39 protein-coding genes and 8 pseudogenes are annotated in these 42,245 nt (G+C 67.8%); 25 read left to right on the top strand and 22 right to left on the bottom strand.

Annotated features, from left to right (window positions below; translation table 11 throughout):
• Nucleotides 1-520: pseudogene (locus tag ACFVKT_RS35980) on the top strand (chitinase); the annotation flags it as partial.
• A gap of 279 nt (nt 521-799) precedes the next feature.
• Here ACFVKT_RS35980 and ACFVKT_RS35975 read toward each other — a convergent pair.
• On the bottom strand, nt 800-1,207 hold the full coding sequence (locus ACFVKT_RS35975; protein WP_385739661.1) for a winged helix-turn-helix transcriptional regulator: 408 nt from the start codon (nt 1,205-1,207) through the stop codon (nt 800-802).
• Between the two features lie 141 nt (nt 1,208-1,348).
• Here ACFVKT_RS35975 and ACFVKT_RS35970 point away from each other — a divergent pair, with 141 nt between their 5' ends.
• The 3 genes from ACFVKT_RS35970 to ACFVKT_RS35960 all read left to right on the top strand — a co-directional run bounded on the left by ACFVKT_RS35970 (nt 1,349) and on the right by ACFVKT_RS35960 (nt 3,869).
• Nucleotides 1,349-2,167 carry an SDR family NAD(P)-dependent oxidoreductase gene (locus tag ACFVKT_RS35970; RefSeq protein ID WP_385739658.1) on the top strand — a complete coding sequence of 273 codons (819 nt, stop codon included), beginning with the start codon at nt 1,349-1,351 and terminating at the stop codon, nt 2,165-2,167.
• 360 nt (nt 2,168-2,527) lie between these two features.
• The gene (locus ACFVKT_RS35965) at nt 2,528-2,887 is read left to right on the top strand and encodes a DUF4158 domain-containing protein (protein ID WP_385739655.1); all 360 of its coding nucleotides are present in this window, start codon (nt 2,528-2,530) and stop codon (nt 2,885-2,887) included.
• Nucleotides 2,868-3,869, top strand: a complete 1,002-nt coding sequence (locus tag ACFVKT_RS35960; RefSeq protein WP_385739652.1) for a recombinase family protein — start codon at nt 2,868-2,870, stop codon at nt 3,867-3,869. Before ACFVKT_RS35965 ends, ACFVKT_RS35960 begins: the two co-directional genes overlap by 20 nt.
• Here ACFVKT_RS35960 and ACFVKT_RS35955 read toward each other — a convergent pair.
• On the bottom strand, nt 3,851-4,210 hold the full coding sequence (locus ACFVKT_RS35955) for a hypothetical protein (RefSeq protein WP_385739649.1): 360 nt from the start codon (nt 4,208-4,210) through the stop codon (nt 3,851-3,853). The two genes, ACFVKT_RS35960 and ACFVKT_RS35955, sit on opposite strands and share 19 nt — an antisense overlap.
• Before the next feature lie 96 nt (nt 4,211-4,306).
• On the opposite strand from ACFVKT_RS35955, the gene ACFVKT_RS35950 reads away from it, so the two are divergent.
• The gene (locus ACFVKT_RS35950) at nt 4,307-4,546 is read left to right on the top strand and encodes a DUF6207 family protein (RefSeq protein ID WP_385739646.1); all 240 of its coding nucleotides are present in this window, start codon (nt 4,307-4,309) and stop codon (nt 4,544-4,546) included.
• Between the two features lie 139 nt (nt 4,547-4,685).
• Here ACFVKT_RS35950 and ACFVKT_RS35945 read toward each other — a convergent pair whose 3' ends face one another.
• Nucleotides 4,686-4,997, bottom strand: coding sequence for a LexA family protein (locus ACFVKT_RS35945; protein ID WP_385739644.1), 312 nt, complete (start codon nt 4,995-4,997; stop codon nt 4,686-4,688).
• A gap of 201 nt (nt 4,998-5,198) precedes the next feature.
• On the opposite strand from ACFVKT_RS35945, the gene ACFVKT_RS35940 reads away from it, so the two are divergent.
• Genes ACFVKT_RS35940 through ACFVKT_RS35930 form a run of 3 tightly spaced genes read left to right on the top strand, consistent with a single transcriptional unit; the run spans nt 5,199 to nt 7,576 of the window.
• A complete protein-coding gene (locus tag ACFVKT_RS35940) occupies nt 5,199-6,008 on the top strand; it encodes an ABC transporter ATP-binding protein (RefSeq protein WP_385739641.1) in 810 nt (269 codons plus the stop codon).
• The gene (locus ACFVKT_RS35935) at nt 6,005-6,766 is read left to right on the top strand and encodes an ABC transporter permease (RefSeq protein WP_385739638.1); all 762 of its coding nucleotides are present in this window, start codon (nt 6,005-6,007) and stop codon (nt 6,764-6,766) included. The genes ACFVKT_RS35940 and ACFVKT_RS35935 overlap by 4 nt, the downstream gene beginning before the upstream one ends.
• Nucleotides 6,767-6,781: 15 nt before the next feature.
• Complete coding sequence (locus tag ACFVKT_RS35930; RefSeq protein ID WP_385739635.1) at nt 6,782-7,576, top strand: MerR family transcriptional regulator; 795 nt, start codon at nt 6,782-6,784, stop codon at nt 7,574-7,576.
• A 68-nt stretch (nt 7,577-7,644) separates the two neighbouring features.
• On the opposite strand, the gene ACFVKT_RS35925 is transcribed toward ACFVKT_RS35930, so the two are convergent.
• Complete coding sequence (locus ACFVKT_RS35925) at nt 7,645-8,853, bottom strand: hypothetical protein (RefSeq protein ID WP_385739632.1); 1,209 nt, start codon at nt 8,851-8,853, stop codon at nt 7,645-7,647.
• On the bottom strand, nt 8,763-9,806 hold the full coding sequence (xerC, locus tag ACFVKT_RS35920; RefSeq protein ID WP_385739630.1) for a tyrosine recombinase XerC: 1,044 nt from the start codon (nt 9,804-9,806) through the stop codon (nt 8,763-8,765). The genes ACFVKT_RS35925 and xerC overlap by 91 nt, the downstream gene beginning before the upstream one ends.
• A 94-nt stretch (nt 9,807-9,900) precedes the next feature.
• Here xerC and ACFVKT_RS35915 point away from each other — a divergent pair, with 94 nt between their 5' ends.
• On the top strand, nt 9,901-10,392 hold the full coding sequence (locus tag ACFVKT_RS35915; RefSeq protein WP_385739627.1) for a hypothetical protein: 492 nt from the start codon (nt 9,901-9,903) through the stop codon (nt 10,390-10,392).
• A 106-nt stretch (nt 10,393-10,498) separates the two neighbouring features.
• Here the strand turns inward: ACFVKT_RS35915 and ACFVKT_RS35910 are convergent, their stop codons facing one another.
• A complete protein-coding gene (locus ACFVKT_RS35910; protein ID WP_385739624.1) occupies nt 10,499-11,890 on the bottom strand; it encodes a sporulation protein in 1,392 nt (463 codons plus the stop codon).
• 225 nt (nt 11,891-12,115) lie between these two features.
• Between ACFVKT_RS35910 and ACFVKT_RS35905 the strand changes: the two genes are divergently transcribed.
• From ACFVKT_RS35905 to ACFVKT_RS35890, 4 genes are read left to right on the top strand one after another with little or no spacing between them, the layout of a single operon-like run.
• The gene (locus ACFVKT_RS35905; protein WP_385739621.1) at nt 12,116-13,123 is read left to right on the top strand and encodes a dTDP-glucose 4,6-dehydratase; all 1,008 of its coding nucleotides are present in this window, start codon (nt 12,116-12,118) and stop codon (nt 13,121-13,123) included.
• Entirely contained in the window at nt 13,113-14,126 is a 1,014-nt protein-coding gene (locus ACFVKT_RS35900) for an ATP-grasp domain-containing protein (protein WP_385739619.1), read from the top strand. Before ACFVKT_RS35905 ends, ACFVKT_RS35900 begins: the two co-directional genes overlap by 11 nt.
• Nucleotides 14,123-15,259: a DegT/DnrJ/EryC1/StrS family aminotransferase gene (locus ACFVKT_RS35895; RefSeq protein WP_385739616.1), complete on the top strand. Its 1,137-nt coding sequence runs from the start codon at nt 14,123-14,125 to the stop codon at nt 15,257-15,259. The genes ACFVKT_RS35900 and ACFVKT_RS35895 overlap by 4 nt, the downstream gene beginning before the upstream one ends.
• Nucleotides 15,259-15,699, top strand: a complete 441-nt coding sequence (locus ACFVKT_RS35890) for a low molecular weight phosphotyrosine protein phosphatase (protein WP_385739614.1) — start codon at nt 15,259-15,261, stop codon at nt 15,697-15,699. Before ACFVKT_RS35895 ends, ACFVKT_RS35890 begins: the two co-directional genes overlap by 1 nt.
• On the opposite strand, the gene ACFVKT_RS35885 is transcribed toward ACFVKT_RS35890, so the two are convergent.
• Both ACFVKT_RS35885 and ACFVKT_RS35880 read right to left on the bottom strand, forming a co-directional pair.
• Nucleotides 15,700-16,902 carry a glycosyltransferase gene (locus ACFVKT_RS35885; protein WP_385739611.1) on the bottom strand — a complete coding sequence of 401 codons (1,203 nt, stop codon included), beginning with the start codon at nt 16,900-16,902 and terminating at the stop codon, nt 15,700-15,702.
• 68 nt (nt 16,903-16,970) lie between these two features.
• Nucleotides 16,971-17,582 carry a plasmid pRiA4b ORF-3 family protein gene (locus ACFVKT_RS35880; RefSeq protein WP_385739608.1) on the bottom strand — a complete coding sequence of 204 codons (612 nt, stop codon included), beginning with the start codon at nt 17,580-17,582 and terminating at the stop codon, nt 16,971-16,973.
• Between the two features lie 63 nt (nt 17,583-17,645).
• On the opposite strand from ACFVKT_RS35880, the gene ACFVKT_RS35875 reads away from it, so the two are divergent.
• Nucleotides 17,646-18,047: a helix-turn-helix domain-containing protein gene (locus tag ACFVKT_RS35875; protein WP_385739605.1), complete on the top strand. Its 402-nt coding sequence runs from the start codon at nt 17,646-17,648 to the stop codon at nt 18,045-18,047.
• Nucleotides 18,048-18,080: 33 nt separating this feature from the next.
• On the opposite strand, the gene ACFVKT_RS35870 is transcribed toward ACFVKT_RS35875, so the two are convergent.
• A complete protein-coding gene (locus ACFVKT_RS35870) occupies nt 18,081-20,084 on the bottom strand; it encodes a pentapeptide repeat-containing protein (RefSeq protein WP_385739602.1) in 2,004 nt (667 codons plus the stop codon).
• A gap of 346 nt (nt 20,085-20,430) precedes the next feature.
• Between ACFVKT_RS35870 and ACFVKT_RS35865 the strand changes: the two genes are divergently transcribed.
• The gene (locus ACFVKT_RS35865; RefSeq protein WP_385739672.1) at nt 20,431-21,528 is read left to right on the top strand and encodes a MerR family DNA-binding transcriptional regulator; all 1,098 of its coding nucleotides are present in this window, start codon (nt 20,431-20,433) and stop codon (nt 21,526-21,528) included.
• Nucleotides 21,529-21,617: 89 nt separating this feature from the next.
• Here ACFVKT_RS35865 and ACFVKT_RS35860 read toward each other — a convergent pair.
• A pseudogene (locus tag ACFVKT_RS35860) lies at nt 21,618-21,764 on the bottom strand (ATP-binding protein); the annotation flags it as partial.
• A gap of 145 nt (nt 21,765-21,909) precedes the next feature.
• On the opposite strand from ACFVKT_RS35860, the gene ACFVKT_RS35855 reads away from it, so the two are divergent.
• Complete coding sequence (locus ACFVKT_RS35855) at nt 21,910-22,977, top strand: tyrosine-type recombinase/integrase (protein ID WP_385739599.1); 1,068 nt, start codon at nt 21,910-21,912, stop codon at nt 22,975-22,977.
• Nucleotides 22,974-23,288, top strand: coding sequence for a helix-turn-helix domain-containing protein (locus ACFVKT_RS35850; RefSeq protein ID WP_385739596.1), 315 nt, complete (start codon nt 22,974-22,976; stop codon nt 23,286-23,288). Before ACFVKT_RS35855 ends, ACFVKT_RS35850 begins: the two co-directional genes overlap by 4 nt.
• A 37-nt stretch (nt 23,289-23,325) precedes the next feature.
• On the opposite strand, the gene ACFVKT_RS35845 is transcribed toward ACFVKT_RS35850, so the two are convergent.
• Entirely contained in the window at nt 23,326-23,916 is a 591-nt protein-coding gene (locus tag ACFVKT_RS35845) for a TetR/AcrR family transcriptional regulator (RefSeq protein ID WP_385739594.1), read from the bottom strand.
• Nucleotides 23,917-24,040: 124 nt separating this feature from the next.
• Here ACFVKT_RS35845 and ACFVKT_RS35840 point away from each other — a divergent pair, with 124 nt between their 5' ends.
• Nucleotides 24,041-25,492, top strand: a complete 1,452-nt coding sequence (locus tag ACFVKT_RS35840; RefSeq protein ID WP_385739591.1) for an amidase — start codon at nt 24,041-24,043, stop codon at nt 25,490-25,492.
• A gap of 158 nt (nt 25,493-25,650) precedes the next feature.
• Here ACFVKT_RS35840 and ACFVKT_RS35835 read toward each other — a convergent pair.
• Nucleotides 25,651-26,169, bottom strand: a pseudogene (locus tag ACFVKT_RS35835) (transposase domain-containing protein); the annotation flags it as partial.
• 60 nt (nt 26,170-26,229) lie between these two features.
• Between ACFVKT_RS35835 and ACFVKT_RS35830 the strand changes: the two are divergent.
• A pseudogene (locus ACFVKT_RS35830) lies at nt 26,230-27,272 on the top strand (IS3 family transposase); the annotation flags it as partial.
• Between the two features lie 133 nt (nt 27,273-27,405).
• Here ACFVKT_RS35830 and ACFVKT_RS35825 read toward each other — a convergent pair.
• The 4 genes from ACFVKT_RS35825 to ACFVKT_RS35810 all read right to left on the bottom strand — a co-directional run bounded on the left by ACFVKT_RS35825 (nt 27,406) and on the right by ACFVKT_RS35810 (nt 29,802).
• Nucleotides 27,406-27,606: a transposase domain-containing protein gene (locus ACFVKT_RS35825; RefSeq protein ID WP_385739588.1), complete on the bottom strand. Its 201-nt coding sequence runs from the start codon at nt 27,604-27,606 to the stop codon at nt 27,406-27,408.
• A 544-nt stretch (nt 27,607-28,150) separates the two neighbouring features.
• A complete protein-coding gene (locus ACFVKT_RS35820; protein WP_385739586.1) occupies nt 28,151-28,528 on the bottom strand; it encodes a toxin Doc in 378 nt (125 codons plus the stop codon).
• Entirely contained in the window at nt 28,528-28,764 is a 237-nt protein-coding gene (locus ACFVKT_RS35815; RefSeq protein ID WP_385739583.1) for a hypothetical protein, read from the bottom strand. The genes ACFVKT_RS35820 and ACFVKT_RS35815 overlap by 1 nt, the downstream gene beginning before the upstream one ends.
• A gap of 141 nt (nt 28,765-28,905) precedes the next feature.
• Nucleotides 28,906-29,802, bottom strand: a complete 897-nt coding sequence (locus ACFVKT_RS35810; protein ID WP_385739580.1) for a helix-turn-helix transcriptional regulator — start codon at nt 29,800-29,802, stop codon at nt 28,906-28,908.
• 221 nt (nt 29,803-30,023) lie between these two features.
• Between ACFVKT_RS35810 and ACFVKT_RS35805 the strand changes: the two genes are divergently transcribed.
• The 4 genes and pseudogenes from ACFVKT_RS35805 to ACFVKT_RS35790 all read left to right on the top strand — a co-directional run bounded on the left by ACFVKT_RS35805 (nt 30,024) and on the right by ACFVKT_RS35790 (nt 31,927).
• Nucleotides 30,024-30,344 carry a carboxymuconolactone decarboxylase family protein gene (locus tag ACFVKT_RS35805; protein ID WP_385739577.1) on the top strand — a complete coding sequence of 107 codons (321 nt, stop codon included), beginning with the start codon at nt 30,024-30,026 and terminating at the stop codon, nt 30,342-30,344.
• 37 nt (nt 30,345-30,381) lie between these two features.
• Entirely contained in the window at nt 30,382-30,816 is a 435-nt protein-coding gene (locus ACFVKT_RS35800; protein WP_385739574.1) for a cupin domain-containing protein, read from the top strand.
• Nucleotides 30,813-31,367 (top strand): annotated as a pseudogene (locus tag ACFVKT_RS35795) (aldo/keto reductase); the annotation flags it as partial. The gene ACFVKT_RS35800 and the pseudogene ACFVKT_RS35795, both read left to right, overlap by 4 nt.
• 107 nt (nt 31,368-31,474) lie before the next feature.
• A complete protein-coding gene (locus ACFVKT_RS35790) occupies nt 31,475-31,927 on the top strand; it encodes a DUF5959 family protein (RefSeq protein ID WP_385739572.1) in 453 nt (150 codons plus the stop codon).
• Here ACFVKT_RS35790 and ACFVKT_RS35785 read toward each other — a convergent pair.
• Nucleotides 31,909-32,564 (bottom strand): annotated as a pseudogene (locus tag ACFVKT_RS35785) (IS5 family transposase); the annotation flags it as partial. The gene ACFVKT_RS35790 and the pseudogene ACFVKT_RS35785 sit on opposite strands and share 19 nt — an antisense overlap.
• A 122-nt stretch (nt 32,565-32,686) precedes the next feature.
• Between ACFVKT_RS35785 and ACFVKT_RS35780 the strand changes: the two are divergent.
• A pseudogene (locus tag ACFVKT_RS35780) lies at nt 32,687-33,010 on the top strand (transposase); the annotation flags it as partial.
• Between the two features lie 147 nt (nt 33,011-33,157).
• On the opposite strand, the gene ACFVKT_RS35775 reads toward ACFVKT_RS35780, so the two are convergent.
• On the bottom strand, nt 33,158-33,868 hold the full coding sequence (locus ACFVKT_RS35775; RefSeq protein WP_385739569.1) for a transposase: 711 nt from the start codon (nt 33,866-33,868) through the stop codon (nt 33,158-33,160).
• A complete protein-coding gene (locus ACFVKT_RS35770) occupies nt 33,865-35,112 on the bottom strand; it encodes a PP2C family protein-serine/threonine phosphatase (RefSeq protein ID WP_385739566.1) in 1,248 nt (415 codons plus the stop codon). Before ACFVKT_RS35770 ends, ACFVKT_RS35775 begins: the two co-directional genes overlap by 4 nt.
• A gap of 1,262 nt (nt 35,113-36,374) precedes the next feature.
• Here ACFVKT_RS35770 and ACFVKT_RS35765 point away from each other — a divergent pair.
• Nucleotides 36,375-38,081 carry an IS1182 family transposase gene (locus ACFVKT_RS35765; protein ID WP_385739564.1) on the top strand — a complete coding sequence of 569 codons (1,707 nt, stop codon included), beginning with the start codon at nt 36,375-36,377 and terminating at the stop codon, nt 38,079-38,081.
• 508 nt (nt 38,082-38,589) lie between these two features.
• On the opposite strand, the gene ACFVKT_RS35760 is transcribed toward ACFVKT_RS35765, so the two are convergent.
• The 3 genes and pseudogenes from ACFVKT_RS35760 to ACFVKT_RS35750 form a co-directional block, all read right to left on the bottom strand.
• Nucleotides 38,590-39,945: a HEAT repeat domain-containing protein gene (locus ACFVKT_RS35760; RefSeq protein WP_385739561.1), complete on the bottom strand. Its 1,356-nt coding sequence runs from the start codon at nt 39,943-39,945 to the stop codon at nt 38,590-38,592.
• 240 nt (nt 39,946-40,185) lie between these two features.
• The gene (locus ACFVKT_RS35755) at nt 40,186-41,106 is read right to left on the bottom strand and encodes an aminoglycoside phosphotransferase family protein (protein WP_385739558.1); all 921 of its coding nucleotides are present in this window, start codon (nt 41,104-41,106) and stop codon (nt 40,186-40,188) included.
• A 302-nt stretch (nt 41,107-41,408) separates the two neighbouring features.
• Nucleotides 41,409-42,157: pseudogene (locus ACFVKT_RS35750) on the bottom strand (IS5 family transposase); the annotation flags it as partial.
• Between the last annotated feature and the right edge of the window lie 88 nt (nt 42,158-42,245).

The raw sequence follows: 42,245 nt of genomic DNA, 5'->3' as shown, positions 1-42,245 counted from the left end.
CGCCAACTTCCCGTCCCAGCAAGCGGCTTCGACGTTCGCGAAAACACTGTCGGACACCGTGGCCAAGTACGGCCTCGACGGCATCGACTTCGACGACGAGTACGCCGAGTACGGCAACAACGGCACCGGCCAGCCCAACGCCAGCTCGTTCGTGTACCTGGTGTCGGCACTGCGCGCCAACATGCCGGGCAAGATCATCAGCCTCTACAACATCGGACCGGCCGCGTCGCGCCTGTCCTACGGCGGCGTCGACATCACGTCCAAGTTCGACTACGCCTGGAACCCGTACTACGGCTCCTGGCAGGTTCCCGGCATCGCACTGCCCAAGTCGAAGCTGTCGCCGGCGGCCGTCCAGATCGGCGGGACCTCGCAGAGCACGGCCGCCAGCCTTGCCCGCCGCACGGTCAGTGAGGGCTACGGCGTCTATCTGACCTACAACCTCGACGGCGCCAATCGCACCGCCGATGTCTCGGCGTTCACCAGGGAGCTGTACGGCAGTGACGCCCGCTACACGCCATAGGCCCACTGTGCTCCCCGGCGTCCGGCGCCCACTCGGGGCGTGCTGCATCCCGTAGGGCCGCGCCCCGGGCAGGCCGCGTTTCCGACAACGATGTCGGAGGCGCGGCCGCCACAGATGCCGTGACCCCTCACCACACCCACGGTGGCCGTTGCCTTGATCGCGAGCGCGACCACCACCTGACCCACGACCCATGCCGTGCTGGCGGCGGTAGAGGGTGGGCTGGCGACCGAGACATGTCCTGAAGTGGATGACTGCGCAGATCAGAGGGCGTGGCCACTTCTAGCGCTGGTCGAAGGCTTGGCGGGCTGCGGCGGTCTCGGCTTCATGGTCCATCGCCCACGTCGCCAGGGCGACAGCCGGCCCGATCAGTGTGCGCCCCATGGCCGTGAGGTCGTACTCCACACGTGGGGGCACCTCGGCGTGCACGGTACGAGAGACCAGCCCGTCGCGTTCGAGGCCGCGGAGCTTCAAGGTGAGCATCCGCTGGGACGCACCGGGGATGCTGCGCAGCAACTCACCGAAGCGCAGCCGTCCTGAGCTGAGCGTGCCGATGATCAGCAGCGACCACTTGTCACCGACAAGGTCCAGGAGGTCGCGGACCGCTCTGCCGCCTTCCGTCTCCAGGCACATCGCCGCGTAGTCCGTCGGCGCCGCGGGTTCCGCCGCGGGTTCCTCCGGCCCGGTCATCGTTCCTCCCGTGTGCCGTAGGCACACGGATGTGCCTTTTGTGAGACCCCGCCGGGTAACCAATCATGGGGTTAGGAACAAATCGTAACCGGCTCGCTGCGCGGCCGTGTGCCGGCAGCTCCACGAGGAGGTCTCCCTCTCATGAAGTCCATCCTGGTCGCTGGAGGAAACAGTGGCATCGGCCGACACGTCGCAGCCGAACTCGCCGGACAAGGGCACCGCGTTGTCATCCTGGGGCGCGATCAGCGCAAGGGCGAAGAGACGCTGGCCTCCCTCGGCGGCGCCGTCGAACACGCCTCCTTCCACGCAGTCGACCTGTCCACACACGACGGAGTTCGCGACGCCGCCAAGCGCGTCTTGCAGGAGAACGATCACTTCGATGCCCTCGTGCACACGACCGGAGTCATGACATCGGAGGACCTGCGAACCGGAGACGGCCTGCACCAAGTCTTCGCGGTCAACTATCTGAGCCGCTACCACCTCACCCAGTTGCTGATGCCGGCGCTCAAGCGCGGCCAGAACGGCAGGGTCTTGATGATGACGGCCCACATTCCCCCCACAACCAAAACGAGCTTCGAGGGCTTTCCGGACTTCCGACCGTACGACTTCATCAAGGCGAGGAAGCCGATCCAGCTGGCCAATCACTATTACGCCGCACACCTCACCAGCACCGAGTCGAACATCCGGGCGGGAGTGATCAACGCGGGGGTAGTGAAGACTGACCTCCTGCGCATGAAGTCACGCCCGATGCGTGTAACAGGAACGGTTATCGCGGCACTGTTGTCCGGCAGCGTCGAGAAGTCGGCCCACAACGTCATCCAGGCCACCTTGCGCGACGACTGGGCAGGCGCCTTGTACTGGGGAAAGCCCGGCACCTTCGAGGGGCAGACCCGTATCGAAGTGGATTTGCCCCAGATGCGGCGAATCATGGCCTCTTCGCAAGAGCTCACTGGCGTATGAGCACAGGTGTCCGCCGGTAGAAGCACGGCGCGGTCGGCATCCGGAGAGCACGCCAGCGCGCGGCGGCTGAGGTGCACGAGGCGGCATTCACCACGCACCCACCAGCCACGAACCTCTCAGACCGGGCCCTGGCGTGCCCGGGTCACTGCGACATTGACACGGCGTGCGTTGTAGCTGGCCTATATGGCCAACTACAACGCACAGTCGCAACAAGTAACCCATCGGTAGCTCCCGGGAGGTCCGTACGCGCCGTTTCCCAGTGGCTGGCGCCCTCGTTGGGCTGAGCAGGTGAACGCCCGTGGGGTCTGGTGGCAAGGGGGCTGGTGTGCGGCAGGAGTGGTCACCGGAGGACGTGGTGGCGTGCTGGCCCTGGTGGACGGCGACTGGGAGCTGGTCGCGAACAAGTCGGGCGCGACCCGGCTGGGCTTCTGCCTCATGCTCAAGTTCTTCGAGATCGAGGCCAGGTTCCCGGAGTTCGTTGAGGATTTCCCGCAGCCCGCAGTGGAGTACGTTGCCGGGGTGGTGAAGGTCCCGGCGACCGAGCATGCGAAGTACGACCTGGCGGGCGCGAAGCAACACCGCAGGCAGATCCGCGAGGCGCTCGGGTTCCGGCCGGCGACGCTCTCGGACGAGGAGTCGCTCACCGGGTGGCTGGCTGTGGAGGTGTGCCCGCTCGAGCTGGTGGAGGACCGGCAGCACGATGCCCTGCTGGTCGAGTAGCGGGCCCGGAGGATCGAGCCGCCGGGCCGGACCCGCGTCGAGAAGATCCTGGTCGCGGCCCGGGGCCGGTGGGACGCCGCGTTCTGCGCCCGCGTCATCGAGCGCCTGCGCGAGGCGGGCACGGCCCGGCTGCTGTCCCTGGTGGCCGAGGACAACGAGGCGGGGACCACCCTGCTGGCCGCGCTCAAGCGCGATCCGGGCGCGGTCGGCCGGCAAGCTCGCCGTCGACGACCGGCCCGGCCTGACCGCCGCCCTCGACTACCTCCGCGCCGGCGACATACTCACCGTTCAGGAAGTCGACCGCCTCGGCCGCAACCTCCTCGAAGGGCTGATCGTCCTCAACGACGCCTTCCAGCGCGGCATCGCCGTCAAAGTCCTGGAAGGCATCGCCGTCGGCGAGCACACCGAGCGCTCCCTCATCCTGGACCTCGCGCTCGCGCTCGCTGAGGACAGGCGGCGCGACATCGTGAAGAAGACGAAGAACGGCCTCGACTCCGCCCGCGCCCGCGGCCGGGTCGGTGGCCGACGCCCCGTCGTGGACGACGACAAGCGCCGCGTGATCCTCGCCCGCCGAGCCGAAGGCCAGTCCATCCGCGAGATCGCCGTCGCCGTCAAGGTGTCCGTCGGCGTCGTACACAAACCCTCAACCCCGCCCCGTAGAGCCTGCTTCCTACCGATGGGTTACTTGATCCCTGGAGTCTGGGCTAGGACTTCGGGGCCGACTTCCTGCGACATAAGCGCGACAGCAGCAGGCGATGGTAGGCACCCCCTACCGAGGAGCGACGATCTCTCACGACGGATATCGGGACCTGCGTGTCCCGGACGACAGCGGACGGCCGGCACGCGAAGAAGTCGCCCTGCTGATCTATACCTTCGACGCGGTCGCCGACGCGCGCCGCACCCGCGAGGACTACCTGCAGGTCGCCGACAACGTGCTCAACGTCCTCGCCCGGCGCGGGCTGCTCAGGCGAGAGGCAACTGACCGAGCGGCCGACCACGATCGGCCTGCGCCTCCAGAAGAGCGGCCACTTCCGGATCCCTCGTGAAGGCGGGGCCGCCCCAGTACGGCGGGACGGCCACGGCCGCGAGGCACACCTCGGTGCCGTGGACGCGCGTGGCGCCGAACAGGGTCTGCAGCATCTGCATGCCCGCCAGGTCGAGTGCACCGAGGCGCGCATGCCACGTCTGGGTCTCCGGATCGTACGTTGCGATCGTGCGGAGCCTGTCCAACTGCTCGCGCCATTGAGGATCGGCGGCCGGCGCTGTCCGGACGGTGGCCTCCAACACCCATGCACTGTCAGGGGAGTTCGGCGAACTGGTCATGTCAGGACGGTAGACGCCGCCACTGACAACTCCTCCGGTCTGGTTAATCCAGAGCCTGAAGAGAACCCCGTAGCGCACGAACACGTACTGACAGACGTGGACCCGATCCAAGAAGCGCATCTTTCCGAACCCGGCCTGCTCGTTATCGACGTGGCGGGCCTGGACGACGACACCGTCATCGCCTTCCAGAACGCGATCGCCCAAATGTGGGCCTCGACCGCCGATCGCACCACCCGGGATGTCGGCCAGCCCGGTGTGCGGCTGCGGATGTACACCGATCTACGGCAGGTCCTGACCGAGACCTCCCTGCCGGAGCAGGCCACCGGCACGTTATGAGGCGTGGTCCGCCACCACGGGGGGAGTGACGGACCAGCCTGAAGTCCACGGTGCCACACCCGCCTTGAGCGCGCCCTGTCTGCACGCGAAGTCGCCGCAGGATGGCGCGACTTCATCCGACGTCTCCCAGTCGGCGCGACTAGAGCAGACGCAGGACGCTGACGACCTTCCCGAGGATCTGCGCGTGGTCGCCGCGGATCGCCGCGTAGGACGGATTGCGCGGCATGAGCCACACCTGCCCGTCCTGCCGGCGCAGCACCTTGACCGTGGCCTCGTCTTCCAGGAGGGCGGCCAATTTGTCCCCATGGTCGGCGCTGTCCTGGCGCCGGACGGTCACGATGTCGCCGTCGCAGATCGACGCCTCGATCATGCTGTCGCCGGAGACCGGAAGCAGGCGGGTTCGTCGATTTCTGGCCGGTGAGTCGCAGGAACCGACGCGTGAGTGGTTCACCGACAGCTATGAGTATGGCGGGTTCGCGGCCGAACGAGCTCGGGGCGAGCGGCCCGTCATCGCTGCAGTGTGTCTGGGCGGTCGGCGATCCGTGCCGTGGTCGGAACGGGCTTGACCTTGACGCTGGGTCAACCCTCCATCCTTCCGGGAGGAGCTTCCGCGCAGTCGCCTGGAACAGCTCCGCGAAGGAGGCAGATGACCATGACAGCCCAATCGATCGCCGGTCCGGCGATTCGCGTGCAAGGTCTCAAGAAGTCGTACGGGAAGCTCGAAGTGCTGCGCGGTGTGGACTTCGACGTGGTGCCGGGCAGCATCTTCGCCCTGCTCGGTTCCAACGGGGCAGGCAAGACCACGACCGTGAGGATCCTCGCCACGCTCCTGAAGGCCGACGCGGGGGTGGCGAGCGTCAATGGCTTCGACGTCGCCACGCAAGCGGCGAACGCGCGGGAGTCCATCAGTCTCACCGGGCAGTTCGCGGCCGTCGACGAGATCCTCAGCGGTCGGGAGAACCTCGCCCTGGTCGCCAGGCTGCGCCACCTCAAGGACCCTGGCGCGACTGCGGATGACCTGCTGAGGCGTTTCTCGCTGAGCGAGGCGGGCGCGCGGCGAGTGTCCACGTATTCGGGTGGGATGCGCCGCCGGCTGGACATCGCGATGAGCCTCATCGGGAATTCGCCGGTGATTTTCCTGGACGAGCCGACGGCCGGACTCGACCCCGAGGCGCGCATCGAGGTGTGGGATGCGGTCAAGGAGCTCGCCGGCCACGGAACGACGGTGCTGCTCACCACGCAGTACCTGGACGAGGCCGAGCAGTTGGCCGACCGGATCGCGATCCTCCACCAGGGTCGGATCATCGTGAACGGCACCCTCACCGAGCTCAAGCAACGCTTCCCACCAGCCAAGGTCGAGTACGTCGAGAAGCAGCCGACTCTCGAGGAAATCTTTCTCGCAGTCATCGGCGGCAGCGACAAGAGCGACGTCACTGGCACGACATCTGGGGGACGAGGATGACCACGTACTTCTTCAACGACACTGCCGCGCTCACGGTGCGGACCCTGCGCCACGTCACACGCAGCATGGACACCATCATCACGACCGCCATCACGCCGGTCGCCATGATGCTGATGTTCGTCTACGTGTTCGGCGGCGCCATCGATACCGGGTCGGTTTCGTATGTGAACTACATGCTGCCTGGCATCCTGCTTATGACCATCGCCTCAGGTATCTCCTACACCGCGTACCGGCTGTTCACCGATGTGAAGAGCGGCATCTTCGAACGATTTCAGTCCATGCCGATCGCTCGGTCGGGTGTGCTGTGGGCCCACGTCGTCACCTCTCTGGTCGCAAACCTGATCGCGCTCGTGCTCGTCGTGGGCGTCGCTGTGCTCATGGGCTTCCGCTCAGGGGCAGGAGTGTCGGCATGGCTCGCGGTCGCCGGCATCCTGCTCCTGTTCACCCTGGCGCTGACCTGGCTCGCCGTGATCCCCGGGCTTTCTGCGTCGTCGGTCGAGGGCGCTGGCGCGTTCGCCTACCCCCTCATCTTCCTGCCGTTCGTCAGTTCGGCGTTCGTGCCCACAAAGACGATGCCCGGCCCGGTGCGCTGGTTCGCCGAACATCAGCCGGTGACGTCGATCGTCAACACGATCCGCAACCTGTTCGCCCAGAAGCCGGTCGGCGAGGACATCTGGACCGCCCTCGCGTGGTGCGTCGGCATCCTCGTCGTGGCGTACATCTTCGCGATGGCCGCCTATCGCCGGAAGATCGCCTGAGGCAGGCTGAGACCCATGCTTACCATCAGCCAGCTTGCGGCGTACGCCGGGGTGACGGTGCGGGCGGTACGCCACTACCACCGGATCGGGTTGCTGCCAGAGCCCGAGCGCGACCGGTCCGGATACCGGACCTACGACGCTGCCGCGGTCGTGCGACTGATCCGGATCCGCACCCTCGCAGACGCCGGCGTGCCGCTGGCCCGGGTACAGGAACTCCTCGCCGCCGACCCGGAGGACTTCGCCGGCGGCGTCCAGGAGATCGACAAGACCCTGCGCGCCGAGATCCGGCGGCTGCAGAACACCCGCAGCCGACTCGCCAGGCTCGCCGCCGGAGAGCACCTGGCGCTCCCGCAGGGCGTCGTGGACTACCTCGACCGGCTGCGCGATCTCGGCGTTGAGGAGCGGTACATCGAGATGGAGCGAGACGCCTGGATCATGATCGCCGCCCAGGTGCCGCACTCGATCGACTCCGTGATCGCCAAGAAGCACGAGGAGCTGGACGACCCCGACATGGTCAAGCTCTACAGCCTTCTCAGCGGGGCACTCGACTGGCCGGCCGACGACCCGCGGATAGTCGAGGTCGCCGACATCATGGAGCGCTTGATGATTCGCGCCGTGGAGGCCGGCGAGGTGGGTGCCGACGACGGCATCGACGACCAGTTCGTCGACCTTCTGGACTCAACCATGGCCGAGTCCTCACCGCACGCCGCGCGGCTGTTGGCAATCCTGGAGAAGCGAGGCTGGAGGGGCTGGACCCGCATCGAGCGAGTGCCTGCCGAAAGACTCAGTACTGAGCTGCCGCCATCGTGAAGGCAGGGCAGGGTCCTGGAGTGACCCTTTTTGGGGTTGCACGTGCTTTCCGGGGGCGGCCGTCTGCCTCAGTGAGGAACAGGACCGGCGCGGTGGGGGTGGGCAGCGTGGATGTACTTCATGGCAGTGGTGATGGAGATTCCGAAGACACGGACGAGGTGGACGGGATCTTCGGTATCGCGGGCCTCATCCAGGATTCTGTCGGCGCGAACTGCGCGCAGAGTCAGACCGGCGGGATCGAAGCGCCTGTAGACGTAATCCGCGGAGACAGGATCGGTCGCGCTGGCGGTCTGTTGAGTGACCAGGAGGTGCGCGTTGACGGTGCGTGGCCAACGCTGATGGCGGTAGCGGAGCCAAGCGTGCAGTAGGTCAGCTGTGGTGTTGTCGAGGTGGACGACGTGACGGCCGTGGGGGCGGCGGATCAGAAGTTGCCGTCGGGTGAGCAGCACGTCGGAGAGGACGAGGTCGCGCAGGTCGGTGCCGCTTGTCGCGTGGAGGGCGACCAAGGCGAGAACCAGACGGGTAGCCGGGTTGGAGCTGGTCTCCAAGAGCCCGGCCAGCCGGTCGGGCGCCAGAGTTGTGGGCAAGAGTTCCTGACGGGTTATGCGAACGCCGCGGGTGGGGTCGACGAAGACGAGCTTGGTGTGTTTCAGGGCTCGAAAGAGCGACCGGATCGCCACAGCGCGCTCGTGGGCGCGTGGGCCTTTGACCGCGGTGACAGCGGCTGTGACGTCAGCCTCCGTCACCTGACGCAAGGTGGTGTATCGGGTGGTCCAGTCAGCGAGTGGCGCGGCCAGGTAGATGAGGTAGCGGCGCATAGTGGCGTAGTCGGTGACGCGGTGGTGGGGCCTGCTGGCGCCACGCAAGACCCCGACCCACGTGCCGAGTTCGTCGCTGATTCGTGGAGGGAAGGCGGCGATGGTGCGCTGGACGAAAGCCTCGTGACGGTTGCGCCGCGGCGGCGAGGCGACTAGCTGTTCGCGTTGGTCCAGGAAGGCAAGAAGCCCGCGAATGCGCCCCGTGCCACCGAACACGCGGTGCATTGCCCGGAGCTCATCCTCGCAGAAGACGGTGTCGGCGCCCAGCCAAATGGCGGCCACTCGTAGAACCCGAGCCATCGGCTCGTGGACTTTCTGGTGCCAGCGGTTCTCGGAGGTGTATCGGGCGAAGTCCGCCAGGATGGCCTTCACCGGCGGTAGCGGGGCCGGCAGCAGGGCTCCGGCCAGCGGGCGCCAGTCTCGCTCGTAGGCGACTTCGATGCAGCTGCTGCGATGCACAACGACACCCCGGTATGCCTAGTGCCGCTGACCAGCAGGGCGGGGTCGGCGCTGTGGCGTGCTTCGTCGACGATTCGGTCCACGCGCAGGCGGCCGGCAGGCAGGCCGACTCGCTGGAAGAGCAACTGGACCACGCCGACGCTGACGGGCGGGCCGGAGTCGTCGACGGCGGTGTTGCGGGTGACGAAGAAGTAGGGATTGGAGCTGTCGGGCCAGCGCCGGTGGCGCTCGAGCTCCCACGCTGTGACCAGGCGCAGGGTGAAGGCGTCGAGGTAGATGACATGGTCCATGCGTCCCGCCCGGCGCAGACGCAGTTGGCCCTTGCTGCGGTCGAGGTCGGTTCGCCGGAGGCGGGCGAGTTGTCCGGGGAGGAGGGCGTAGATGGCGACGAGGGCGACCATGAGGCGGTCGCGCGGGTCGTCGAGGCGGTCCAGGAGGCCCGCGATGCGGTCGGAAGGCAGTGCGGTCGGCACGGATCGGCTGCTGGTGAGGGAGACGCTCCGGGCCGGGTCCCGGAAGACGAGGCGTTCGCGTTTGAGGGCCCTGAAGAAGGAGCGCAGTGCGGTGTGCAGGCGGCGGGCCTGGTCGCCGCGGAGCGGGTCTAGGACGTCCCCGATGTGCTTCCTGGTGATCTCACGGGGATCGGTGAGCCCGTCGGCGATCCACATTTCGAGGGTGCCCAGGATGGCGCCCACGTAGTTCTCGACCGTCTTGGGGCTGCGGGCCCGGCTGGAGGTGCTGCCCTGGCCGAGGAGTACGTCGATGAAGGTGTGCACCGCGGTGGAGAAGGCCGGGCGGGCGATGGCGTGGTGCCGGGCGCGGGTGATGCAGGGGCCGGTGGGCGGTTGCGCGGCGAGCAGGCCGCGTTGGCGGAGTATGGCAGTCAGCTTGTCGCCGCTCGATGGCTGAAAAGACTTGGCCGCCCGGAGTCCGCGACGGTCGAAACCGCTCATTGGGAAGTCTTCTAACCTCTGGTGTCGAAATAGTCCTCGGACAAGCAAAAAGCGCCCCCTGCCCCGGTGGGGCCCCACCTGTCACGCTTGCCCTATGAGTCGGGGGATTTCCTTCTGGGGCCGGGCACCTCATGCCGCTCCTCGCTATGACGTGCCGTCAGACGACGCCGTGGGGCAAGAGGTCGAGGGCCTTCGAGCTGAGTGTGAATGGCAGTCGGAGAAGTTTCGCTTCCTCAGGCGGCTGTGGTGGTTCGTCCACACGGTTCTCGGGCTTCCGTCCGCCGTGCTGGCCGGGATCTCGGGCGCGACCGGACTGTCCTCGGAGACTGCCCGCGTTCCAGCGGCTGTACTGGCGCTGATCAGCGCAGGACTTGGCGCGGCCATCGCATTCCTCAAGCCGGAGGCACGTGAACGGAAGGCGCAGGCATACCGCAACGCCTTCCTGGTGTTGGAGACCGAGGCTCGCTATGCGCTGACACAAGCGGCATCCAGCGGTGAGCACGTTGCTCTGGGCGTGTACGGAGACCTGCTAGAGCGCAGGAGGGTGATCGCCGCAGGTCAGGCTGACGAACTGCTGAGTGCCTGAGCTATCGACTGGCCACCCAGGAGAACCGTAGGGCCAGGCTTCGGCGTGCCAACGGCCCACGGACACCCGCCGTGCGGTGTGCTCCACTGAGCGGTCTTCCGCAGCATCAGGCTGCGGCGGACAGCTCGGTGCGTGTGCGGTGGATGAGGTCGGCCACCTCTGGCTGTCTTTTCCACGGGGTGAGGGCACGGGCTGCCTCGTGGAGGTAGCTGTGGGCGCGGCTGGAGCGGACGTTGCTGAGGATCCGCAGTGAAGTGTTTGCGGCGGTGAGGCCGCGTTCGAGGTCGCGGTTTTGGAGGTGGCTGGTGGCCAGGACCGCCATGCGGATGCCGGTGGCACGGGTGAAGTGGTCTGCGGGCATGGGCTCGGCAAGCTCGTTCCAGGTGAAGGCGCCCTTGGGGTCGTTGAGGTCGCGGTGTACTTCGGTGGCGTCGGCGGCGAGCCGGGCGTGGGTCATATAGACGAGCTGCTCAGGGTCGTGGCTGCCTGGCCGGATGCAGTCGAGGAGCTCTTCGGTCCGGCCGAGCGCGGCCTTGGCGGCCTTGGCGTTTCCGGCGCGCCCGTGGGCGCGGGCCTCGGTCAGCTTGGCGAAGGCCAGCACCCGTGGTGCGGCGTGTCCGAGACCGCGTTCGTAGGCGCCTTCGGCCATATCGGCGGCTTGTTCGGGGTGGCCGCCCAGAGTGGTCTGGAGCGCCATGGTGGCCATCACGTAGCAGCCGCTCTCCACGTCGCCCGCGGCCCGCGACAGGCGCAGGGCCTGGACGAAGTGGCGCTGGGCGATGTCGTGGTGGCCGGTGTCGACCGCTGACCAGCCCACGACCCGGGACAGCTCGGCTGTCGCCGCGAACAGTTCGCGTCCGATGGTCTCGGTGTAGGTGCCGGTCAGCAGCGGTGCGGCGTTCAGGCGCAGACATTCGGTGACCGAGCTGGCCTTCCAGTTCCCGCCGCCGAAGCGCGAGTCCCACAGGCGGGCCTCGTCAGCGGCCTTCCACAGTTCGTCGAGGTCGCTGCGGCCGACCTGCCGGCCGCCTTCGTGCGCGGTCGGGGCGTCGGTCGGTTTGGCCAGCCAACGGGTGACGGGCGTTGCGAAGGCAGCGATGGCGAAGCCGTTGCTGATGACCTGGCGACGGGAGCGGTCCACGGTTCTCCAGTAGGTGGCGGCGACACGGATTGCATCGACGGGGTCGCGGGCGAAATCCAACCCCATGTCAGGGTGTCCGCCTGACCGGCTATACATGCCGATCTCGGTCACGCTCACCGTTCTGCCGAGGCGTTCGCCCAGCGCAGCGGCCAGGAACTCGGGCGTGCGGCCGCGCGGGATCATTCCGAGGTTCACCCATCTGGCGACACTGGTGTGCTCGTACCTGAGCGGAACACCGGCCGCGGCACCGATCCTGTTGATCTGCGCGGCCAGGGATTTGTGACTCGCGCCGGCCTGCTTGACGAGCCGGGCCAGATCCTCGTTGGGATCACCCTGGCGGTCCTTCCTGGGCGCCACCGAGCCCCCTCATGCCAGCCGGTGTCCTGCGACGCGGATGCCGCAGGCGCAGGATCCGAGCCTAGGCCGCGAGGGCGACGCGGGGAACCGGATGTGCGTTGTTCGCCCCCTTAGTTCGCCTCCCGCGCACACCGGCTCCGGCAGTTCTCTGGATGCAGGCGGTGGCTCGCCGGAGTCCTGGGAGTCCACCGTCCCTTCCCGGTCCACGACCAAGGTGGGAGTCAGATGTACGAAGTCCTCGTCACCGGCGGTGCCGGCTTCATCGGTTCGCACTTCGTCCGGCGGATACTGCGCCGGGACGATGTGTCCCGGGTGACCGCGCTGGACGCGCTCACCTACGCCGGCCACCCCGAGAATCTGGGGGATGCCTTCCTCGACCCGAGACTGACGTTCGTCCGTGGCAACATCCTGGACGGGCCGCTTGTGGACGAACTCATGGCCCGGCACACCGCCGTCGTCCACTTCGCCGCCGAGTCCCACGTCGACCGCTCCCTCACCACGGCCGACCACTTCCTCACGACCAACGTCCTTGGCACGCAGACCCTTGCCGCCTCCGCCGGCCGCCACGGCATCAAGAAGTTCGTGCACGTCTCGACGGACGAGGTGTACGGATCGCTCGCCCAAGGCTCGGCGAGCGAGGACGATCCCGTGCAGCCCAGCGTCCCGTACGCCGCGTCGAAGGCTGCCAGCGACCTCGTCGCCCTGAGCCACTTCCAGACCTACGGCCTGCCCGTCTGTGTGACGCGCAGCTCGAACAACTACGGGCCCCACCAGTTCCCCGAAAAGGTCATCCCCCTCTTCACCACCCGCCTCCTGCAGGGCGACAAGGTGACCCTTCACGGTCAAGGCCAGCACGTACGGAACTGGCTGCACGTCCAGGACAACTGCGCCGGCATCGAGCTGGTGCTGTTCAAAGGCATCCCGGGCGAGATCTACAACCTTGCTGGCGGTGCGGACCTCACCGGCCGCGAACTGACCGCCAAGCTCCTGACCTTGTGCGGAGCGGACTGGAACTCGGTGGCGTACATCCCGGACCGGCAGGCCAATGACCTGCGGTACTCGATGTTCTGGGACAAGGCCGCCGCTCTCGGCTTCAGGCCGGCCCGCGACCTCGACGAGGGCCTGGCCGAGACCGTCGACTGGTACCGGCGCAACCCTGACCGCTGGGCACCGCTGACGCGCACCCCGTTTGCGACCGTATCCACCGCCGGGGAGGAATCTCATGCCCACTGACCAGCACCCTCCGCGCAGGATTCTGGTGACCGGTGTCGGCGCCAACCCGGGCTTCGGGCTGACCCGCAGCCTCATCGGCCTGGGCCATACGGTCATCGCCGCCGACGCGAACCGGCTCGCCCCCGGGTTCCTGCTGCCATTCGTGGTACCCCGGGTCATCCCCCTCGCCAGCGACCCCGACTACCCACCCGTGATGGCCGGCCTGTGCCGGGATCTGGCCGTGGAGGCGGTAGTGGCCGGCATCGAGCCGGACCTGGAACCCCTGACCCAGATGATGCCCCAACTGGAAGCCGACGGCGTGCGCCTGTGGCTCCCGGACGCCTGGTCGGTGCGCGCCTGCACCGACAAGGCCCTCTTCCACCAGGTGCTGACCGAGCACGGCATCGCAACCCCGCCTACGTGGCAGCCACAGGAGATCGACCAGGTTCCCGACGGTACCGAGCTGGTCGTCAAGCCACGGCGCGGCCACGGCGCGCAGAACGTCCACTTCGTGCGCCGCCGGGAGCAAGCGCGCGTGCTGTGCGAGCTCGTCCCGGAGCCCATCGTGCAGGAGCGGATCTACGGCTCCGAGTTCACGGCGGACTGCCTGGTGGACCGGACCGGACACGCCTCGGTCATCCTGCGCCACCGCGATCTGGTCAAGGCCGGCCTCGCCGCGGTGTCCACCACGTTCGACGACCCCAACGTGCGCGACCTCGTGGAGCGGACGCTGGGCGCGGTCGGCGCCCGCGGCCTCTGTTGCGTGCAGGGATTCGTCTCCGCCGACGGCACGGTCACGATCACCGAGCTGAACCTGCGGATCGCCGGCGGCTTCCCCCTGACCGAGGCGGCCGGAGCGGACCTCGTCGGCCAGATGGTCAACGGCCTGTTCGGCCTGCCGGTCGACCACCCACGCCTCACCTACCGGACCGGCGTGTTCCTGACCAACTACACCGAGACCCTGGCCGTCGGCGACGTCGCCGAGCTTGAGCGCACGGCCACCGCGAAGGGACAAGCACGATGACCGTGTCAGCGAGGCCCGATGCCCGGCGCAACGCCAGCCCCTACCTGTACGGGCGGGAGGCCGAGGCCATCGCCCGGGTCCTGGACGGCGGCCAGTACGGGCACACGGAGGTCACCGAGGAGTTCGAACGGCGCATCTCCGGCTTCCTCGGCGTCCCCGACGCCGTGGCCCTCGCCTCCGGCACGGCAGCCCTCCACACCGCGCTGCTCGCCGCCGGGATCGGCCCCGGCCACGAGGTGATCGTGCCGTCCATGACGTTCTGCGCGACCGTGCAGGCCATCCTGGCCGTCGGCGCCACCCCGTACTTCGTCGACATCGACCCGGCCACCCTGTCCGTCGGCGACCGGCACGTCATGGACGCCGTCACCGACGAGACGGCCGCCGTCATACCGGTCCTGTTCGGCGGCCGGCCCGTCGACCTCTCGGCCGTCCAGGCGGACCTCGACGACCGGGGCGTCGTCGTCATCGAGGACGCGGCGCACGCGTTCGGCTCCCGCCACGGCACACGCCGCGTCGGGGCGAACGAGGCGGTACTGACCTGCTTCTCGTTCGGGCCGATCAAGAACCTCACGTGCGGCCAGGGCGGCATGGTCATCCCCCGCACACCCGCGGAAGCCGACACGATCCGCCGGATCCGACTCCTGGGCATGGTCCAGTCACAGGGCGAGCGCGCGAACACCACCAGCTACCGTGTGGACAGTTTCGGCCTGCGCTACCAGCTCTCGGGCCTCAACGCCGCCATCGGTCTGGTCCAGCTCGACGGCTTCCAGGCCGCCGAGGACACCCGCCGCCACCTGTGGCGCACCTACCGCGACGCCCTCGCCCCGCTGGACGGCATCACGCTGGTCGACGTCGATGTGGACCGTGCGGTGCCGCATCTGTGTCAAGTCCGCATCCCTCACCGTGACGAGGTGTTCGCCGACCTCCGGAGCCGGGACATCGGGGTGGGTGTCCACTACCCGCCCAACCACCTCCAGCCGGTGTTCGCGGCCTGGCACCGCTCCCTGCCGGCCACCGAGCAGGCCGGCGAGGAGATCCTCAGCCTGCCGTTCCACCAGCACCTCACCGAAACGGACATCGGCCTCGTGGTGACCGCCCTCGACCAGGCCCTCAAGTCCGTCGGAGGATCGTGATGCGCAAGCTTGTGACCGTCTGCCTGGGGAACTACTGTCGCAGCCCGTTCGCGCAGGTCGCGCTCACCCGCAGGGGCGGGGCGGCGGTGACGGTCCGCTCCGCCGGGCTGATCGGCAAGTGGCAGGACCATCCCGCCAACCCGCTCATGGTCAACGCAGCCCGGCGGCTCGGGCTCGACCTCACCCACCACCGCGGACAGCAGATCACCATCGAAGACCTGGACTGGGCCGATGACGTCTTGGCGATGGACGCCTCCGTCCTCGACACGCTCCACGCGATCGACAACGGCCACAACGCCCACAAGCTCCGCCTCTACCTCCCTGGCCGGGACGTTCCCGACCCGATGGGCCAGGACGAGAACACGTTCAACAACTGCGCCGTGGTGATCGAGGCGGGCACAGCCCTGCACATCGGACGACACCGCCCGCAGTCCGGCTGATCAGCCGGATGCGGCGGACAGCACCACGTCCACGAGCCTGTCCGCCGCATCCGGCCGCCCGTACGTCCGGGCCCGCTCCGCCATCGCCACCCGCCGGGCGGGATCGGTCAGGAGCGGGCCGACCGCGCTCTGCAGAGCGGGGCCGCTGACCTCGCCGAGCAGGGCCAGAGCGGCCCCGGCATCGGCCAGGTGCCGGGCATTGTGCGCCTGTTCGTTCCCAGCCGACGTGGCGAGCGGAATGAACACCGCGGGCTTGCCGAGCGCGGTCAGTTCGGCCAGCGTCCCGGCACCGCTCCGGGACACCACGACATCGGCCACCGCCAGCACATCCGGCAACTCCGACCCGAGGAATCCGGTCAGGTGGTAACGGCCGGCGAGGACCGGGTCCAGCCCGGCGGCGGCCGACCGGAGTTCGTCCACGTTCGCCGGACCGCACTGGTGGATCACGTTCGCGTGCGCCAGGAGCCAGGGCAGCACTTCACGAACAACACCGTTGATCTGCTGGGCGCCCTGCGCACCGCCGGTGACGTAGACCGTCGGCAGACGTCGGTCGAACCCGTACAGGCCCAGCGCCTCGATCGCCTTGTCCCCGTGGCCGCCCAGTACTTCCGGCCGCACCGGATTCCCGGTGACGACCGCACGCTCACGCACCTCGGCGGCCAGCAACGCCAGCGAGGACTCCGAGGACACCGCGATACGCGTCGCCGAACTCGCGAGCTTCCGGTTGGCCAGCCCGAGCCGGACCGTCTGCTCGTGCAGAACCAGCGGAACGCGGCACAGCCGCGCGGCCAGCCCGGCCGGAACCGCGACGTACCCGCCCGTCGCCAGGACGACATCCGGCTGGAATCCGGAGACGATCGACCGTGCCTGCGCCACGCCGAGTGGCACCCGCGCCATGTCCCTCACGTTCGCGGCAGACACCATCTTCAGCGGATTCGACGACCGGCGGATCTTCCCCGTTGCCACCGTTTTGAACGCGATCCCCTCCGCCGGAGCGACACGCGCTTCGAGACCGTCCTCCGTCCCGATCCACAGGACATCCAGCGTGCCGCCCGCAGCCGCGAGACGGGACTGCAGAGTTCGGATCGCGGTCAGGGCCGGGTAGGTGTGACCGCCAGTGCCTCCACCCGTCACGAGCAGCCGGAACGAACGCGGGAGCAAGGAGGAAGTGTTCACCCCCCGCACCCTAGTGCAGCGCCGCATTGATCTTGCAGGAGTCTGTGGCCCGTCGTCAGCGACGACGCGGGCTGCTGAGGGCGGGCGGTGACGCGTCAGTTCTTGACGAGCACAGTCGCAAGGGCGGATAGCACGGAATTGACCTGGGCTGCGTCGAAGACTGCGGGGTCGAACTGGTCGGCCGAGTCGAGGCCGAGCCATTCCAGGCGGTCTTCGTGTTCTTCGTGGGCGGGGTCGGCAAGGATCTCGATGAGGTAGTCGTACCCCCAGATGCCGCCGCAGTCCTCGGGCGGGCAGGCGCGGCGGCCGGTGAGGCATCGGGGGTAGGCGGTGTCGGCCTCCGGCGCGGTGACGTCTTCGATAAGGATGTCGTGTTCCCAGTCGTCGCCGAGGTCGTAGGTGTGGCGGAGCCGGGCGCCGGTGTGGGGTGCCACCTGGCCGAGCCGGTTGGAGGCGGCGCTGCGGATTCCCAGGTCGCGGTCGGCGACGCCGTATCGGTCCCGGCCGGTTTCGAAGGCCCACATGTGGTATTCCTCCCAGCCGAAGGCAGCCTGGATGACGTCGTGCAGCTGGCGCAAGGTGATGTCTGACGGCACCTCCAGGCGGCGCCAGATCGGAGGCCGGGAGTCCCGCAAGGCGATCTTGATCTTGTGCACGGTCTTGCCCGGTGCCGTCCGCGGGGTCTTCGCGCTCCTGCTGATCGCCATGGCGGCCATCCTGCCACCCATGCTTGCCCTGCCCTGGTGGAACGTGTCCCGCCGCCCCCAGCAATGATCAACGCGATTCATGGAGTCGAAGGGGTGGGGCGCGTGCCGGTGGCCAGTCCGTTCCAGGTGGCCTGGGATGGTGAACAGCGCAAAATACTGGAGGAGTTAACGCGGTCACGGACCGCGCCGTTGCGCCGGATGCAGCGGGCTCGGGCCGCACTGGCCTATGCGGACGGTGGTGCGAATGCGGTTGTCGCCCGCGCCCTTGGCGTGCATTTGGACACCGTGCGGCGCTGGCGCAAGCGGTTCGCCGCCGACGGCCTGGCCGCGCTGGAGGACCGGCCCCGGCCGGGTCGGCTTTCCATGCGTCTCATCCGTCGGTCGGCGAAGTCTCGGAGGGTGGCTGTGCCGAAGCGGACGATCCAGGTGCCGCTGTTGGGTGGGTTTCCTCCAAGCGCGTCTTGAGGTCTGCTTGTGTCCTCGCCGTGGCGTTCCACGTCAACGTTTGACGCGGCTACGGACGGCCAGGACTGCCAGGCCCAGGAGGATCGGTTCGGTCACGCGGGAGGCCATCTCGATGTAGGTGCCGGCGGTGGTCAGGCCTTGCCCAGAGGAGCGAAACACCACCGAGTTGAGCGTGACGTTCAGGGCCTTCTCGAAGCGCTTGCCGGTGACCCTGAGCCCAGTTGGGTTTTTAGGATCGTTCTTCTCGATCTCGAAGGTCACTCGCCCGCCACCGGAGGGCACGATGCCGGTCGCTTCCTGCTTGGGGTCCTTATCGGGGAGCCCGAAGCCCATCAGCAGCACGATGGTTATGAGCATGGCCGCGGCGAGCCATCCAAGGGCGCGGGAGGCCCGCAGCCCGTAGCCGGACAGCAGCCAGTAGCCGTGCAACAGCCCGCGTTCGGCGCGGGTCGGGCCGGTGCGGTCATGTCGGCGCATCTCCATCTCGCCGTAGTAGAAATCCGCCGCGCCCGGCTCGTTCTTACCGTCTTCGAACGCCTTACGCAGCGCCCGATACACCGGCGCCAGCTGCGCTGGCCCGACGTACAGATCGCGGGACACCCTTGTATTCCACCCCGGGACCGCCGCCGGCTGAGTTGAGCGCCAAATGTGCTCTTCGAAGAGAGTGCGCCGCTGGGTGAACCGTACCGGGCGCCAGTGCCGCCAGTAGGTGGCAGACGGGGGGCGGTTGAAGGAGCAATCGCCCTCCAGACGAATCTGATCCAGATGCACGGTGCCGGTGAAATGGCACATGGCCAAGTTGACGTCAGAGAGGACGAGATGGGCTGCGTCTACCCCGTCCAGATACATCATCCGGACCGTGGCAGGCTCACCGATGAAAGCTGCTTCTGACAGCTCTCCGTCGGAAGATGCGAAGGGGCGGGGCTCCGTGGCGATCGTGAGAGGGTACTCGAAAACAGCCTGCGCAAAGACCACCACGGCATACCGCAGACGAAGTTCAGCGGTCGATGACCAGCGGGTTCGTCGACAATCCAGTAAGCGCGCGGCGAGCATGAGGGTCACTGGGCCTCTGAACTCCGCCCCGGACAACTTCATTTTCCCGGCACACACCAACGGTCCGAGGATCGCCAAACGCTCGAAAGTTACCCGCTCAAACGTGGCATCCTTCTGAATGGTCGCCGCTTCGAACTGAGCGACATTCTGGAAGGTCGCGTCGCCGAACTCAGCATCGCCCGTGAAGCTCGCCGATTCAAACCCAGCCTCGCCCGTGAACTTCGCCGCGCCGAACACGGCATCTCCTGTGAAATTCGTCGACCCGAATGCGGCGATGCCCTTGAAAGCCGTCGAATTGAACCATGCCCTGCCCTCGAATGTCGCCCGCAAGAATCGGGCGGTGCCGTTGAAGGTCACGGACCCGAAGTGGGCGTCGCTCTCGAAGGATGCCCACCCAAACTCGGCGTCGGCCTTGAAGGCCGCCGACGAGAACAAGGCGTCGCCCTTGCATGCCGTCAACTCGAAATGAGCGTTGCCCTTGAAGACCGTCAACGAGAAGTGGGCGTCGCCGGTGAAGTCTGACGATCCGAAGTGGGCGTCACCTGTGAAGATCGCTGCGTGGAACCAGGCGTCACTCTCGAAGGTCGCCTCTTCGAACCAGGCGTCGCCCTCAAATGTTGCAGACCCAAAGTGGGCCTCGCCCTCGAAGATCACCCCTTGGAACCAGGCGTCGCCTTCAAAAGTCGCGGACTCGAACCGAGCGGTACTAATGCGGCAGCGTCCGGTGGCAGGGTCACGGAGGGCGTCGATAAGGTCACGGAGAAGGCTTGGTGTGAAAGATGTTCCGCGATGGTCGATGCTACTGCTGGGTGTCAGGCCGGCTAGGTAGGCGTCGCGTTCGGCAGCGGCCAGGTGGGTGAGGCAGGCAGTGCGGCCAGGGACGTACGCACCCTGGCAGCCGCTCAGGTCCTCTGGGCTGCTGTCGCGGCCACAGTGTCGCCAGGCAGGCAGAGCTGAGGCCGGCTGTGGGCTTGGATGCGGCATACCCGGTGGACGACGTACCGTGTCCGCTTGGTTGCGGCCCTCCTCGCAGCGGACGGCGGGGGTGTAGGCCGACTGGCTGTGTCAGTTTCCGAGGGAGTCATTTCGGAGTGACTTCGGGAGTCATTCTGGGGCGGGCATCGTGATCAATGTCAGTGACTTTTGATGTCGCTCGGGCGCTGCGAGGCCACTCCGTCCGGTTCCAGACTTCTCCGAACAGACCCGCTCTGGCTTGCAGGAGTCGCCTCGGGCCGCTGCTTCGCGTTCGGCTCTTGCTGCCGTGAGTGAGGCTCTTGACCCTCACGTGGCGTCAGGCTGCATAGTCGGTGCCGTGGAGGATCACTGGACCGTGGGACGCGTGGCCGAGCTGGGTGGCGTGAGCGTCCGCACGCTGCATCACTATGACGAGATCGGGCTCGTTCGGCCGTCGGCGCGGACCGCGGCCGGGTACCGGGCCTATTCGGCGGGCGACGTGGAGCGGCTGCGGGAGGTGCTGGCCTATCGGCGGTTGGGCTTCGGTCTGCGGGAGGTTGCCGAACTGGTCGGTGACCCGTCCACCGACGCGGTCGCGCATCTGCGCCGACTGCGCGGCCTCCTGCTGGAGCGGCGTGATCGCGCTGACGCCATGGTGGCGGCCATTGACAGGGAACTTGAGGCACGGGCGAAGGGACTGATGGTGACACCGGAGGAGCAACTGGAGATGCTCGGTGCACGGCTGTACGACGCGATCGGCGGCGCCTACACCGCGACACGGCGTACCGAGCCGCGGATCGCCGCGCAGATCTGGGACGCGCTCGGCGACGCGCAGACGGTGCTGAACGTCGGGGCCGGCACCGGCTCTTACGAGCCTGCGGATCGCGACGTGACCGCGGTGGAGCCATCGGCGGTCATGCGGGGGCAGCGGCCTGCCGGCTCGGCGCCGTGCGTGGCCGCCGCCGCGGAGAGCCTGCCGTTCGAGGACCAGTCCTTCGACGTCGCGATGGCCGTCTCTACCGTTCACCACTGGGGGGACCCGATAGCGGGGCTGCGCGAGATGCGACGCGTGGCCCGCCGCGTGGTGGTGCTCACGTTCGACACCGACGAGCCCGGATGGCAGGACCGGTTCTGGCTCACCCGCGACTACCTGCCCGAGTTCACCGCCGTCCTCGCGGAGTTTCCCTCGCTTGCCGGCATGGCCGACGCGATCGGCGCCCGCGCTGAGCCGGTGCCCATCCCGTGGGACTGCGCTGACGGCCTGCTCGAGGCGTATTGGCGCCGACCGGGGGCGTATCTGGAGGATCACGTGCGCCGTGCGATGTCGGTGTGGACGAGGGTCGGGCCGGAGGCCGAGCAGCGGGCGGTGCGAAGCCTCAGCGATGACCTCGACTCCGGCCGGTGGGCCGAGCGCAACAGCGACCTCGCCGACCTCGACGCGGCAGATCTCGGCCTCCGCCTGCTCATAGCTTGACCCACGTCGCAGGTTCAGCGTCATGGCAGCTCCTGGACGGCCCCCTGGTTCGGCTGGTTGTCAGGTGGCTCCTCCCGTGCGGCGCCCGGTCAGCTGGCTTGGGCTTGTTCGGCTTGGGCTTTGGTGTGGGCGAGGCGATAGGACTCGGTGCCGGTCTGGATGATGGCGCCGTTGAAGGTCAGCCGGTCGACGATGGCCGCGCAGAGCCGGGGATCGGTGAACGTCTTGCTCCAGCCATCTGGGGCTGGCACTTGTTCGTTCTCGGGGATTTGTGCTGCCACCGGCCCGTATCCATCTTCTGCGGTTCTCGTTGGTTCTCGTGGTGGGACTCGGATTCTCCAGGTGCCGCCTTGACCGTTCAGGTGCGAGGAAGGTGTGCCGGTGGCCGGGACGAGACTGCAGGTCATAGCCGGAGGGGCGGCGGTTCCGCAGGAGCCGTTGAGTACGGACCCCTGGCAGTTCCAGATGATGTGCGTCGACGCGTTCGTCGCCTCGTGGCGGGCCCGCGGGTTCAGCCCGGTGACCATCGACAACGACATCGGCCTGCTGGAGCGGACGCTCAAGGCCCTGGGCCGGCCCGCATGGGAGGTGACCCCGGAGGACATCGACCGGGTCGTCGGCGACCTTGCCGTCCAGGGCCGCAAGACATCGACCCGCCGCGAGTACGTGCAGATCTTCAAGGGCTTCCACCGATTCCTCCAGGCACGTAAGGCTGTCGAGATCGAGGCCGTCTTCGGTGTCCGGCTGGTCTGTCCCATCGACGAGTTCAACGCCTCGCGGCATGTCGGTGACGACTCCCCCGCCTTGGTGCCGCCGCCGACCCCGGAACGGGTCGGCGAGTTCTTCGACTTCATGAAGCAGCGGATCGCGACCGCGCGGAAGTACGGCCCCGCCGCCCGGGACTATGCGATGTTTCGGACGCTGTATCACGCCGGGCTCCGCTCGGAAGAGGCTTCCCTGCTGGAGCAGCAGGATCTGCACTTCACCCGCGGGCCGTTCGGCAAGCTCCATGTCCGCTTCGGCAAGGGCGCCCACACGTCCGGGCCCAGGCCGCGCTGGGTGCCTATGCTCGACGGCCTGGACCTGGTGCTGCGCTGGTTCCTGGAGGACGTGCGGCCCAAGTTCCCTGATTCGCCGGTGCTGTTCGCGGACGAGTCCGGCGGCCTTCTCCATCGCGGGACGATCCGCAACCGGCTGCGCTATCTCATGCAGCTCGAAGGACGGCCTGCAGCTGAGCGGTTCAGTCCGCATGCCCTGCGCCGAGCGTGCGCGACCCCCAACTACGAACGCGGTGTCGACCTGGTGGCGATCCAGCAGATGCTCGGTCACTGGACGGTCAGCTCGACCATGAGATATGTCCGACCCTCGGCCACCTTCATCGAGGACGCCTATCAGCGGGCGGTGGCCAGCACGCTCGCCGAACTGACCGGGAAGGAGCCCACGGAATGAAGATCCAATGGCGTCTGCGGATGGCCGCCGCTCAGCGCGAGGTCTGGACCGGCAGCGAACTGCGTCGGCTGCTGGCCGAGAAGGCCGGCCTGGAGCTCTCCTCGGCGTCGGTGTCCGCGCTGTTCACCAAGGAACCCTCCCAGGTGAAGATGACGACCCTGGCCGCGTTGTGCACCGCGCTGGAGTGCACTCCCAACGATCTGATCGAGGTCGACACCACGCCGGTCGAACGGCCCGTCGTCCCGCCCCGTCCGGTCGCCGAGCTCCCGCGGGCCGCCTCCGCGCGCGGCCGGTCGATGCCACCCATGTGACAGGCGGCCGAGGTGGGCAAGAAGCAGCGGGACTGCGTCACGTGCGGTCCACGATTCCCTCGACGATTTTCATCAGTCGATCTCCCGTCTGATCGATGCTTCCGTTCTGTGTGCTGACCTGCGCTCCTTCGAGTACGAAGGTGATCTCGGCCGCGGCCTGTCCGGGGTCGGACATCTGGGCTTCGGTGCACATGCCGATCAGCCTGCGGGTCTGGTGGGCCTTGTGGTCCTCGATCACTTGCCGTGCCGGATGAAGGCGGTCGGGAAGTTCAGCGAGGGAGTTGATGAACGGGCAGCCCCTGTATGAGATGGCCGGCAGCCCCGCGGCGATGAAGCGGGCCAGGCCCAGAATCTGCTCCTCGGGCAGGTCGGGGTATTCGGTTTCCACCCGGTCGAAGGCCGCCTGATAGTCCGCGGCGACGATCCGCAGCCACTCCGCGACCAGTGCGTCTTTGGTCTCGAAGTGCCGGTAGATCGCCATTTTGGTGGTCTCGGCCTTGTCGGCGATCGCCTGGACCCCCACCTGCCGGATCCCTTCCCTTTGGAAGAGCTCTTCGGCCGCGTCGAGAATGCGCTCACGAGGCGGCAGCTTCGCCACTCTGCTTGGCCTTCTGAGGGTCGATGCCATGACTACTCCGTCACTCCGGTCGATCGCGCGGTTCACAACCTCTCTCACGGTACCAGTCAGACCCCTTCGATACCGTAGGGTATCTATCGATACTAAAGGGTATCTTTCTTGTTCGGGAGTGACAGTGAGAGTTTCTGAGTACGTACGCTTTGACGCGGTCGGGCTGGCGGAGCTGGTGGCCAAGGGCGAGGTACTTCCCGCCGAACTGGAGGCAGCCGCACGCAAGGCTGTACAGGTAGTTAATCCGCGGATCAACGCCGTCGTGGAGACTTGGCTGATCGACGACGAACCTGTCCCCGGCAGCACACCACTGGCCGGCGTCCCTTTTCTGATCAAAGACATCGCGGTGGCCATGGCCGGGAGGCGGATGGAGTTGGGAAGCCGTCTGGCGGCCGGTAACGTCGCCGGCGCCGACTCCTCGCTGATGCAGCGCTTCAGGCGCGCGGGCCTCATGACGTTCGGGCGCACCGCGACACCGGAGATGGCCTATGGCATCTCGACGGAATCAGCGTTGTACGGCGCGACCCACAACCCGTGGGACCTGGAACGCAGCGCGGGTGGATCCAGTGGAGGCGCGGCCGGCGCTGTCGCCGCCGGGGTGGTCCCGGTCGCCCATGGCACTGACGCCGCCGGATCGCTCCGTATCCCCGCCGCCTACAACGGCGTTTTCGGGATCAAGCCCACCCGTGGCCGGGTCTCCATGGGACCCGACGTCGACGAGGTCTTCAACGGCCTGGCCGTGCACGGCAGCGTCAGCCGCACCGTACGCGACAGTGCGGTACTGCTCGACCAGATACGCGGCCCGGAATCGGGCGACCCCTACTTCGCCCAGCAGCCGTCGCGGCCGTACGCGGAGGAAGTCACCCGTCATCCGGGCTCGTTGCGGATCGGTGTCCTCACCCAGGCGTGGGGCGGACGCCGTACTACCGCCCCGGTGACCGATGCCCTCTCCCACACCGTACGGTTGCTTGAATCCCTCGGTCACCAGGTGGAGGAGGCCGAGGTCGACCTCGGCGCCGACTGGGAGGAATTCGTCCTGGCCAACGCCCGGCTAATGACGGTGAACCTCACCACCCTGGTCGACGAGCTGGCCGCCGCCTTCGACCGTCCCGTCGACTCCTCGACCCTTGAGCCGACGACCCTCGCCGGCTACCACTACGGGCAGCAGGTCGGCGGCGTGCAGTTCCTCACCGCTCTCGCGATGCGAAACCGGGTGTCCCGAAGCCTGGCGCGGTACTTCGACGAGTACGACATCCTCCTCACGCCGACCCTGCCGGAGCCTCCCGTGCTTCTGGGCACCCATACCGAGGGTGCGGAGACACTAGACGGTCTCGGCTGGATCGAGCGCATCAATGACCTGTCGCCATTCACCATGCCGTTCAACATGGCGGGCACGCCCGCCATGTCCGTACCTGTGACGGCCGACGCCGGGACGGGGCTCCCGGTCGGTATGCAGTTCGCCGCCGGATATGGCCTTGAAAGCCGGCTCTTCCGCCTCGCCGGACAACTCGAACAGGCAAGTCCGTGGTCAGGCCGAACCCCCACCGTATGGGCAGGGAACCACCGAGGCCGCTGAAGAACGCTCCTGGCACGCTACAGAGAGACATCGACGGACTCCTGTCGGTCTCAGAACCAAGAATTCTCGCGGCGCACGGGACAGATGCCCTCAATACCGAGGCGAAGCCGCGGGTATGCCGACCTCGACGATCTGGGGCGGCCCTCGTGGTCGGTGACCTTCGCTAGGAAGGCGTTGCTGTCGAATCCCTTGTCCCACAGCACCAGCATGTCCGGCCGCAGCAGGTGCAGCAGCCGGCCGGCGTAGCTTGTCTCGCCCTCGGCGGTGGGGCCGAACACCGCGCCGACCAGGGCCCGGGTGCCGGTCTCGATCAGCGTCATCAACTCCAGCGTCGGATAGCCGTGATGCGAAGTCCTGCCCAGCCAGGCCCGGTTCCGTTCGGAATCGGGAACTCTCAGCGAACTGCAGCCGTCGAACGACACCATCCGGTAGGGGCCGAACCGCGCCCCTGGCGTCGTCGGTCGAGCCAGCAGCCCGGCCAGCACCTCGAACAACGCCTGCACCGGCGCGCTGCCAATCCGTCGGCGCAGGTCGCGTAACGCCTTCGCCGACGGACAGACCACCGGCATCCCGGACAGACCCGCGGTCAGCTTGTCCCAGACCAGCCGGTAGCCGACCTCGGGGAACAGGCACATCGCCAGCAGGAAGTAGACGCCGACCCGCGACGGCAGGGGCCTTGACCCTTGATCTTGGACACACGAGACACTGGATCCTGAGGATCTGAGAACGGACATCTCGTGGTCATGAAGCACTACCCGCCGGAGTTCAAGGCGGACGCGGTCGCGCTGTACCAGTCGCGCCCTGGAGCGACGATCAGACAGGTCGCCGCTGATCTGGGAGTCAACCCGGAGACGCTGCGTAACTGGGTTCGGGCGGCCGGGGCGAACCGGCCGAGGGGGCGCCGGGCGGAGATAGCCGCGGAGCCGCCCACGCCGCTGGAGGCGGAGAACGCGGCCCTGCGCAGGAAGGTCCGCGAACTGGAGGAGGAACGCGAGATCCTGCGGAAGGCGGCGAAGTATTTCGCCGGGGAGACGCGCTGGTGAACCGCTTCCAGTTCGTCGCCGACCACCAGCGCCGCTTCGGCGTGAAGCGGCTGTGCACCATCCTCAACATCGCCCGCTCGAGCTTCTATTACTGGCGCGACACCTCGGCCGCGAGGGCGGCCCGCCAGGCAGCCGACGCGAAGCTCGCCGCGCGGATACGCACCATCCACCACAGCTCGGACGGCACCTATGGCGTCCCGAGGATCACCGCCGAGCTCCGCGAGAACGGCGAGCGGATCAACCACAAACGTGTCGCCCGCCTCATGCAGACCATCGGACTCGCCGGACTGCGGCTGCGCAGGAAGCACCGCACCACCATCACGGATCCGACCGCCGCGAAGGCAGCAGACCTCATCGGCCGCGACTTCACCGCCGCGGAGGTGAATACGAAGTACGTCGGGGACATCACCTACCTCCCGCTGACCGGCGGGAAGTTCCTGTATCTGGCCACGGTCATCGACCTCGCCTCCCGGCGTCTGGCCGGCTGGGCGATCGCCGACCACATGCGCGCCGAACTGGTCACCAACGCCCTGGCCGCCGCGGAACGGTGCCGCGGCAGCCTGGCCGGCGCGGTGATGCACACCGACCACGGCGCCCAATACACGAGCAGGGCGTTCGCCGACGTCTGTCGCCGGGCGGGCGTGATGCAGAGCATGAGCGCCATCGGCAGCTCGGCGGACAACGCACTCGCCGAGTCCTTCAACGCCACCTGCAAGCGGGAGACACTCCAGGGCCGCGGTTCCTCGCGTCCCGCACGACGTCCTTGCGGAACTCTTCCGGATAAGGCTTGGGCACAGCGACATCCTTCCCACCCACCCCACAGGGCAAGCCAGTTCAGATGTCACCCGATCATGCGGCAGACCCCATCGCCTACGAGACAGCGCTCAACTCAACATCAACTACCCTGACCCCAGCCGCATAGCCCGTGTCCAAGATTCCGGGCCAAGGCCCCAGGTCACGCAGCCGTCGCTGTACCGCCCTCGTCTCCGCAAGGACCGTGTCCACGAGCTCGAAGGGCACGACGGCAGTCAACTCACCCAGATGCCCGGGTGCGAACCGGCCAGCGGCCACAGTGACCGTACGGGTGATAGTCGTCAGCGCAGACGGCAGGACACAATGACCGGGCAACGGAGCTCCTTCGGGACAAGCTGTCTTGGTCGACTGCCTGTACCAACGAGCTCCGTTGCTCTGCCTCGAGAATCCCGCAACTTCCTTGCGTGACCTGCGGAAACGCTAACTACCCGGACTTGGGCCAAGGCCCGCTGGGCTCATCACCACCATCAGGCACCGCAACACACGGCTGCACAGCCCAAGCCAGCTAGGCCTCAGCCTTTTGAACCACACGTCAGACTGAGCGGGCACCGACCTCCAGTCGGCCCTGCTCGATCCCGTCGCCCGTCGCCCGCTATGGCTACGTGCCACTCTCTCTGTGGTGACGGGTCCTGGGTTTCTCATAAACCCCAGGCCGGGATCGCACCGACCGCACGCCGCGTCGGCTTCACCTTCACCTGCCTGATGTCCGTCCCCATACCGGTCCAACGAACCGTCACCCAGGCCGTTACCAGCGCCCAGGATCAGAATCAGCCTCTTATGCAGCTTGCCGCCCGGGGTCGGATCAGACTTTCCAGGAGCGCAGCTGGTCGGCAACGGCAAGGACGCCGAGGCGGGTGTCGCGGATCTTGCGGACGAGGTCGGACAGGGCGCCGTAGGGCGGGTCGATGCCTTCGCCGCACTGGTCCATGTACTGGGCGGCGATGAACGCGGCGAACAGGCTGTTGCGGTGCGGGAGCGGCTCCAGACGCACGATCGTGTGCATCAGCGCGGCCGCACGCCACGCAGCATCCGGGTCGGATGCCGCGAGGGTCGGCATTCTGGTCTTGTGGCGGGCGACAGCGGCCACCAGCGCGGAGTAGTCCGAGACCGACATGTCCTCCCGGGCCAGGGCAGCCTCCTGGACATCGAGCAGCCAGGCAACGTCGATGTGGAAGTGCATCAGGCGGCTGCGGCCCCGTCCCGCTCGGAGGGCGGCACCTCGTCGGGGAACGCGTCGTCGAACTCGCCGCGCAGCTTGTCGGCCCACCCGGTGGCGCCGGCGACGAACTGCTTGCGCTGCATCTCACGGACGCCCAGGTCGTGCAGGTACTGCTTGAGGCTCTTGCCGTCGGCCGCCGCGGCCGCGCGCACGCCCTCGAGTTCCTCGTCGGTGAAGGACACATTCAGCGATGGCATACCCCGATGGTACCTATTTGGTGCCATGCGATGCGAGGCCTCAGGTCGAATGCCGGACTGTGGTCGAGATAGCTGTCACTTGGCCGCGGTAACTGTCACAGGCGGCGGTGTATTGCCCCGCTTGTGTTCAGGACGCGGTGCTCAGCGGTTCTGTTGATCGGCGGTGCTGGGCCTGCTGGTGGGCGCGGGTTTCTCAGTGGCCGCCCAGGTAGCGAGGAGTTGCAGGGCGTCGTACTCGGGGGTGCCGGGTGCGGCGGTGTAGGCGGTAAGGGTCAGGCCGGGCTGGGCTGGCAGTTCCATGGCGTCGAAGTCGGGGGTGAGGTCGCCGACGGCGGGGTGGTGGAAGGATTTGCGGCCGGTGTGGTGCAGGCGCACGTTGTGCTTGGCCCAGGCAATGCGGAAGTCCTCGCTGCGGGTGACGAGCTCGCCGACGAGCCCGGTCAGGTCGTTGTCATGCGGAGCGCGTCCAGCTTCGGTGCGCAGCAGGGAGACGGTGGTGTTCACGGACTGGTCCCAGTCGGGAAAGAAGTCCCGGCCGCGGGGATCGAGGAACTGGAAGCGGGCGATGTTGGGCGGCCGCCGGGCGTCGTTGTCGTACAGGGGCGCGTACAGGGCGCGGCCCAGGGGGTTGGCGGCGAGAATGTCGAGGCGGCCGTTGCGGATGAAGGCCGGGGCATCGGCCATGGAGTCCAGGACGCGCAGGACGCTGTCCGGGAGCGGGCCGCGGACGCGCTTGGGGCGGCGGGCGGGGCGTTTGGCGGCAGCGCGGGCCAGGTCGTAGAGGTGGGCGCGTTCGGCGTCGTCCAACTGGAGGGCGCCAGCAACAGAGTCGAGGACTTCCTCGGAGGCTCCGGCGATATGACCGCGCTCCAGGCGGACGTAGTAGTCGATGCTGACGCCGGCGAGCAGGGCGACTTCCTCGCGGCGCAGGCCCGGCACACGCCGGTTGCCGCCGTAGGCGGGCAGGCCGGCCTGCTGCGGGGTGATCTTGGCGCGGCGCGATGCCAGGAATTCGCGGATGTCGCTCTCGGTGCTCACGCATTCCAGGCTAAGCCGGACGGGGCATGCGTGGGGGGCCTGTCAGTACCTGTGAAGCCAGGCCCTCCCTGACCCTCGTGATCTGCGGTTTCCTCGATGGTGTCAGCAGATGCGGCCCCTGCTCGACCGTAGCTCCCTCGTGCGGGGTGCTCTCCGGTCCCGGGTGGCCGACAGTGGCAATGCCGCATCTTCGCGTCCCCGCCATCACAAGGAGTCACCTCATGGTGAAGCAGTCCGCACCGCAGGAGCTGGCCGGTATCGCGCCGAAGCTGGTCGAGGTCACCAACGAGGTTCTGTTCCAGGACGTGTGGGAGCGCCCCGGGCTCTCCCCGCGGGACCGCAGCCTGGTCACGGTCAGTGTGCTGGCCGCTCTCTACCGCAGCGAGCAGCTGCCGTACCACCTGGGTGTGGCGCTGGACAAAGGGCTCACGGTCCAGGAGCTGTCCGAGGCGATCACGCACCTGGCGTTCTACGCCGGATGGCCCAACGCCATGACGGCGATCACCCTGCTGAAGAAGATCACGGACGAGCGCTCCGCCTGATCCCCCGGCGCGAGCAGCACCAAGGAAGAGGAACAAGATGGCTGGCAACGGATTCGACCAGGTCTTCCCGCTCGGCGAGAAGAACGACGCCTTCGCGCAGTACTTCATCGGCCAGAGCTATCTGGCTCCGCTCACCTCGGGCAGCGTTCCCGTCATGAACGTCTCCTTCGAGCCGAGCTGCCGCAACAACTGGCACATCCACCACGGCACGAACGGCGGCGGTGACCAGATCCTGCTGTGCACGGCGGGCAGCGGCTGGTACCAGGCCGAGGGCGAGGACCCCATCAGCATGGAGCCGGGCACCGTGATCCGCGTCCCCGCAGGCACGAAGCACTGGCACGGCGCGAAGGCCGACGCGTGGTTCTCCCACCTCGCCTTCATCACCCCGGGTGAAGGTGTCAGCAACGAATGGCTGGAGCCCGTCACCGACGAGGTGTACGGCAAGCTGCCCAAGAACGGAGCGAACGCATGACCGTCCTGGACGAGACCTACACGCTGTCGAACGGCGTCGAGATCCCCAGGCTAGGGCTCGGCACCTGGTTCATCAACGACGACAAGGCGGCCGACGCGGTCCGCGCGGCCGTGCAGATCGGCTACCGCAATATCGACACCGCCCAGGCCTACGGCAACGAGCGCGGCGTCGGCGAGGGCGTACGCACCTCCGGCGTGCCGCGCGAGGAGCTGTTCGTCTCGACCAAGCTCGCCGCGGAGATCAAGGACTACGACCAAGCGGTGGCCGCGATCGACGGCTCCTTGGAGAAACTGGGCCTGGACCACGTCGACCTGATGCTGATCCACAGCCCGCAGCCGTGGGACGATTTCCGCGGCGGCGACTACGCCCAGGGCAACCGCGCCGCGTGGCGCGCGCTGGAGGAGGCCCACCAGGCCGGGAAGATCCGGGCCATCGGCGTCTCCAACTTCCAGCAGCACGACCTGGAAAACATCCTTGAGGACGCGACCGTCGTCCCGCACGTGAACCAGCTGCTCGTCCACGCCGGGAACACCCCCGGCGAGCTGCTGGCCTAGAACTCCTAACGGAATGAGGCGGGGACAACCTGCTTGTGCCCGTTGATCTGGTTCGGAGACCCTGAGCTCTGACAGATGTGAGCGGACAGGACAGAGGGCGCAGGGTGGAACTGATCAGCCTCTCGGATGGCGATAACAGCTTCCGGGTGCGTGTGCTGGGGCGTAGGTCGCCGGGCGTGCTGCATCTTCACGACCAGCTCGACGCAGAGGTCATTGTGACCAGCAGTTTCGTCGGCGGGCGGATGGCCATGTCCCTGTTCCCTTCCGACCTGGAGAAGTGGTCCCGTGCTCTGGACCTGCTTGCTGCCGGTCAGGACATCTGCTGGAGGGACGACGACCACAGCCCCGAGATCAAGATCCAGCCGTACAACGAGGAGCATGAGGCTGTCGCTGTCCTTGTAGAAGATCTGGGCAGTTCGTGCGTCTCCGTGTTTCTTCCCCTGAGTCTTGAAGAGGGCTGGATCGACGAACAGCGGGAGCTACTCGGGCAGGTGCTGCAGGAGTGGCCGAGCGAAGTGCTGGAGTCTTCACCGGGTGCCTATGAGTGGCGGCGCTGAACTGCGGCCAGGCGCCGCCGGCAGAGGAGTGCGCATCCGAGGGTGAGGAAGGCTTCGTGGATGTCGTCGCGTATCTCCCAGCGGATCCGCAGGCGGCGGAACCAGTGCAGGTGGGCGAACATGCGCTCCACGACCCCGCGTTGAGTGCCCAGGCCGGAGCCATGCTCGGTACCGCGGCGGGCGATCAACGGCTTTACGCCGAGGCCCCAGACGAGACGGCGGTACTTGTCGTGGTCGTAGCCGCGGTCGGCCAGTAGTACGTCCGGGCGGCGCCGCGGCCGGCCGCGCTTGCCCCGCACGGACGGCACGGCCTGGAGGAGTGGGATCAGCTGGGTGACGTCGTTGCGGTTGCCGCCGGTCAACGTGGCGGCGAGGGGGATGCCGGTGGCGTCGGTGATCAGGTGATGCTTGCTGCCCGTCCTGCCCCGGTCGACGGGGCTTCGTCCGGTCTTGGAGCCCCCTTTAACGCCCGGATATGGGAACCGTCGACCGCTGCCCGGGAGAAGTCCAGAGCATTCGCGCCGCGGAGCTTGGCGAGGAGGGCCTCGTGCAGTCGCGGCCACACTTCGGCCTCGGTCCACTCAGCCAGTCGGCGCCAGCAGGTCATGCCCGAGCCGAAGCCCAGTTCCTGCGGCAGGTGCTCTTAGTAGATGGCCGCCCCTGCGACTTGCCTGGATGCGTCGTGAGCGCGATTCCGTAGGCGTCGATTCGCCCAGCTGATCCCCGCATCGGGTTTGCGTCGGCACAGGGAGGCGGGCGGTGGGGCGGTTCATCGGTTTGGACATCCACCGTGACTTCGCGCAGGTCGCAGTGGTCGAGGACAGGCTGGTCACGGACTGGGGCCAGGTGGATTGCCGACCGCAGTCGCTGCGGGAGTTCGCCGCCGGGCTGCGTCCAGACGACCAGGAGGCGCTGGAGGCCACCGGCAACGCGAGCGCGGTGGCGGTGCTGTTGGAGCCGCACGTGGCCCGGGTGGTGATCTCCAATCCGGTCAAGACCCGGGCGATCGCCGAGGCGAAGGTCAAGACCGACAAGGTCGACGCCCGCATCCTGGCCAAGTTGCTGGCCGCTGGCTTCCTGCCGGGCACCTGGCTGCCGGACGAATGGATCAGGATGCTGCGGCGCCTCCCAAGGCGGTCAAGAAGATCACCGACGACCAGGAGCGGCTGCTGGCGTTCCACGCCTTCCCCGCCGAGCACTGGATCCACCTGCGTTCCACGGATGTAATCGTCACGGAGGCCAGGTCACGGGTCGGCGCCGGGGATGGCGGGCAGAGGGGACCTGCCGATCGGGCGCGTGGGCTGCCACTGGGCGGCCAGCAGAGCGTAGGCGCGTTCGGCCTGTTCGGCGATCTCGCGTTCGTGGCGGCGCAGTTGCTTGTTGTTGTCGTAGCCCGCCCCTCGGCGGGCGATCCGGCGTTCGGCGCCCCGCGGTCAGCTCAAGCTTGCGGCATTTGAAGGCGACCCGGCTTGGGCGGGCGAAGGCGTAGTCCTGGTCCTTGGCGACCAGGTGCCAGGCGATGACGGCGATCTTCCGGGCGACCGCGACGATCGCGATCTGCATCCCGCGCCGGGCCGCGATCCGCTGGTGCAGGGCCCGCAGCGGGCCCGGGGAGCGCAACGCGGCGAACGCGGCCTGCACCAGCATCCCGCGGGCCTTAACACAGCCGGCCTTCGTGATCCGGCCGTGGTGGGCGGGTGTCCCGCCGGACTGGCGCACCCGCGGGTTCAGGCCGAGGTAGGACACGAGCTTGTCCGCGCTGCCGAAGCGGTGGAAGTCCCCGACCGCAGCCAGCACGGTGACCGCGGTCATCGCGTCCACCCCGGGGAGGGTCATCAGGCGCCGCACGACCGGGTCGTCCAATGACTCGGCGGCCAGCCGCCGTTCCACCGCGGCGAGTTCGGCACCGTAGAAGTCGAGCTGGCGCAACAGGGCGCTCACAGTCTGCCGCTCGTCGGCCGGCGGCGTCTGATGTTCGAGCCAGGCCCGGCCGCGGGTGCCGAAGGCGTGCTGGTTTCCGGCGAGGGGTGGCGGTTGCCGTGCCAATCCAGTACGAGAACGGTGGCGTCGTCGCGGAGGTCGCCATGGCAGGCGTCGAGCACCGCGGCGGTCAGCCTTCGGACGGCTTCTCGCGGGTGCAGCGCGCGGGTGTCGTGAATGATCGAGGCCAGGTCGAGGTCCGCGGCACCACGCTCCTGCATTCCGTCGGTAAGCAGGATCAGGCGGTCTTCGGGACGCAGTTGCAGTTCCTGGAGGCGGTAGGAGGTGGGCGCCGCCACACCGAACGGCAGGTTGACGGCGAGTTCGACCTCTTCGACGATGCCCTCGCGCAGCCGCAGCGGCCGGGGGTGTCCGGCGTTGACCAGTTCACACCGACCTGTTTCGAGGTCGACGCACAACAGCTGGCCGGTGGCCAGGCCGCGGCCGTGGCTCATCAGGGCCTGGTGGGCATGGCGGGCTTGCTTGAGAGCGTCACAGCCACTGCGGCGGGCCTGGCGCAGTGCGCCGACCAACAGGGTGGCCAGCAGCGCGGAGTTGGTGTCGTGGCCCATCGCGTCCGTGATGGACAGATGCAGTGTGTCGCGGTCAAGGGTGTAGTCGTAGGTGTCGCCGCCGATGTCGTCGGCCGGGACCAGCCCGGCGGCGAGGGTGAACTGGGGCGCCTCGCAGCAGGGGGCCGAGGGAAGCAGCTGGTGTTGGATCTCCGCGGCCAGGCTCGTCTCGGTGGTCCGCCGTCCCAGATGGTACAGATCGGTGAAGCGGCGGTCCGTGACGATGATGTAAGCCAGCGCGTGTGCCGCGTCGCGGACCTGTCGCAGCACGGGGTCGTCGGCGCACTGCAAGGTCACCTCCAGGAGGCCGATGCAGTCGCCGCGGTTCGTGACCGGCGTGATGACGCGCCGGTCGCCCTGGCTGTCCGGTTCAACATGCTGGCGCTGGCTCTGCAGAACGCTGTCGTAGACGCTGCCGTGCAGGTCGACCGGTTCGGCATGGTCGGCGCCCTCACCGCCGGCCGCGGCGAGCCGTACCAGCCGCTGGCCGATGAGGTCCACGAAGAGGAAGGACACGCGCTCGGCACCGAACCGCTTCTGCAGATCGTGCGCCACCACGTCGACGGACTCACCGGGCGAAGCCGCCTCCGCAGCGGTCAGCAACTCCCCCAGTTCCAGATCTCCACTCTCCACGGCAACCTCCTATCGGTTGCCGCACCTTCTTCCCCGAGTCTCCGAATCATCACCTTCTGTGTCCATCACGCCTGGTCAGAGCAGCGGGGCGATGGGCACGGGACGCTCCTTCCTCGGCTGCGGCGCGATCGACATCATCGGTCACGCGGGAGCGCTGGAAACTCATCGGCCCTTTCTCCCACCTGCACGTCCCGTACAAGTGCACCTTCGGCTCAGGATGAGATGGCACGCTGCCGGCTCTCGCCACGAGCCCGCGTACGTGTACCGAAGCGGTCGTACAGGCCGCGGCCGGCAGTGTTGTCCGGGCGGACCAGGAGCGAGGACCACTGCGGGTTGGTGGCCTTGATCAGCTCGGAGTGGCGGCGGAAGGTGGCCCTCGGACCGCCGGGCCGAGGCGACGACGAGGCACACAGGCACAGACCGGCCCTGGGGCTATGTAGTTGGCCGTGAGGGGGTCGGTGAGGCGGTCCAGCCGCCGGTAGAGGGCCCGTACGAGGCGGGCGCAGTTCTGGACGCACTGGGCGGTGCCCGTGAGCGGTGCGGTCAGGCGCCTGTCGGCCTCGAGGAGGCGAGCCAGGTGACCCATCGTTCGATGAACTCGTCCAGGTCCCCGAGGACGAGGGGAGTGAAGGGCCAGGTCACCTGGACCATGCCCAAGGTCGGACTGACGGCGGCGCGTGATTCTTCGCCGGGTCGAGCGCGTAGGGGTTCAGGGTTCCCCTGTCGGCACGCCGCCCGATGCGCCAGAAGGCGGTCTCGAACCACTGGTACTGGTCCTTTGTCTGCGCGTCGGCGTACCAGAGGGAGTGGCTGCCAGATGGAGCAGGAGAAGGCGCACCCCCGACCACGCCAGTCTCAGCGGCGAGTCGAGCCTCGGGTCGGCGGCCGCCGCGGCAGCCGTAGGTAGCGATTCAGGAGACGTCTGGCCGACTTGGGGGCGGCGGCGTCGGCGTCAGTTCGCGGGCTCCCTGCCAGAGCGTCTCGAAGAACTCCCGGCAGCGGGCAAGGTCCTTCCGGTCTTGTTCGCCGTTGTCCAGGGACCAGCGGTCCAGCCGAGAGCCGCCAAGGATGTCCAGGAGATCACCCTCGGCCCTGTCCGGTCCGGGAGCTGCAGCACAGTCCGGGTCAGGGCGCAGATCCAGCTTGTCGTAGAGCCCCTCAGCTTGACTCTGTCGGGGATCTTGGAGTTTCCCGGTGCGGCAGCATGGTCGACGGGCATGCTCGGGTAGTTCCGCCGTCCGTTGAAGCTGTCGAGGTACCCGTTGTCCCTGCGCCCCCGTTCCGGTGAGCACGTTCCGCCTCTGACCGCGCAGATCGCCCGGGCGAGCAACCCGGGTGGCACGACGGCGATATGGGTGCGTGACCGGCTGGACGGGCTGTGGCGCGACGAGGACTTCGCCGACTGGTACCCCAGGGACGGACGTCCAGGGCTTTCGCCTGCTCAGCTGGCCACCGTCTGCGTACTGCAGTTCCTGCTCGGCCTGTCGGACCGGCAGGCCGCCGAGGCGGTCCGCTGCCGCATCGACTTCAAGTACGCCATGGCCATGGAACTGGATGATCCCGGCTTCCACCACAGCGTGCTGGCCGACTTCCGCGACCGTCTCACCGAGGACGGCCGTGCCGACCGCCTCCTCGACCTCGCACTGGCCCGCCTCAAGGAGGCCGGACTGGTGCGCGAGCGCACCACGCAGCGCACCGACTCCACCCACGTCCTGACCGCGGTGCGTGACCTGACCCGCCTGGAGCTGATCACCGAGGCGGTCCGCGCCGCACTCGAAGAAGTCGCCGGCACCTCCCCTCACCTGCTCGACGGGCTCATCGACGAGGACTGGGGGCGCCGCTACGGCCGGCCGGTCCGCCTGGGCAAGAACCCCACCAAGCCCATGACCAGGATTCTTTCCGCCGGAGACGACGGCGTCCGGCTCCTGGAACATCTCTACCGGCACGGAGCGCACCGCACGTCTGGTCCCCGCGTCCAGGCCCTGCGCCAGATCATGGTGCAGAACTACCACCGTGACGCCGCAGGACGCCTGCGCTGGCGCACCGCCGAGAAGGAAGGCGGGCCCGGGCTACCGCCCTCATCCCGGGCGATCGTCTCGCCCTACGACACCTCGGCCCGCTATGCACGGCACGGACACATCATCAGCTGGAAGGGGTTCGCCGCCCATCTGACCGAGACCTGCGCGTCCGACGGCCCCAACGTGATCACCGACGTGGCCACCACCGCGGCCACCACCCACGACAGCCAGGTCCTGCCCGGCATCCACACCCGCCTGGCCTGCCGCGGGCTGCTGCCCGCCGAGCACTTGGTCGACGCCGGCTACACCTCCCTGCCCCACCTGGAACAAGCCGCCCGTGAACACCAGGTCACCGTCTCCGGGCCGCTGAAGAGCAACCCCACGCACCAGCACCGCCGAGGCGAGGGCTTCGCCCGGGACGACTTCCACATCGACTTCGACCTTCGGCAGGTCACCTGTCCCCAGGGCCAGGTCAGCGCGGGCTGGCACGGCCCCTACCCGACATCCTCGCCTACCGCTGCCCCGCTGATCGTGGCACGGTTCACCAAGAGCCAGTGCCGTCCCTGCCCTGCCCGCACCCAGTGCACCAGCACCGCCGACAACGCCCGCACCGTGGGCTTTCCCCCGCGCGAGCTCCGCGACCTGCAACTCCGCGTCCGTGCCGAGCAGCAGACGCCCGAGTGGAAGGCCCGCTATGCGGTCCGCTCCGGAGTGGAGGGCACGGTCAACGAGTTCGCCCACGGACACGGCATGCGCCGCTGTCGCTACCGAGGACAGAGCAAAGCCCACGTCCAGCACGTCCTGACGGCCATCGCCATCAACATCGAGCGCCTCAGCGGTCTCCCACCAACCGAGAAGGCACCCCCTTCCCGACGACCGAGCGCCTTCCAGAGCTACCTCGACCGGTGCGGGATCTCCAGGCCAAAATCCTGGCGCACCCTGGGCACCTGACCTCGACAACTCCAAGATCCCCGACAGAGTCAAGCTCAGTACCTGTTTCTAAGCCTCGGTGAGCGTCTGACCATCTCAGAAATCGAACAGGCCCCAACCTCATGCGACCGGCCGTCGTTGAACGGGCTAGGAGACGACCTTGGAGGCAGGGATGGATGCCGCAGACCTGGGGATCGCGCCGACGACGGAACCGAGTTGTGAAGGCGTCCGGGACCTGATCGTGGAACTGCTTGTAGGTTCCGAATAGAGATGTCGTTGTCCAAGTGACTTGTCATCAACTTGTCGTTCGGTCCAGCCGCTAACGGGTGGCGAGTGTCCTGTCGCATCCCAGTTGGCAGATTCCCTGTGTTTCCCGTTCGCGGTGGCCGGTTCGCATTGGATCACGCTTCGGTCGCGGCGTTTGAGCCCTGTTTCGACCGTTTCGTTGATCCGCACGGCAACGGGCGTAGACAGCGACGTTCCCCGCTGCTGTCCCGTGGTCAAGGCCGGTGTTCGCGCTGACCGGTCGTCACCCGGCAGCCGAGTTCTCCTTCCGCCATCTCCACCGCCAGAGTTCTTCGGCCCGATGGTCGTGCTCGAAGCCGTCACCGAGAGGTCCCACCCGCTCGATCGCCTCGGCGGTGCGCGGGTCGTCGCGCAGGGCGAGGCCGTAGGCGGCCTCCAGACGCAGGAGTTGGTTGTCCTCGTCGAGCAGCGCTGCCAAGGCGTCGGCGACGGCGGGCGTACGGTGCCGGGAGCTGGCCAAGGCCGCCGCGGCCGCACCCCGTAGGTCGGCATCCGGGTCCTCGGTCAGTAGGAGCAACGCCTGGGTGATCTCCGGGAGGAGGAGGTCGTCGTCGTCCCGCATGCTCACCGTGCACGCCCTGAGCCGCACCTCGGCGTCCGGGTCGCGCATGAGGGTGAGCAGAGCGGCTCTGGCCGCCGGGGTGCGGGGAACGCAATCAATGGAGAGAGCGCAGGGCACTTCCCGGCGTACACGAGGGTCGGGATGGCTGGCGTAGCGAAGGCCGATGGCCTCCTGGCCCGGATGGTCGCGGTTGGTGAAGACGTCGAGCACCTTCGCGAGCATCTCAACGTCCGTTTCCTCGGCGGCCCACGCGGCCAGGAGTTCGCTCTCGTTCTTCTCGTAGTGAGAGCTGGTACCGAGGAACCCACGCATCCGCAGGAAATCCACCACGAACCGGCGATGTGACCGGTCCGGGTGGTGACGATGGGCCACCACGGCCGACCAGGTCTCGAAGCTGCGGCGCTGGGTGAGGATCCAGCAGACTGTGGACCAGTCCACATTCTCCTCACCCGGTTGCTCAACAGCGCGGGCGATCAGCTCGTCGACGGGGGTCAGAACGCGGAAGGCCCACTCCAGCGAGGTCAGGATGGCGCCGTGCCCAGCCCGCACGACGAGGCCGCCGAGCGAGACCTGATCGACCCAGTCGTACTCGCCGTCCTGAACTCGGACCGTCGCGGCCGTACCCGGCGCGCCCGTCCTGCGCCGCAGTTCCTCGGCCACGCCCGTCTCGTACCAGCTCCGGGCCAAGACGAGAAGCCGTTCACGGGCGGCCCCCGGAAGTCGCAGCCGGGGCTCCTTGCCCAGCACCGCCGAGAAGACCGCCGGGGAGCCACCGTCGATGGCGCGCCACAGCGGCGTGGTCCCGTCCGGCAGCACCCGGTCAGGATCCGCACCGCCCTCCACCAACGCCTCGGCCACCGGCTCGTCGTAAGCCGCCACCGCCACGCACAGCACCGGCAGCCCGCCCGCGTCCACCGCGTCCGGATCCGCGCCCCTGTCCAACAGATCCCGCACCGCCTCGGCGTCCCCCGCCCGAACCGCCGACCTCAGCCGACTGTCGAAATCCGCCTCGCCCACGCTTCCGTTCCCCCATCCGAATCACGTCGCCGGCCCGCCGACGAGAGCCCGCAGCTCGCCGGGGAAGCACGGCCGAGCTACGCCGCCATCTGTCGTTGACCTCCACCTCGCTCGCCCCCCACCAGTACCTCTGCCAGCCGCGAGAATCCTGCTTCCGCGAAGGCCAACTCCCCTGAGAACCGTGCCGGACAACATTCTCAAACTATCTGGCAGCCCCGCAGATCAAAGACCTGCCACCCGTCAACTCGAATGCAATGGGACAGCGAGGATCTCCTCAAGAACGAACGATGCATCCGTCGGCAGTCCGTCGCCGTCGCGAACCGCTCCGGCGCAGACGACCAGGGCGTTCCAGAGCGCCCAGCCTTGTCCACGCTCCCAGGTCGCCTCGTCGACCCCTAGCCGATCGCGGAACGCGGCCCGGCTCTTGCCTGTCAGCATCGTCCAGGCGATCGACAGATCGCAGGCCGGATCTCCGACTCCGCAGGTGCCGAAGTCGATGACGGCCGCGAGCGCACCGTCCTTCACCAGAAGGTTCCCCGAGGCCATGTCACCGTGGAACCAGACCGGCCGGCCGTCCCACGAGGCTCGCAACGCCCGTTCCCAGATCTCCTCGGCGGTCTCGGTCCGGATCAGGCCGTCCAATGTCTCCAGGGCTGCCCGGGCCCACCCGTCATAGGTCGTCAGTGGTCCGCCTCGGAACCAATTGTGCAGTCCCGGGCCCGGTCCGTCTGTCGGGTCGATCCGCTGCAGAGACACGAGGAACTCCGCAAGGTCGATGGCGAACGCCGTCGTGTCCTCGACGACGGCACGGGCCGCAGGCTCGCCACCGATCCACCGATAGACCGACCAGTCGTGCGGAAAGCCCTCATCGGGCACGCCTCTGGCCAACGGAACCGGGACCTTCCACGGCAACGCGGGTGCGAGCACCGGCAGCCACCGGTGTTCCTTCTCCACCGCCAGCGCGTACTCCCCGGCAGTCGGCAGCCGCACCAGCATCTCGTCACCGAGGCGAAAGGTGCAGTTGTCCCAACCCTGAGCATTGACCGGCCGAACCTCAAGGTCGGACCACTGCGGGAACTGCGCAGCGACCAACCTGCCCGCCACTGCGGCGTCGGCTGGTTTCCGGTCCGGCAACGGCAAAACCTCGGGCGTCTCGTTCATCGGAGGCGACCGTAGGACGCCCCATCGGATCACCACAAGCGAATTCCGATCGCCCTCAAGGGCCCATCAGCCATGTCACCGTGCTTCAAGCGCCCCGGGGCGACATCGGGTTTCAGCTGGAGATCGGCGGAATTGACTTCGAGGTCTGGGTTGAGCCCGCGTAGAGGTCTCTTCGGTGGGAGGACCGGTGCAGGTGTCGCCGTTCGGGTCGGTTCGGGCCAAGGAGATGACGCTGTCGTCGAGAACGATCAGTCCCGTGCTGCTTCTCTGGGAGCCGGCTGGCCGCTGCGGCGAGAGGTCCGGCGGGTGATGCGCCTGGTCATGATGCTGATCGCGGCCCAGGTGATCAGTGATTCAGAGTGCTGGATGAGCCGTTCGTAGTCCCGGGCATGACGGCGGGCGTGCATGATCCAGCGTCCTTCGGGCGGCTGACGGTCTTGAGGGTGAGACCAAGGCGGTCCTTCGCCCAGGTCACGAGCTTGCCCGCATAGGCGGAATCGGCCCAGGCGATCGTGATCTCGGGGTGCATCAGCCGCAGCCGGAACAGAACTTCCTTGGCCGCGTCGCGGTCGGTCATATCGGCCGGGGTGACCATCACGAACAACGGCAGGCCCTTGGTGTCCACGACCAGGTGGCGCTTGCGGCCGTTGATCTTTTTCGCGCTGTTGTAACCCCGGCTGTCCTTGCCGACGGTCTCCGCGGCCTTGACGGACTGGGAGGCGATGACGGTGGCGACCGCGCCGGGCGCCCGGCCCATCTCGCGGCGGATGCGCTTGCGGAGCTGATCACGGATCTGTCCGACGATGCCTGCCGCGGCCCAGCGGGCCATGAAGCCGTAACAGGTCCGCCAGGGCGGGAAGTCGGTGGGCAGAGCCCTCCACTTGCAGCCGGTGTCGACGACGTAGCGGATCGCGTCGACGATCTCGCGCCTCGGATGTGCCTCGGGGCGTCCCCCCTTGGGAGTCTCGCAGGCCGGAACGGGAAGCAGGGGCTGGATGAGCGCCCATTCGTCGTCGAAGGTGTCCGACGGGTAGCAGCGGTGCCGCGGCAACGTGAACCTCCCCTCGGGGAAAGGGGGTTGGGGGCCGGGCCGGGGGGGGGGGCCCCCCCCCCCGGACCACGAGAGAAATAAACCGGGG

The organism is Streptomyces sp. NPDC127595, from assembly GCF_042671685.1.
In the GTDB taxonomy this organism is placed as follows: Bacteria; Actinomycetota; Actinomycetes; order Streptomycetales; family Streptomycetaceae; genus Streptomyces.
This window is presented reverse-complemented; position numbering and strand designations above follow the sequence as displayed.

What these genes read in the sequence shown, in the direction of transcription:
- ACFVKT_RS35975 (WP_385739661.1), bottom strand. Translation starts at nt 1,207, where the DNA reads ATGACCGGGCCGGAGGAACCCGCGGCGGAACCCGCGGCGCCGACGGAC.
- ACFVKT_RS35970 (WP_385739658.1), top strand. Translation starts at nt 1,349, where the DNA reads ATGAAGTCCATCCTGGTCGCTGGAGGAAACAGTGGCATCGGCCGACAC.
- ACFVKT_RS35960 (WP_385739652.1), top strand. Translation starts at nt 2,868, where the DNA reads ATGCCCTGCTGGTCGAGTAGCGGGCCCGGAGGATCGAGCCGCCGGGCC.
- ACFVKT_RS35955 (WP_385739649.1), bottom strand. Translation starts at nt 4,210, where the DNA reads ATGACCAGTTCGCCGAACTCCCCTGACAGTGCATGGGTGTTGGAGGCC.
- ACFVKT_RS35940 (WP_385739641.1), top strand. Translation starts at nt 5,199, where the DNA reads ATGACAGCCCAATCGATCGCCGGTCCGGCGATTCGCGTGCAAGGTCTC.
- ACFVKT_RS35935 (WP_385739638.1), top strand. Translation starts at nt 6,005, where the DNA reads ATGACCACGTACTTCTTCAACGACACTGCCGCGCTCACGGTGCGGACC.
- ACFVKT_RS35930 (WP_385739635.1), top strand. Translation starts at nt 6,782, where the DNA reads ATGCTTACCATCAGCCAGCTTGCGGCGTACGCCGGGGTGACGGTGCGG.
- xerC (WP_385739630.1), bottom strand. Translation starts at nt 9,806, where the DNA reads ATGAGCGGTTTCGACCGTCGCGGACTCCGGGCGGCCAAGTCTTTTCAG.
- ACFVKT_RS35915 (WP_385739627.1), top strand. Translation starts at nt 9,901, where the DNA reads ATGAGTCGGGGGATTTCCTTCTGGGGCCGGGCACCTCATGCCGCTCCT.
- ACFVKT_RS35905 (WP_385739621.1), top strand. Translation starts at nt 12,116, where the DNA reads ATGTACGAAGTCCTCGTCACCGGCGGTGCCGGCTTCATCGGTTCGCAC.
- ACFVKT_RS35900 (WP_385739619.1), top strand. Translation starts at nt 13,113, where the DNA reads ATGCCCACTGACCAGCACCCTCCGCGCAGGATTCTGGTGACCGGTGTC.
- ACFVKT_RS35895 (WP_385739616.1), top strand. Translation starts at nt 14,123, where the DNA reads ATGACCGTGTCAGCGAGGCCCGATGCCCGGCGCAACGCCAGCCCCTAC.
- ACFVKT_RS35890 (WP_385739614.1), top strand. Translation starts at nt 15,259, where the DNA reads ATGCGCAAGCTTGTGACCGTCTGCCTGGGGAACTACTGTCGCAGCCCG.
- ACFVKT_RS35885 (WP_385739611.1), bottom strand. Translation starts at nt 16,902, where the DNA reads ATGCGGCGCTGCACTAGGGTGCGGGGGGTGAACACTTCCTCCTTGCTC.
- ACFVKT_RS35880 (WP_385739608.1), bottom strand. Translation starts at nt 17,582, where the DNA reads ATGGCGATCAGCAGGAGCGCGAAGACCCCGCGGACGGCACCGGGCAAG.
- ACFVKT_RS35875 (WP_385739605.1), top strand. Translation starts at nt 17,646, where the DNA reads ATGATCAACGCGATTCATGGAGTCGAAGGGGTGGGGCGCGTGCCGGTG.
- ACFVKT_RS35870 (WP_385739602.1), bottom strand. Translation starts at nt 20,084, where the DNA reads ATGCCGCATCCAAGCCCACAGCCGGCCTCAGCTCTGCCTGCCTGGCGA.
- ACFVKT_RS35850 (WP_385739596.1), top strand. Translation starts at nt 22,974, where the DNA reads ATGAAGATCCAATGGCGTCTGCGGATGGCCGCCGCTCAGCGCGAGGTC.
- ACFVKT_RS35845 (WP_385739594.1), bottom strand. Translation starts at nt 23,916, where the DNA reads ATGGCATCGACCCTCAGAAGGCCAAGCAGAGTGGCGAAGCTGCCGCCT.
- ACFVKT_RS35820 (WP_385739586.1), bottom strand. Translation starts at nt 28,528, where the DNA reads ATGCACTTCCACATCGACGTTGCCTGGCTGCTCGATGTCCAGGAGGCT.
- ACFVKT_RS35815 (WP_385739583.1), bottom strand. Translation starts at nt 28,764, where the DNA reads ATGCCATCGCTGAATGTGTCCTTCACCGACGAGGAACTCGAGGGCGTG.
- ACFVKT_RS35805 (WP_385739577.1), top strand. Translation starts at nt 30,024, where the DNA reads ATGGTGAAGCAGTCCGCACCGCAGGAGCTGGCCGGTATCGCGCCGAAG.
- ACFVKT_RS35800 (WP_385739574.1), top strand. Translation starts at nt 30,382, where the DNA reads ATGGCTGGCAACGGATTCGACCAGGTCTTCCCGCTCGGCGAGAAGAAC.
- ACFVKT_RS35755 (WP_385739558.1), bottom strand. Translation starts at nt 41,106, where the DNA reads ATGAACGAGACGCCCGAGGTTTTGCCGTTGCCGGACCGGAAACCAGCC.